General features: G+C 63.7%; 56 protein-coding genes, 2 tRNA genes and 1 pseudogene (1 of these 59 only partly in view). 22 read left to right on the top strand and 37 right to left on the bottom strand.

The annotated features are described in order from the left end of the window. Together ACERI1_RS03390 and ACERI1_RS03395 are read left to right on the top strand one after the other, a co-directional pair. Positions 1-177, top strand: partial view of a dCTP deaminase gene (locus tag ACERI1_RS03390; protein ID WP_373616625.1) — the end only. It extends 264 nt beyond the left edge of the window; the window shows 177 of its 441 coding nt (coding positions 265-441); its start codon lies beyond the left edge, outside the window; it ends in the stop codon at positions 175-177. Positions 178-237: 60 nt separating this feature from the next. Continuing rightward, on the top strand, positions 238-864 hold the full coding sequence (locus ACERI1_RS03395; RefSeq protein ID WP_373616626.1) for a universal stress protein: 627 nt from the start codon (positions 238-240) through the stop codon (positions 862-864). A 79-nt stretch (positions 865-943) separates the two neighbouring features. Here ACERI1_RS03395 and ACERI1_RS03400 read toward each other — a convergent pair whose 3' ends face one another. Next, entirely contained in the window at positions 944-2509 is a 1566-nt protein-coding gene (locus tag ACERI1_RS03400; protein WP_373616627.1) for an HTTM domain-containing protein, read from the bottom strand. Positions 2510-2661: 152 nt separating this feature from the next. Here ACERI1_RS03400 and ACERI1_RS03405 point away from each other — a divergent pair. Continuing rightward, positions 2662-2846, top strand: a pseudogene (locus tag ACERI1_RS03405) (DCC1-like thiol-disulfide oxidoreductase family protein); the annotation flags it as partial. 175 nt (positions 2847-3021) lie between these two features. Here ACERI1_RS03405 and ACERI1_RS03410 read toward each other — a convergent pair. From ACERI1_RS03410 to mct, 7 genes are all read right to left on the bottom strand, one after another. After that, positions 3022-3095 (bottom strand) — tRNA-Thr (locus ACERI1_RS03410). A 12-nt stretch (positions 3096-3107) separates the two neighbouring features. After that, positions 3108-3623: an N-acetyltransferase family protein gene (locus ACERI1_RS03415; protein ID WP_373616628.1), complete on the bottom strand. Its 516-nt coding sequence runs from the start codon at positions 3621-3623 to the stop codon at positions 3108-3110. After that, positions 3592-4815 (bottom strand): phosphoglycerate kinase, encoded by a 1224-nt coding sequence (gene pgk / locus ACERI1_RS03420; protein ID WP_373616629.1) that lies wholly within the window; start codon positions 4813-4815, stop codon positions 3592-3594. The genes ACERI1_RS03415 and pgk overlap by 32 nt, the downstream gene beginning before the upstream one ends. Positions 4816-4916: 101 nt before the next feature. Beyond that, a complete protein-coding gene (locus tag ACERI1_RS03425) occupies positions 4917-5525 on the bottom strand; it encodes a cyclic nucleotide-binding/CBS domain-containing protein (protein ID WP_373616630.1) in 609 nt (202 codons plus the stop codon). A gap of 84 nt (positions 5526-5609) precedes the next feature. Further along, the gene (locus ACERI1_RS03430; protein ID WP_373616631.1) at positions 5610-6380 is read right to left on the bottom strand and encodes a GTP cyclohydrolase III; all 771 of its coding nucleotides are present in this window, start codon (positions 6378-6380) and stop codon (positions 5610-5612) included. A 75-nt stretch (positions 6381-6455) separates the two neighbouring features. Continuing rightward, the gene (locus ACERI1_RS03435; RefSeq protein WP_373616632.1) at positions 6456-6788 is read right to left on the bottom strand and encodes a DUF5785 family protein; all 333 of its coding nucleotides are present in this window, start codon (positions 6786-6788) and stop codon (positions 6456-6458) included. Between the two features lie 366 nt (positions 6789-7154). Continuing rightward, the gene (mct, locus tag ACERI1_RS03440) at positions 7155-8330 is read right to left on the bottom strand and encodes a succinyl-CoA:mesaconate CoA-transferase (RefSeq protein ID WP_373616633.1); all 1176 of its coding nucleotides are present in this window, start codon (positions 8328-8330) and stop codon (positions 7155-7157) included. 162 nt (positions 8331-8492) lie between these two features. Between mct and glmS the strand changes: the two genes are divergently transcribed. From glmS to citE, 5 genes are read left to right on the top strand one after another with little or no spacing between them, the layout of a single operon-like run. Beyond that, on the top strand, positions 8493-8948 hold the full coding sequence (gene glmS / locus ACERI1_RS03445) for a methylaspartate mutase subunit S (protein ID WP_373616634.1): 456 nt from the start codon (positions 8493-8495) through the stop codon (positions 8946-8948). A gap of 8 nt (positions 8949-8956) precedes the next feature. Beyond that, positions 8957-10396 (top strand): methylaspartate mutase subunit E, encoded by a 1440-nt coding sequence (locus tag ACERI1_RS03450; protein ID WP_373616635.1) that lies wholly within the window; start codon positions 8957-8959, stop codon positions 10394-10396. Beyond that, on the top strand, positions 10393-11667 hold the full coding sequence (locus tag ACERI1_RS03455) for a methylaspartate ammonia-lyase (RefSeq protein WP_373616636.1): 1275 nt from the start codon (positions 10393-10395) through the stop codon (positions 11665-11667). Before ACERI1_RS03450 ends, ACERI1_RS03455 begins: the two co-directional genes overlap by 4 nt. Beyond that, positions 11660-12724, top strand: coding sequence for a 2-methylfumaryl-CoA hydratase (gene mch / locus ACERI1_RS03460; protein ID WP_373616637.1), 1065 nt, complete (start codon positions 11660-11662; stop codon positions 12722-12724). Before ACERI1_RS03455 ends, mch begins: the two co-directional genes overlap by 8 nt. A gap of 32 nt (positions 12725-12756) precedes the next feature. After that, positions 12757-13800 carry an L-malyl-CoA/beta-methylmalyl-CoA lyase gene (citE, locus tag ACERI1_RS03465; protein ID WP_373616638.1) on the top strand — a complete coding sequence of 348 codons (1044 nt, stop codon included), beginning with the start codon at positions 12757-12759 and terminating at the stop codon, positions 13798-13800. Positions 13801-13897: 97 nt separating this feature from the next. Here citE and ACERI1_RS03470 read toward each other — a convergent pair whose 3' ends face one another. From ACERI1_RS03470 to cyaB, 4 genes are all read right to left on the bottom strand, one after another. Further along, positions 13898-15076 carry a tRNA sulfurtransferase gene (locus ACERI1_RS03470; RefSeq protein WP_373616639.1) on the bottom strand — a complete coding sequence of 393 codons (1179 nt, stop codon included), beginning with the start codon at positions 15074-15076 and terminating at the stop codon, positions 13898-13900. An 82-nt stretch (positions 15077-15158) separates the two neighbouring features. Beyond that, complete coding sequence (locus tag ACERI1_RS03475; protein ID WP_373616640.1) at positions 15159-16418, bottom strand: MFS transporter; 1260 nt, start codon at positions 16416-16418, stop codon at positions 15159-15161. Positions 16419-16635: 217 nt separating this feature from the next. After that, positions 16636-17841, bottom strand: a complete 1206-nt coding sequence (locus tag ACERI1_RS03480) for a methionine adenosyltransferase (protein ID WP_373616641.1) — start codon at positions 17839-17841, stop codon at positions 16636-16638. Between the two features lie 106 nt (positions 17842-17947). Continuing rightward, positions 17948-18490 carry a class IV adenylate cyclase gene (gene cyaB / locus ACERI1_RS03485; protein ID WP_373616642.1) on the bottom strand — a complete coding sequence of 181 codons (543 nt, stop codon included), beginning with the start codon at positions 18488-18490 and terminating at the stop codon, positions 17948-17950. An 88-nt stretch (positions 18491-18578) separates the two neighbouring features. On the opposite strand from cyaB, the gene ACERI1_RS03490 reads away from it, so the two are divergent. After that, positions 18579-19544: a peptidylprolyl isomerase gene (locus ACERI1_RS03490; RefSeq protein WP_373616643.1), complete on the top strand. Its 966-nt coding sequence runs from the start codon at positions 18579-18581 to the stop codon at positions 19542-19544. Positions 19545-19713: 169 nt separating this feature from the next. Here the strand turns inward: ACERI1_RS03490 and ACERI1_RS03495 are convergent, their stop codons facing one another. Continuing rightward, positions 19714-20340, bottom strand: coding sequence for an RAD55 family ATPase (locus ACERI1_RS03495; protein ID WP_373616644.1), 627 nt, complete (start codon positions 20338-20340; stop codon positions 19714-19716). 175 nt (positions 20341-20515) lie between these two features. On the opposite strand from ACERI1_RS03495, the gene pyrB reads away from it, so the two are divergent. The 3 genes from pyrB (at position 20516) to ACERI1_RS03510 (ending at position 23095) form a co-directional block, all read left to right on the top strand. Beyond that, complete coding sequence (pyrB, locus tag ACERI1_RS03500) at positions 20516-21457, top strand: aspartate carbamoyltransferase (RefSeq protein ID WP_373616841.1); 942 nt, start codon at positions 20516-20518, stop codon at positions 21455-21457. Beyond that, a complete protein-coding gene (gene pyrI / locus ACERI1_RS03505; protein ID WP_373616645.1) occupies positions 21450-21938 on the top strand; it encodes an aspartate carbamoyltransferase regulatory subunit in 489 nt (162 codons plus the stop codon). Before pyrB ends, pyrI begins: the two co-directional genes overlap by 8 nt. Before the next feature lie 311 nt (positions 21939-22249). Then, positions 22250-23095, top strand: a complete 846-nt coding sequence (locus ACERI1_RS03510; RefSeq protein WP_373616646.1) for a hypothetical protein — start codon at positions 22250-22252, stop codon at positions 23093-23095. Between the two features lie 249 nt (positions 23096-23344). Here the strand turns inward: ACERI1_RS03510 and ACERI1_RS03515 are convergent, their stop codons facing one another. The 6 genes from ACERI1_RS03515 to ACERI1_RS03540 form a co-directional block, all read right to left on the bottom strand. Continuing rightward, positions 23345-23671, bottom strand: coding sequence for a hypothetical protein (locus ACERI1_RS03515; protein WP_373616647.1), 327 nt, complete (start codon positions 23669-23671; stop codon positions 23345-23347). Positions 23672-23754: 83 nt separating this feature from the next. Next, the gene (locus ACERI1_RS03520; protein WP_373616648.1) at positions 23755-24519 is read right to left on the bottom strand and encodes an enoyl-CoA hydratase/isomerase family protein; all 765 of its coding nucleotides are present in this window, start codon (positions 24517-24519) and stop codon (positions 23755-23757) included. Between the two features lie 140 nt (positions 24520-24659). Then, positions 24660-25328 (bottom strand): helix-turn-helix domain-containing protein, encoded by a 669-nt coding sequence (locus tag ACERI1_RS03525; RefSeq protein WP_373616649.1) that lies wholly within the window; start codon positions 25326-25328, stop codon positions 24660-24662. Positions 25329-25509: 181 nt separating this feature from the next. Beyond that, positions 25510-26040, bottom strand: coding sequence for a molybdopterin-guanine dinucleotide biosynthesis protein B (mobB, locus tag ACERI1_RS03530; RefSeq protein ID WP_373616650.1), 531 nt, complete (start codon positions 26038-26040; stop codon positions 25510-25512). 86 nt (positions 26041-26126) lie between these two features. Continuing rightward, positions 26127-26792 carry an MBL fold metallo-hydrolase gene (locus ACERI1_RS03535; RefSeq protein ID WP_373616651.1) on the bottom strand — a complete coding sequence of 222 codons (666 nt, stop codon included), beginning with the start codon at positions 26790-26792 and terminating at the stop codon, positions 26127-26129. Positions 26793-26961: 169 nt separating this feature from the next. Further along, a tRNA-Lys gene (locus tag ACERI1_RS03540) sits at positions 26962-27035 on the bottom strand. A gap of 159 nt (positions 27036-27194) precedes the next feature. On the opposite strand from ACERI1_RS03540, the gene ACERI1_RS03545 reads away from it, so the two are divergent. After that, positions 27195-28652, top strand: coding sequence for a DHH family phosphoesterase (locus tag ACERI1_RS03545; RefSeq protein ID WP_373616652.1), 1458 nt, complete (start codon positions 27195-27197; stop codon positions 28650-28652). 78 nt (positions 28653-28730) lie between these two features. Here the strand turns inward: ACERI1_RS03545 and ACERI1_RS03550 are convergent, their stop codons facing one another. The 3 genes from ACERI1_RS03550 to ACERI1_RS03560 all read right to left on the bottom strand — a co-directional run bounded on the left by ACERI1_RS03550 (position 28731) and on the right by ACERI1_RS03560 (position 32641). Then, on the bottom strand, positions 28731-29024 hold the full coding sequence (locus tag ACERI1_RS03550) for a PRC-barrel domain-containing protein (protein ID WP_373616653.1): 294 nt from the start codon (positions 29022-29024) through the stop codon (positions 28731-28733). A 354-nt stretch (positions 29025-29378) separates the two neighbouring features. Then, positions 29379-30533, bottom strand: a complete 1155-nt coding sequence (locus tag ACERI1_RS03555) for a phosphotransacetylase family protein (protein ID WP_373616654.1) — start codon at positions 30531-30533, stop codon at positions 29379-29381. Further along, positions 30530-32641, bottom strand: a complete 2112-nt coding sequence (locus ACERI1_RS03560; protein WP_373616655.1) for an acetate--CoA ligase family protein — start codon at positions 32639-32641, stop codon at positions 30530-30532. The genes ACERI1_RS03555 and ACERI1_RS03560 overlap by 4 nt, the downstream gene beginning before the upstream one ends. Positions 32642-32812: 171 nt before the next feature. Here ACERI1_RS03560 and ACERI1_RS03565 point away from each other — a divergent pair, with 171 nt between their 5' ends. Beyond that, positions 32813-33277 carry a hypothetical protein gene (locus ACERI1_RS03565; protein ID WP_373616656.1) on the top strand — a complete coding sequence of 155 codons (465 nt, stop codon included), beginning with the start codon at positions 32813-32815 and terminating at the stop codon, positions 33275-33277. 117 nt (positions 33278-33394) lie between these two features. On the opposite strand, the gene ACERI1_RS03570 is transcribed toward ACERI1_RS03565, so the two are convergent. The 6 genes from ACERI1_RS03570 to ACERI1_RS03595 all read right to left on the bottom strand — a co-directional run bounded on the left by ACERI1_RS03570 (position 33395) and on the right by ACERI1_RS03595 (position 39042). Further along, positions 33395-34414, bottom strand: coding sequence for a metal ABC transporter permease (locus ACERI1_RS03570; RefSeq protein ID WP_373616658.1), 1020 nt, complete (start codon positions 34412-34414; stop codon positions 33395-33397). 4 nt (positions 34415-34418) lie between these two features. After that, the gene (locus ACERI1_RS03575) at positions 34419-35156 is read right to left on the bottom strand and encodes a metal ABC transporter ATP-binding protein (protein ID WP_008010357.1); all 738 of its coding nucleotides are present in this window, start codon (positions 35154-35156) and stop codon (positions 34419-34421) included. Beyond that, positions 35153-36172, bottom strand: a complete 1020-nt coding sequence (locus ACERI1_RS03580) for a metal ABC transporter substrate-binding protein (protein WP_373616659.1) — start codon at positions 36170-36172, stop codon at positions 35153-35155. Before ACERI1_RS03580 ends, ACERI1_RS03575 begins: the two co-directional genes overlap by 4 nt. A 196-nt stretch (positions 36173-36368) precedes the next feature. Further along, positions 36369-36791 (bottom strand): hypothetical protein, encoded by a 423-nt coding sequence (locus ACERI1_RS03585; protein WP_373616660.1) that lies wholly within the window; start codon positions 36789-36791, stop codon positions 36369-36371. Positions 36792-36848: 57 nt separating this feature from the next. After that, positions 36849-37991: a YhjD/YihY/BrkB family envelope integrity protein gene (locus tag ACERI1_RS03590; RefSeq protein ID WP_373616661.1), complete on the bottom strand. Its 1143-nt coding sequence runs from the start codon at positions 37989-37991 to the stop codon at positions 36849-36851. 85 nt (positions 37992-38076) lie between these two features. Further along, positions 38077-39042: a carbohydrate kinase gene (locus ACERI1_RS03595; RefSeq protein WP_373616662.1), complete on the bottom strand. Its 966-nt coding sequence runs from the start codon at positions 39040-39042 to the stop codon at positions 38077-38079. Between the two features lie 111 nt (positions 39043-39153). Here ACERI1_RS03595 and ACERI1_RS03600 point away from each other — a divergent pair, with 111 nt between their 5' ends. Next, positions 39154-40296, top strand: a complete 1143-nt coding sequence (locus ACERI1_RS03600; protein ID WP_373616663.1) for a hypothetical protein — start codon at positions 39154-39156, stop codon at positions 40294-40296. 69 nt (positions 40297-40365) lie between these two features. Here the strand turns inward: ACERI1_RS03600 and ACERI1_RS03605 are convergent, their stop codons facing one another. Continuing rightward, positions 40366-41835, bottom strand: coding sequence for an aldehyde dehydrogenase (locus ACERI1_RS03605; protein WP_373616664.1), 1470 nt, complete (start codon positions 41833-41835; stop codon positions 40366-40368). A 204-nt stretch (positions 41836-42039) separates the two neighbouring features. Here ACERI1_RS03605 and dpsA point away from each other — a divergent pair, with 204 nt between their 5' ends. Beyond that, positions 42040-42585 (top strand): DNA starvation/stationary phase protection protein DpsA, encoded by a 546-nt coding sequence (gene dpsA, locus ACERI1_RS03610; protein ID WP_373616665.1) that lies wholly within the window; start codon positions 42040-42042, stop codon positions 42583-42585. 327 nt (positions 42586-42912) lie between these two features. Here the strand turns inward: dpsA and ACERI1_RS03615 are convergent, their stop codons facing one another. Then, positions 42913-43086: a hypothetical protein gene (locus ACERI1_RS03615; protein ID WP_373616666.1), complete on the bottom strand. Its 174-nt coding sequence runs from the start codon at positions 43084-43086 to the stop codon at positions 42913-42915. A 166-nt stretch (positions 43087-43252) separates the two neighbouring features. Here ACERI1_RS03615 and ACERI1_RS03620 point away from each other — a divergent pair, with 166 nt between their 5' ends. The 3 genes from ACERI1_RS03620 (at position 43253) to ACERI1_RS03630 (ending at position 44732) form a co-directional block, all read left to right on the top strand. Next, positions 43253-43576, top strand: a complete 324-nt coding sequence (locus ACERI1_RS03620; RefSeq protein ID WP_138779323.1) for a hypothetical protein — start codon at positions 43253-43255, stop codon at positions 43574-43576. A 154-nt stretch (positions 43577-43730) separates the two neighbouring features. After that, positions 43731-44234, top strand: a complete 504-nt coding sequence (locus tag ACERI1_RS03625; protein ID WP_373616667.1) for a macro domain-containing protein — start codon at positions 43731-43733, stop codon at positions 44232-44234. 75 nt (positions 44235-44309) lie between these two features. After that, positions 44310-44732 (top strand): universal stress protein, encoded by a 423-nt coding sequence (locus ACERI1_RS03630; RefSeq protein ID WP_373616668.1) that lies wholly within the window; start codon positions 44310-44312, stop codon positions 44730-44732. A gap of 29 nt (positions 44733-44761) precedes the next feature. Here the strand turns inward: ACERI1_RS03630 and purM are convergent, their stop codons facing one another. The 3 genes from purM to ACERI1_RS03645 form a co-directional block, all read right to left on the bottom strand. After that, positions 44762-45757 carry a phosphoribosylformylglycinamidine cyclo-ligase gene (purM, locus tag ACERI1_RS03635; RefSeq protein WP_373616669.1) on the bottom strand — a complete coding sequence of 332 codons (996 nt, stop codon included), beginning with the start codon at positions 45755-45757 and terminating at the stop codon, positions 44762-44764. 80 nt (positions 45758-45837) lie between these two features. Further along, the gene (locus ACERI1_RS03640; RefSeq protein ID WP_373616670.1) at positions 45838-46491 is read right to left on the bottom strand and encodes a metalloprotease; all 654 of its coding nucleotides are present in this window, start codon (positions 46489-46491) and stop codon (positions 45838-45840) included. Then, positions 46491-48260, bottom strand: coding sequence for a TraB/GumN family protein (locus tag ACERI1_RS03645; protein ID WP_373616671.1), 1770 nt, complete (start codon positions 48258-48260; stop codon positions 46491-46493). Before ACERI1_RS03645 ends, ACERI1_RS03640 begins: the two co-directional genes overlap by 1 nt. Positions 48261-48402: 142 nt before the next feature. On the opposite strand from ACERI1_RS03645, the gene ACERI1_RS03650 reads away from it, so the two are divergent. Then, positions 48403-48558, top strand: a complete 156-nt coding sequence (locus tag ACERI1_RS03650) for a rubrerythrin-like domain-containing protein (RefSeq protein ID WP_373616672.1) — start codon at positions 48403-48405, stop codon at positions 48556-48558. 12 nt (positions 48559-48570) lie between these two features. On the opposite strand, the gene ACERI1_RS03655 is transcribed toward ACERI1_RS03650, so the two are convergent. Beyond that, a complete protein-coding gene (locus tag ACERI1_RS03655) occupies positions 48571-48798 on the bottom strand; it encodes a hypothetical protein (protein ID WP_373616674.1) in 228 nt (75 codons plus the stop codon). Positions 48799-48890: 92 nt separating this feature from the next. Beyond that, entirely contained in the window at positions 48891-49670 is a 780-nt protein-coding gene (locus ACERI1_RS03660; RefSeq protein ID WP_373616675.1) for an HAD-IIA family hydrolase, read from the bottom strand. Positions 49671-49813: 143 nt separating this feature from the next. Here ACERI1_RS03660 and ACERI1_RS03665 point away from each other — a divergent pair, with 143 nt between their 5' ends. Beyond that, complete coding sequence (locus tag ACERI1_RS03665; RefSeq protein ID WP_373616676.1) at positions 49814-50281, top strand: hypothetical protein; 468 nt, start codon at positions 49814-49816, stop codon at positions 50279-50281. Between the two features lie 197 nt (positions 50282-50478). Here ACERI1_RS03665 and ACERI1_RS03670 read toward each other — a convergent pair whose 3' ends face one another. Then, on the bottom strand, positions 50479-50658 hold the full coding sequence (locus ACERI1_RS03670) for a hypothetical protein (protein ID WP_373616677.1): 180 nt from the start codon (positions 50656-50658) through the stop codon (positions 50479-50481). A gap of 204 nt (positions 50659-50862) precedes the next feature. Here ACERI1_RS03670 and ACERI1_RS03675 point away from each other — a divergent pair, with 204 nt between their 5' ends. After that, a complete protein-coding gene (locus ACERI1_RS03675) occupies positions 50863-50994 on the top strand; it encodes a rubrerythrin-like domain-containing protein (RefSeq protein WP_373616678.1) in 132 nt (43 codons plus the stop codon). Between the two features lie 80 nt (positions 50995-51074). Here ACERI1_RS03675 and ACERI1_RS03680 read toward each other — a convergent pair whose 3' ends face one another. Then, a complete protein-coding gene (locus ACERI1_RS03680; protein ID WP_373616679.1) occupies positions 51075-54194 on the bottom strand; it encodes a chromosome segregation ATPase in 3120 nt (1039 codons plus the stop codon). Positions 54195-54423: the final 229 nt, after the last annotated feature.

Consider the following 54423-nt stretch of genomic DNA (forward strand, 5'->3'; position numbering starts at 1 on the left):
CTCGAGCACCCCGTCCAGCTCCAGCCGCGCAACGAACTGCTGGCCCGTGGCGGGTCCCATCCCTCGATGCTGGTTCGCGACCACCTCCCGTTGATGCCGCTGTCGGTCGCCGACGGCGGTCTTCGGCTCAAGGAGAACGCGCGAGTATCGACGGTTACAACGTTCGGTGACAGCTAATCGCCGAATATCGTTGTCCAACAGCGTATTTACCGTCTGACTCCCTAGCCCGCGGTAGTGATGTATCAGGACATCCTCGTTCCGACGGACGGGAGCGACGGGACCCGGCAGTCGCTCACGCACGGACTCACGCTCGCGGAGCGATTCGATGCGACGATCCACGCACTGTCGGTCGTCCCCGAGGGGCCACTGGGGACGCTCCAGTCCGACGAGGGACACCGCGTCGCGGAGCGAGCAGTCGAGCGCGTCGAGGTCGAAGCGACACGCGAGGGGGTCGACGTCGTGACGGCGGTCGAACAGGGTGTGCCACACGAGGTGATCCTCGCGTACGCCGATGACCACGATATCGACATGATTATTATGGGGACACAGGGCCGAACCGGGCTCGATCGGGTGCTCGTCGGCAGCGTCGCCGAACGGGTCGTCAGGATGGCCGACATCCCGGTCGTCACCGTCCGGCTGAACGACGAGATTCGGATCGAGGACGCCGACGAGGCCGCCCGAATCGCGCGCAAAGCCGTCGAAGCGGAGGGGTACGACGACATCACTGTCAGCGACGATCCACACCGAACCAGCGCCTCCTGGATCGTTCCCCTCGAAACCGGTGGCGGGTCGCTCCACGTCCACGTCGACGCCGTGACGAGCGAGGCTCGAGTCGTGAGTTGTTCACACGAGAGTCGCCACTGAAACCGGCTGCTGTTCCGCGATCTTGGAGGGGTCACACCGCGGTCGCAGCCCCGCCGGCACCTACTGACAGGCGTCCGTCTCAGTCTTGAACGAACTCGCCGTCGCAGCGGTATTCTTGTAATTTGATACTGTTTATCGGCTCGCTCTCGTTGTACGGCTCCGAGTACTGTGCCATGTAGTAGAGCTCGAGCCGCTCGAGGTCGGTCTCGTGCGCACCGTTCCAGCGGTCACACAGGTGGTTCGCTAGATACGACCGGTGGTTCTCGTTGTCGCCCCCCCAGACGTTCGCGAGGTATTTCCGCCAGCGAGTGGTCGGGTACACGTCCTCGTGACTCGCTGGTGGACCCCAGTTGAGCTCGGATCGATGGAGGGCATCCACCTCGGAGCCGTTCTCGAGTTCGGCTGGTGCGAGGAACCAGCCGTCGGTTCCGAGCGGTTCCGGAGCGAACATCTTCCAGGATTGTTCGGTTGCCGTCGCCTCGAGTGCTTCCTCGCCGGGTTCGGGCACGTCGGTGTAGCCGACCGCCTGTGCGTTCGAGAGGACCACGAGAACGAGAAAGAGCCAGGGGAGCACCGTCGAAAACAGCGCGCGTCCGCGAGCGACCCCGACAGTGAGAAGTTGCTGTGGCGCTGGCGCGGCGGTCGGAACGTCGCCGATCGTCGGTCCCTCGGGGAGCGTGGTTCGGAGTCGAGACATCGCGCCGCGTAGCGGTCCGACGAGGCCGGCTCGGGTCGCCAGCGCGGTCACGCTGTCCCAGACGAACGGCGGGTAAAACGGGACGAGTGCAGTGACGACGACCAGCGGAAAGATCCCGATTCGCATCGTCACGAGCATGCCAAGATGCATGCCGGCGTACGCCATCGCGAGTGCCATTCGCAGCCGACCGGTGAGGAGGATCAACAGTGGTGAACTGAGCAAGAGCGCCGCCCACAGGTACGTCATCAGTTGCAGTAGCTCGGAGTGCCCAGCGAGGACATCGCCGAGCAGGTACGTGAACTGATAGTCGAGACTGAAGACGTAGACGACTGCCTCCCCGTTGAACCACATCTCGCCTCGACTCTTGTGGATCGCGTTCACGACGTACATGGCAACGACCTGGAGCAACAGTGCCATCGTCGCCACGTTCGAGACGGTCGCTCGCGACTCGTCAGCGTGGCGAGCGTCGACGGCCCACCGCTTACCCAGCGGCAGGAACATCGCCCAGAACAACAGGACGCGAAGCAACACGTCCCCTCCGTTGAGAACCATTGGATTCCGGACGTGTAGTGAGACGAGCAACAGCCACGAACAGACCGTCGCGAACCGGGTTCGATACCCGACGGTCATCGCGACCGCAAAGACGGCGGCGACGACGAACAACAGCGCGATCGCCCACGTCTCGCCTGAGATCGCGTGCAGCGAGTACACGTTCGAATAGTCCGAGAACAGGGCCGCTCGTGGGAGCACCCCTGAGTCCGTGTAGAACGCCTCGAGATTCCGCGACCGGAGTACGAGATCGGTGAGCAACAGGAGCCCGAGCGCGATCCGAAATGCAGCCAGCGCTCGTGTGTCGATCGCGAATCGATTCGCAATCCCAGCCGAGAGTCGATCAACGGCACCCGAAAGCCGGCGGCGTACGTCAGTTGAAGAGCTTCGTTCTTGCATCGTCTGGACTAGATATTCGGTGTCCCGACCAGATCGGCATAAGCTTGGTGTATGGTGAAATTCACCTTTGACCTACCAACCATCTCAGGTCCCAACGCGCGGTGATTGGACGGTGCCCTGAACGACGATCACTCCGTGCCGAGAGTCGTTCGATGAGTACCGTGATTCCGGACGAGGATCCGGTCGTCCTGTTCGATGGGGTCTGTCCCCGCTGTACTTGCCTCGTCCAGTTTATCATGCCTCGAGATCCGGACTGGAAATCCACTTCGCGTCCCTCCAGTCCGATACCGGGCAGGAACTGCTCGCCGCGCACGACCCCCCGATGGACCCCCTCGAGTAGATCTGGACCGATGTCTCTGCTCCGACAGTGATGGTCCGACGGTCACGACTGGGGGACAAATCCGTTCGTGGAGGGACAAACAGGGATGGCGTAGCTGGCGCTCATGGATCCGGTCACACCAGCTACGCTAGAACGAAGATTCCGCTCGCTCACGTTCGTTCGCGAGTAGAAAAGCCAGGGCGGGGATTTGAACCCCGGAAGTCTCGATTACAAGTCGAGTGCATGAACCGCCCATGCTCCCCTGGCGCTGGCTGTTGATTAGCCGTCCTCCTTTGAATGTGTATCGTTTTCGTCCCGGTTTTCGAGCGACCGTGACATCGTTACCCGGAACTCGTCGTACCCCTCGCGACGATAGAACCGACGGGCAGCCTCGTTGTCGGCCATCACCTCGAGCAACACCTCGTCGGCACCGCGCTCGGCGGTCGCTTCCTCGGCAGCCTCGAGCAACGCGGCCCCGATCCCGCGGTCGCGGAAGGCGGGTTCGACGTAGATGTTCGAGAGCAGCCCGCGGGTGCTGTCGAGTTCGAGGGAGCCACGCTCGAGCGTGACCGAGGCGAAACCGACGATCTCGCCTGCAAGCCGGGCGACGAGGAGGCCGTCGTTGATCTGGTAGGCCGCAAGCGTCTCGCGCATGGTGTCGCGGTTCGAATCGGCGCGGACGGCCGAGTCGTGGCGGCGCTGGTCGCGGGCGAGTTGGACCCACAGGTCGGTGACCGTCTCGAGATCGTCTCGCGTGGCGAGTTCAATCGTCGGCTGCGGGTTGTTCGGGGGCATTCTCGAGTGCGGTCACGGCGGGGAGCGGTTCGGCGGTGAGCATCCGCAGGGCAGCGCCGCCGCCGGTGCTGACGTGGGAGAAGCCCTCGACACCGAGTTGGCGCAGGGCGGAGGCGGTGTCGCCGCCGCCGACGATACTCATGGGTCGGTCCGTGGCGGCACCGAACAGCTGTCTGGTGCCCGTCTCGAAGCACTCGTCCTCGAAGACGCCGGCGGGGCCGTTGAGGATCACCGTCTCCGCGTCCGCGAGGATGCGCTGGTAGTACTCGAGCGTCGACGAGCCGATGTCCATAGCGGCCTCGCCGTCTCCTGGCGGCAAGGCGTTGATCCCGAGTTCGTGGCGCTGGCCGTCGCGGGCGACGGCGACGTCTCGCGGGAGGGCGATCCGATCGCCGTAGGCATCGAGCAAGTCGGCGGCGCGATCGATCTCGTCCCAGTAGCCCTGGTCGTAGATGAAATCGGAACTGGCGTCGCCCAGATCAACGCCGTCGGCGATGAGGAAGACGTTGCCGACGACGCCCGCGGTGAGGACGTGATCGGCCAGTCCTTTCTCGAGGACGGACCAGGCAACGTCGATCGAGTCGGGTACTTTCGCCCCGCCGAGGACGTAGACGCGGGGTTCGGGCGTCTCTTCGATCGAGCCGAGCACGTCGAGTTCGGACTCCATGACACGGCCCGCATAGCCCGGCAGGACGGTCGGAAGACCGACAAGCGAAGGCTGTGAGCGATGGGCCGCCGCGAAGGCGTCGTTGACGTAGGCATCGAGAACCGGCTCGAGGCCCTGCACGAGGTGGGTTCGGGCAGCGCGCTCGGGGTCGAACTCCATGTACTCCTCGCTGTAGAAACGGGTGTTCTCGAGGACGACGCAGTCGCCGTCGTCGAGGTCCCTGACGGCCTCGCGAGCGGCGTCGGTAAACGTTGCATCCACGTAGTCGACGGACTGGCCGAGCAGTTCCGAGAGGCGATCGGCGTGGGGCTCGAGCGTGACGAACTCGTCGCCGCCGGGTCGACCCTGATGGGCGAGGACGGCGACCCGACCGCCACGCGCAACGAGTTCCGAGAGCGTATCGACGTGTGCGCGCAGTCGGGCGTCGTCTGCGAGCGTGCCATCGTCGTCGATCGGACTATTGACGTCGACGCGAACACCGACGGTAGTCCCTTCGACGTCCAGGTCGTCGAGGGTCGCGATCATTATCGACCCCTCCACCGCGGCCCCCGAAAGGTCTTTCTATCGGAGAGATAGGGGCGGTATATGCTGGCACCACACACGATACGATCGGAGTCGCTCCCGACTCACACCGATCGGCAGTCCGCACAGACCAGCTGCCCGTTTGCGTCCCACAGCGACTCCGCGAGCGAGCCACAGGCCTCACAGACGCCCTGGGTCGTGTACTCGTCGCCACCGTTGGGGAGCAACTGCGTCTCGCCTTCCACGGTCGACCGGGTTGCCGTGGGCTCGGCGGACTGACGGTCGCGGTCGATCGGCGGCTCGCTCGAGCGAGGAGGCGTCATCGTCGCCTGGAAGGAACTCGCGGCAGCGATAACGTCGCGCTGGGTGACGACCCCGGCAACGCCGTCGTCGCCCTCGACGACGACGTTGCGGATGTTCTGGCGAGCCATCGTCGTCGCGACATCGGTGAGCGACCGGTCGAGCCCCACCGTGACGACCGGCGTCGTCATGGCGGCTTCGACGGTCAGCGCGGCCGGATCGTGCTCGTCCGCGACGAGTTCGAGGACGTCCCACTCGGTCAGAACCCCGACCGGCTCCGGCCCGCGAACGACCAGCGCGCAACTCGTCTGCTCGTCACGCATGAGCCCCACGACGTCGAGAACGGTATCGGACTCACTGACGCCAACGTAGTCGGTCGTCATCACGTCTCTGACGGACAGTTCCGATTCCATATGCGAATGATTCGCACGAACGGGCTAAAAGCTACCTCCGGCACACTTAAGCAAGACGGCACCGAAGTTCGGTAATTCCGCTACTTAGGCCGTCTCCCACTCGAGCTCGACTCTGGTTCCGTCAGCTCGGCAGGTCTCGAGGGCGTGTTTGGCGGCAAAGCCAGCCTCGTGGGCGCTTTTCCCACGACCGACACCGACCTGCATCTCGACGTCGACGGCGTCCTCGACGTGTGTGAGTGCCTCCTCGTAGTCACTCGTCTCGAGATCGGGACAGATGACGATGACGTTGTCACCGCCGACGAAAAACGAGAGGCTATCGTGGGCATATCGCATGTGACGCATGAGTTCGGCGTACCCCTGCTCGATCTCGATGAACGTGTCGAAGGCGTTGAGTTCGTCCGTGTAGTTGCCGGTGGCGTTGATCACGTCGAAGTGAGCGATCTGGATGTCGTCGTCGGTCCGGTAGGCGTCGTCGATGGTCCGGCCCTCGAGACACTCGCGGCGGTGTTTGTCCTGTGCGCTGCCGGCGTCCTGTAAGCGTTCGGTCGCGTCGGCCAGCGCTTGCACGGGGTTGGTGCCGGTCGCGACGCCGAGACTGAGCGTCACGGGATAGCGGTTACCGACCGACTCCTGGAGGAGGGCGTGGTCCTCGAGGTCGAGCCCGTTCGTGACGGCGATCATATTGTCGAAGCGAGTAAAGAAGGTGTAGCCGCCGCGGTTCCCGACGAACTGGGAGATGTCCGCGTACAGCCGGGACTGCATGGTCTGGAGGTCGGCCTCCCGGCGCGGTTCAGGGGTCACCGTCCACGGCCCGTAGTTGTCGATCTGGACGAGCGTTACCTGCGTATTAGTCACTGTGGCCGATTCTTTCGAACGGCGTCGTATAAGTGATACGCAATCCAGTTTCGTGATGCGCCGCGAGAACCAGTTCTATGCGGGAACCTTCTCGGGATCTTTGCCCTGCGGATGGTACTTCCAGAAGTTGCCGGCGCGCATGGCCGCACCGATAGCCTTGTGCATGTCGAGGATCGTCTCGAACTCGTCGATGTCCTCGTCGACGTAGTCGAAGATGTCGCTCATGGCGACGATCGTCTCGTGGTTGACTCGAATCGGGTAGTTACCGTACTCGTCGACGAACTCGGTGCGGTCGAGCGGGAAGTCCTCCTCCTCGTCGACTTTGTCCGCGATGATTCGCATGTCGAACTTGCGCATCCCCTCGCTGCCTTCCTCTCCGTCGGGGTCGACTGGCCAATCGTTGCTCATACTCCGACGTGTGCAGGGGACCCGCAAAAGGATTACTCCTTGCCGCTGTCACCTCGCTTGCGGGAGATGCGCTCGAGATCGGCCAGTTCGAGCCGTTTGCTGCTGTCGGCGACAGTCATCGCTCGTTTCGCTCTTGATCTGTCCGTGTGTGGCGAGCCAGTCGCGTTCGTTACCGCTACCGGTCTCAGGACCTCGTCGGCCCAGTTCCTGCAACTGCTCAGCGACGATCGGTTCGGTCGATAACGGGAGGCAGGCCTGACGGTATCATCGTCCGAATAGCTGAGAGACGAGAGAGAAGAATGTCCGTAGCGACCGAACAGATACGAACTCGCTCGAACCGGAGACAGTAAATGGGCGTCGTGTCGGTTAGTCGTCGGCCGTTTCTGTGTCCGCTTTCTCACCCAGCACTTCCTCGCGATGCTCGTCGAGCAGCGGCGCGCGACCGCGAGGCTTGGGGTTGGTCTCGGTCATCTTGATCGGGTTGCCCGCGATCTCGACGTCCGTGTCGGCACCAGGCTGTTCGACCGGCACGAGCATGTCTCGCGTGTGGACGTGCGGGTCGTCGAAGATCTCCTCGGTGGTCTGGACCGGCGCGGCGGGCACACGACCCTCGAGTTTGTCGACGAGTTCGTCGTTGGTCTGTGCGCGAGTCCACTCGGCGATCTCCTCGCGCAGTGCGTCGCGGTGCTCTAAGCGCTCGGGCGTCGTGGGGTAGTCCTCGGCGAGATCCTCGCGATCCATCACGTCGCACAGTTCCGCCCAGTGGTTGTTGTTGAACGCGGCGATGACGGCGTAGCCGTCGTCGGTCTCGAAGGCGTTGTAGGGGAACAGCGTCGGGTGGGAGTTACCCCGGCGGGTGGGGGCGTCGCCGGTGTACGACTGCTGGTAGATGGCCCGCTCGGTGAAGCTGATCATCGAGTCGTACATGCCGGTGTCGACGTACTGGCCTTCGCCGGTCTGTTCGCGGTGGTTGACCGCAGCCAGAATGCCGATACAGTTCAGCGTCGCGGTAAAGAGGTCGCCGACGCCGGGGCCGGTCTTCGTCGGCGGGCCGTCGGGCTGGCCGGTGGTCTCCATGACGCCACCGAGCGCCTGCGCGATGAGGTCGAAAGAGGGCTGGCCCTGCCGATCAGTTTCGCCCGTGCGCGGGTCACCGAACCCACGGATCGAGGAGTAGATGATGTCCTCGTTGTACTCTGTGAGCGTCTCGTAGCCCAGGCCGTACTTCTCCATCGTACCCGAGCGGTAGTTCTCGACGACGATGTCGGCTTCCTCGACCAGCGAGAGGAAGTCCTCGCGATCCTCTTCCTCGCGGAAGTTCAGCTCAATGCTCTTCTTGCCGCGATTGACGCTCTGGAAGTAGCCACCGTAGGCCTCCTCCTCGGAGTCGTCGACGAACGGCGGGTTCGACCGGATCATGTCACCGCCGGGACGTTCGATCTTGACGACATCCGCACCGAGGTCCGCGAGTAGCATCGTGCAGTACGGCCCAGCCAGCACCTGGGTCAGATCTAGCACGCGAAGGTTGGAAAGTGCTCCCATGTCTGTACGCCCTCTTACGAAACCATCCCCAAAACCCTTACCATCGATCATGAAGTTGAAACCATGTGCCACGACCAGTGCGAACACTCACCATTGGGACACTCATAGGATGTTTAAAGAATATTATCATGGAAGATCATTAAGTTTATACCCGAGTTCCTCATGGTTCTCAATACGATGTCCCAAACGGTCGTCCTCGGCGTGATTGGCTCCGATGCCCACGTCGTTGGCATCACAATCTTAGAGCAAGCCTTCAGCGCAGCCGGCTTTGATGTCGTGAACCTCGGCGTCCAGACCTCCCAGGAGGAGTTCGCCGAAGCCGCGGTAGCCCACGACGCACAGGCTGTACTCGTTTCCTCGCTCTACGGCCACGCCGAGCAGGACTGCCAGGGATTCCATACCGTCCTCGACGAGGCGGGCGTCGATGCCGTCAGCTACATCGGCGGCAACCTCGCTGTCGGACAGGACGACTTCGAGCAAACCCGGAAGACGTTCCGGGAGCTCGGCTTCGATCGCGTCTTCGACTCCGAAACCGACCCCGAAGACGCGATTGCTGCGCTGCGCGAAGACCTCGAGATCACTCCGACTGAGTCGGAACGCGCAACTATTAGTTCTTAGATGTCTAGATGATACGAGACGAACGCATACCATCCGACGAGCTACAGCGTATCGACGAAGAGATTCGGTCGAACTGGCCGACGGGGGCAGACGTCGACTTCGAAGAAGCGATCGAGTACCACGAATCGCTCCCCGAACACAAGCGATTCGCCGACGTCCTCGAGTCGGCGGACAAGCCGCTACTCCAGCCCCGAGCCGGTGTGCCCCGGCTCGACGACCAGATCGAACTCCTCGAATACCTTCATCAAGAGGGCCAGGCCGATCTGCTGCCGACCACCATCGACTCGTACACGCGTGACAACGAGTACGAGAAGGCCCAGCAGGGCTTAGAAAAAGCCCGCGAAACCGGCGACGACACCCTGAACGGCTTCCCAGCCGTCAACCACGGCGTCGAGGGCTGCCGGAAACTGATCGACGCGATCGACGCGCCGATCGAGGTCCGTCACGGCACGCCGGACGCCCGGCTGCTCGCGGCGATCACCTTCGCCGGCGGCTTCCAGAGCTTCGAGGGGGGCCCGATCTCTTACAACATTCCGTACACCAAACGCCACGGGCTCGAGGAGACCATCAAGCGGTGGCAGTTCGTCGACCGCCTTGCGGGAGCGTACACCGAACGTGGCATCCGCATCAACCGCGAGCCGTTCGGCCCGTTGACCGGCACGCTGGTGCCGCCGTCGATCGCGATCGCGATCGGGATCGTCGAGGGGCAGCTAGCGGCGACCCAGGGCGTCCGGTCGATCACGCTCGGCTACGGACAGGTCGGCAACGTCGTGCAAGACGTCGCCGCCCTGCAGGCGCTTCGGAAACTCGCGAACGAGTACCTGCCAGACGAGGTCGTCGTCACCACCGTCTTCCACGAGTGGATGGGCGGGTTCCCGCCGGACGAGGCCCGCGCGAACGGCGTCATCAGCCTCGGCGGGATGACCGCTGCCATCGCCCAGCCCGATAAGGTCATCACCAAGTCGCCCCAGGAGTTCCAGGGGGTCCCGACCAAGGAGGCGAACGCCTCGGGCCTGCGCACCACGCGCCAGGTCATCGACATGGCCATCGAGCAGAAGATCGACATCGACGGCATCGAGGAGGAACAGGAACTCATCGAGCGCGAAACCCGCTGTCTGATGGATACGATCTTCGAACACGGCGACGGCGACGTCGTCCAGGGGACGCTCAAGGCATTCGACTCCGGGGCACTCGACGTGCCCTTCGCCCCCAGCGACAGTGCGAAAGGGGCCGTGCTCCCGGCTCGAGACGACGACGGTCGCGTCCGCATCTTCGAGTGGGCCGACCTCGCGATGGACGACGATATCAAAGAGATTCACAAAGCGCGACTGTCCCAGCGTGCCGACACCGAGGGGCGCAAACAGTCGTTCCGGATGGTTGCAGACGACGTCGACGCGATCAGCGACGGCAAACTCATCGGTCGCCCCCAGGGCGACGTGAAACTATGAATATTACAGGCATATACGCAACGCCCGGCTACTCCGGGTTCTTCTTCGACGACCAGCGCGCGATCAAGCAGGGAGCAGAGCACGACGGCTTCACCTACGAGGGTGAGCCGGTCACCGACGGCTTCGACGAGATTCGCCAGGCCGGCGAGTCGATCATCGTCGACGTCGAACTCGAAGACGGGACCGTCGCTCGCGGCGACTGTGCTGCGGTCCAGTACTCCGGTGCCGGCGGGCGCGACCCGCTATTCAAGGCCGAGGAGTACGCCCCCGTCATCGAGGGCCCCGTCGCCGCCGAACTCGAGGGCCGCGATGCGACTGACTTCCTCGACAACGCCGAGTTGCTCGAAGAGATGGAAGTCGACGGCGACCGCCTGCACACGGCGATCCGCTACGGCGTCTCACAGGCGCTACTCGGCGCAGCCGCCGAAGCCGAGAACACGACGAAGACGGACGTCATGGCCGACGCGCTGGGCACCGAGCCCGCGACGGAGCCGGTCCCCGTGTTCGGTCAATCCGGCGACGACCGCTACACCAACACCGAGAAGATGTTCATCAAGGGCGTGCCGGTCTTGCCCCACGCGCTCATCAATAGCGTCGAGAAGATCGGCGAGAACGGCGAAACGCTGCTCGAGTACGTCGAGTGGCTCGTCGAGCGCTCGCAGGAGCTGGGTCCAGAAGACTACGATCCGCGCTTCCATATCGACGTCTACGGGATGATCGGCGAGATATTCGGCGCGCCGTACGACCGCGATGAAGTGGTCGACTACTTCGCGGCGCTCGAGGAAGCCGCCGCACCGTACCCGATCCAGATCGAGGGGCCGATGGACGTCGGCAACCGCGCCGATCAGATCGATGCGATGGTCGAACTCCGCGAAGGGCTTGCCGAGGCCAATGTCGACGTCGACATCGTCGCCGACGAGTGGTGTAACACGTTCGAGGACGTGCAGGCGTTCGTCGACGCCGGCGCGGCCGACCTCGTGCAGGTGAAGACACCCGACCTCGGTGGCATCCACCGTAGCGGACAGGCGGTTCGCTACTGCGAGGGCACCGACACGCGGGCCTACCTCGGTGGGACCTGCAACGAGACGGAAACCTCCGCGCGTGCCTGCGCCCACGTCGCGCTCGCGACGAACGCCGCGCAGGTGCTCGCAAAGCCCGGTATGGGCTTCGACGAGGGGTACATGATCGTCGAAAACGAGATGCGACGAACGATCGCGCGACGAGCACGCAACCAGCCACAACAGACTGACGAGGTGACTGCAGATGACTGATTGGACTGATCCCGACACGTTCGCACAGGCACTCGAGCAAGTCGAGACTAAAGAGAAGGGCAACTGCTTCGAGGACTTCGAAGAAGGCGACATCATCGAGCACGACCCCGGCCTGACGCTCACCCAGTTCGGCAACGAACAGTGGATGGGCCAGACGCTCAACCACGACCCCGCCTACTGGCGCACCGACGCCGCCGAAGCACGGGGCTTCGAGGAGCCGCCGGTCCACCCCGACTACCTGACCGCCGCGACGCTCGGTATCACCGTCGAGGACCTCAGTGAGAAAGGCGGCTACTTCCTCGGTCGCACCGACGTTCGCTTCCCCAACGCGCCGGTCTACACGGGAACCGAACTCCACGTCGAGAGCGAGGTCGTCAACCGCGCCACCTCGAGTTCCCGACCCGAGTACGGCATCGTCTCCTGGCGCACTCGCGGCAAAGACGCCGAAACCGGCGAGGTGCTGTGTTCCTACGAGCGTACGAACATGATCCCGCGTCGCGAACCCGTCGCCACCGACGGGAGCGGTGCCGCCGCTGCCGAGGAGGAAGACGACGGACCCGAACTCCCCGACGAGTTCATTACCCCTGAAGGTGGCTACTTCGAGGACTTCGTCGCCGCACTCGAGGACGCCGACGACGAAAACGCCGCCGTCGCCTACCGCCACGAACGCGGTCGCACGCAGGACGACGTGACCGTCGCCTCGCTGCCGCTGGCGACGCTCAACACGGCCAAACAGCACCACAACGTCGACGTGATGTCCGACTCGCCGTCCGGCGACATCGTCACCTACGGCGACGTGACCCGCTCGACGGCGCTCGGCCACGCCCGCTCCGACGAGCAGACCTGGCGCGAGGTCGGCTTCGACGACGAATCGTTCCACACGTTCGTCGCCGTCGGCGACACCGTCTACGCCTTTACGCGCGTCATCGAGGCCGAAGACGACGCCTCGAGCGACGAGGCCGGCATCGTCACCTTCGAACACATCGCGTTCAATCAGGACGACGAACCTGTCTATTCGGGGACACGAACCGCCGAGATTCGAAAGCGTTCTAACTAACACGATCGAACATCATAAACGAATTCAGACACATGACTGACGACATTCGACTCTGCCGTACGTTCCAGACTGCACCGGCCGCCGTTCCGAAAGACGACTCCGCGAAGTATCTGCGCTCGGGCCTCGAGGCCGAGGGCTTCCAGGCCCCCGACTGGCTCGTCCCCGACATGGAAGACGGCACCGCGCCGAACATGAAAGACGAGGGCCTCGAGAACACGATCGATCTCGTCCCCGACTATGACTTCCCTGGCGAGATCTGGCCCCGCGTCGAGTGGAGCTACGAGGACGCCTCCTTCCGCGACCGCGGTCGCGAACAGATCGACCAGCTCGTGGGCGAGATCGGTGACGAAATCGAAGGCGTCGTCGTCCCCAAAGTCGGTCGCGTCGAGGACGTCAAACGCGCCGCCGAAGCCGTCGCGGAAGCAGAGGCCGAACACGGCTACGCCGACGGCTCGATCAAACTCTCGATCATCGTCGAGACCGGTCGCGCCCGCTCGGATCTCCGCGAAATCTCGAAATTCGGCGAGGAGTCCCGACTGACCGCGCTCGTCTTCGGTCCCGTCGACTACGCCGCCGAACTCGGTGCGCGAGACCTCGGCGACGGTCGCCCGCGCTGGGACGGCCTGCTCGAGGCCCTCTCGAACGAAGCCAGCGCCGCCGACCTGCTCTGTATTGGCGGTCCCTTCGACGACCTGTTCAAGGAACGTGCCGGCCTGACCTACTACAACGCCGACGCCTACGCCGACCAGGTCGAACACGAAGCCCACCTCGGCCTCGACGGCTCCTGGTCGCTGTACCCCAAACAGACGATTCAGGCAAACACCGTCCACATGCCCACACCCGAGGAACTCGAGCGCGACGTGAGCAAGATCGAGCGCTTCAACGAGGCCAAGGCCGAAGGGACGGGCGCAGTCACACTCGACGGCCAGATGGTCGACGAAGCGACGTTCAAGGTCTTCCGCAACACGGTCCAGCAGGTCCGTGCGATCGACGAGACCCGACCCGCCCAGACCGAGGAGTACTACGACGAGGACCTCCTCGAGCGCGCCCGCGACCTCGAGCTGTCCTACACGTAACCGTCCTGCACGGTACGTGAAACTTGCCGGCTGATCTCCTCGCGGATCTGTTCTGCGTTCGCGTTCTCCTCTCGACGCCGCTCAGTGGACTCCAGAATTAGGGTGTGACCAGCGTCGCGTCGGCTGCCGCTGCATCGGCGCGCTCGAACAAATCGTCGGGTTCGGCGTCGAGCAGCGGCTCGAGGCGGGCGTTGGTTTCGACTCGGTCGGGGGTGACCCGGTTGCAGCCGGCGTCGATCGTCGAGTCGGTGAAGGTGCCGATCTCGCGGGCTTTCGCGACGATGTCGGCTTTGTCCCACGTGAGCAGCGGGCGATGAATCGGGAACCGCGTGGCGCGGCTGGTGACCCCGAGGTTGCGGACGGTCTGGCTGGACTTCTGGCCGGCTGCCTCGCCGGTGACGACGCCGTTGGCGTCGACGCGGTCGGCCAGCGTCTCGGCGGCGCGATAGAAAAAGCGGCGCAGCGAAAGCATCCGACCCTGTTCCATTTCGGAGACCAGCAGGTCGACCGTCTCGCCGCCCGGAATCCGATAGACCTGCATGTCGAAGTTCGGTGCGTACTCCGAAAGGATCCGGACTGTCTCCATGGCACGGGCCTCGTGATCGATGCCGCCGTAATCGCCGAGATCGACGTAGGCCGGAACGACCGGACTCCCGCGGCGCATCATCTCGTAGGCCGCGACCGGTGAGTCGATACCGCCGCTGACCAGCGCGATGACCGGCTCCTGCGAGCCAAGCGGCAGTCCGCCCGGGCCGGGGACCGTCTCGAGGTAGATGAACGTCAGATCCTTGCGGACCTCGACGCCGAAGGTCAGGTCGGGATCGTCGAGGTCGACTTCGGGTTCGAAGTCGTCTTCGACAGCCTCCCAGATTGCAGTGCCGCCCTCGCGGGCCAGATCCTCGCTATCGTAGGGCAGGGTCTTGTCCGCACGGCGGGCGTCGACGGCGAACGTCCCGCCGTCGTAGCATGCGCGGGCGGTCTCCTCAAGGGCCTCGATGATCCGTGCTTTTTCGGTGCTAACGGTCAGGGCGGGACTCGCCGAAACGACGCCGAAGGCATCCGTGACGGCGTCGGTCGCGTCCTCAATGGCGTCTTCGCTCGTATGAATCAATGGCCGGTTCCACCGGCGTTCGACCTCGCCGGGAATCGAGCGGTCGGCGAGGAGGGCCTCGATGTTCTCGACGAGGAGTCCCTCCATGTACCGCTTGACAGTGTTGCTCTTGGTGTTGACGTCCCCGTGACGGACGAGGACAGTATGGGCTCCCGGGGGGTGCATGGACTGTGATAGATGATTGTGGCTATAAGGGGATTACGAGGTGCGTCTCAGTCTCGAGCGGGCGAGAGCAGACTTCATCGTCTCAGCCGATCGACTCTTCGACCGTCGGACTGAGACTGCCGGTGTAGGTGTAGATCCCAACGACGAGCACCACGCCGGCCAGCAGCGGAACGACGGCGCTGAGCGCGTAGAGCACGTCGAAGCCGACCGCGTCCGCGAAGGGCAACGAGACCAGTGGCCCGATCGCACCGCCGACGTCGCCGAAGACGTTGTTGGTTCCCATCGCCCGTCCCATACGGTCCTCGGGCGTGAGGTCCGCCAGCAGGGCGGTCAGGGGGCCGCCGACGCCGCCCTGTCCCGCGCCGATCAGCACGCAGCCGCCGACGACGATCGCAAGCGAGGGTGCAAGCGTCAGGACTGCGAATCCAGTACAGCTCGTTACGAGGAAGACCAGCAGGATCGGCACGCGAGCGCCGACGCTGTCGCTGATCTTTCCACCGGAGATGGTGAAGACGGCCCCCGAAAGCGCCGAGGCGGCCATCAAGAGGCCGGAGGTCCCCTGTTCGCCGTAGTCGATGCCAAATCCAGCGACCTCGAGCGCGAGCGTCATCGACTCGGCCTCGAGGTACAACACGAGCGTCGAGAAGAGCACGCCGAAGTAGGCAAAGTAGAGCCCGAAATTGACCAGGCCGATGGTCAGTGCGGGCAGGGTGGTCTCGAGGTCCCAGGGTTTGATCGAAGAGTTCGGGCTCTCGACATGCGTTTCGGGGACGATGAAATACGCAATGACGCTCGCGAGACCAGCAAAGGAGGCTGCAAGGACGAACGCCGTGGCGTTGCTATAGACTTCGCTGACGATCCCGCCGAGTACCATGCCGGCGGGGAAGCCGAACGTGATCCCGGCTCGGACGATTCCCATGCTCGTCCCGCGCGAGCTGGCCTCGCTGACGTCGGCGGTGATCGTATACGCCGTCGCGAACACGAGCGCGCTGCCGACGCCCCACATGATCCGGGCGAGGACGAACCAGACTTCCGGCATCGCGGAGGTGATCGCGACCACGTAGCCCGCGGTCGCGGCCCCCTCGATGGCCAGTCCCGCGACGAACGGCTTTCGGGTGCCGATCCGGTCGACGAGCACGCCGGCGGGCGCGTTCGCGAACAGCCGCGTCCAGCGGTTCGCAGAGAGGATAACGCCGACCATGAACGCCGAAATCCCCAGCACCTCACCGAGGTTCGGCAGGATCGGAAAGACGACGCCGCCGCCGAAGCCGACGAAGAAGGTACTCGCGACGACGGCGTGGACGACCGAGTTGGTGGCAGAGTCGTGACTCGAGTCAGACACGAGTAGTCACGACGCGTTTCGGAGCAAACACTGGCAGTACCACGTCTTTCGATTCGTCCTGTTGTACGCGGGATCGATGCTTGATTATTCCGACGCGACACGACCAGCCCGGGTCAGGGGAGGGCAGGCACTGACGGTTCGACGGAGTCGAAACGTCCAGTCAGATGACGGCGAAGGACCGCGAATGTGGCCGGGCAGCGCCTCGAGTCGATCGGAGTTAGAACGTTGTGAGTTCGCCCTCGATCACACTGCGCGTGATCTCGGTGACGTCGGCGAGTTCCCGGTCGACGATCGCTTCGACATCGGCGTCGACGTCGGAGACCGCAACACCGTCGTCAGTAACAAGGTGGACGTCGGCGACGTGGGGCTGGTCGATCGGCCGACCGATCTGGGAGAGCAGTCGGACGCGCAGGTCGCGGATGCCGTCGACCTCGCTCACGACGCTTTCGGCGATCTCCGTCGAGAGGAGGTTGTAGATCTTCCCGATGTGGTTGACCGGGTTCTTTCCGCTGGTCGCCTCCATCGACATCGAGCGGTTGGGCGTGATGAGTCCGTTCGCACGGTTGCCCCGGCCGACGGAGCCGTCGTCGCCCTGCTCGGCGGATGTGCCGGTAACCGTCAGGTAGATCGAGCCCTCCTCGTAGTCGTCAGCCGTATTGACGTGGACGTTAACCTCGCGGTCGGTGTGTTCGCGGGCAACGTCCTCGACGAACTCCCGAACGGACTCGACGGCCTCGACGTAGGCGTCCATGTCCGCGATGTACTCGTCGACCATCGCCGCGGCGACAGTGACGTCGATCGTGTCGCCCTCGCGTTTGCCCATGATCTTCACGTCGGGGCCGAGCTCTGGGTTTGCGTCGGCGTACTCGCCGTTCAGCCGGCGCTCGGCCTCGAGGACGATCTGTTCGGTTTCGGTCAGCGGCGCGTGGCCGACGCCGAAACTCGTGTCGTTGGCCATCGGGACGCTCACTTCGTCCTCACCGAAGACCTCCTGCAGGTCGCCGCTGCCTTCGCCGAGTTTGACGTCGACGACGATGTCTTCGCCGACCGTTAGTTGCGGAATCTCGGACTCGAGGTACTCGCGGGCGGCTCGCAGCGCGATGGTCTCGGCTGGGATGGCCTGGCCGTCGTAGTGTTTGGTCGCACGACCGACGATCAGGAGATAGATGGGGTCGACGACCTCGCCGCCGCCGAAAGCGGGTGCGGCTTCGCCTGCAACGAGTTGTGTTTCGTCGGTGTTGAAGTGCAGCACTTCGCCGACGCGGTCGAGGTACTCGCGTGCGAGCGCCCCGGCGACGCTCTCGGCGATCCCGTCACAGATGGAGTCGGGGTGGCCGATTCCCTTTCGTTCGACGATTTCGACCTCCTGGTCTTCGACCGCTTGCCGGTCGATAGATTCGATCCGAATGTTCCGCTCGCTCATTGTCGGCACTTGAGCGAGCGTGGTTCTATAACTTGCGGAAACAGATACGCATTAGAAAATGCTTGCTGGTTATTCGGTCGGCTGGGAATCGAGGGAGGCCGGTCGGTCAGGACTCGAGCAGCAGTCCCAGATACGAGGTCCGAATCTGGTCGTCGGGATCGAGTTCCAGCCGCTCGAGGATGTCGTAGGCACCCTCACGGGCGGTCTCGAGGTCTGATTCGTCCGCGACCTCGGTCTCGACCTCGACGTACTCGCCGACGTCGTCGACTGAATCGAGGGTGACGGTGTACCCACCGAGCGAGAACCGTTCGCGGTCCTTGCGCACGGTCGCGGTGGGTTCGAAGCCGAGACTCGTCAGGATGGCATCGATCGTCTTGTCGTCTTCGATCCCGGTTTCGAACTCCTCACGGGTCTTCGTCTCTTCGTCGACGAGGGGACCCTTGTAGGTGACGTGGGTTTCCTCGGCACCGTCGGCGGGGCGCTCCGAGCGAATCCGCAACGCCTCGTCGGTCTCGGCGAAATCGCGATGTGGCGCGTTGTAGTAGGTGTCCGCCTGCACGACCGAGCCCACCCGCGTCGCCTCGAGCGCCTCGAGGCGGTCACGGACGGCCGCGAGCTCGGCGGGGACCTTCACTTCGACCTCGTACATGCCCGTGGAGACGGACGACGGTCGTAAGTATCGGTCGCTCTCGCTCGAAAACGTCGTACTTAAATGTAGACGGGCGGACGTACAACGTATGACTGAGGATCAAGAGGCCGAGCTAGACGAGCAGGCCGATGACGTCGACGAAGAAGTAGCCGAGGAAGCCGCCGACGAAGCCGACGGGCTTCAGGAAGGCGACTTCGTCGAACTCGAGTACACCGCCTACACCGTCGAGGACGAGCAGCTGGTCGACACGACCGACCCCGAGGTCGCCGAGGAAGAAGGTGTCGACGATCAGGGTCAGGAGTTCAAGCCACGAACGATCGTGCTGGGCGAGGGCCATATCTTCGAGGGCGTCGAGGACGCACTCGTCGGCTCCGAACCCGGCGACTCCGGCAGCGTGACGATCCCCGCCGAGGACGCCTTCGGCGAGTACGACCCCGACGACGTCCAGACCGTCAGCGCCGAGAAGATCGACGAGGACGACCGCTACCCCGGTGCGAACGTGCAGATCGACGGCCAGCAGGGCTACATCAGCACGATCATCGGCGGTCGCGCTCGCGTCGACTTCAACCACCCGCTGGCCGGTGACGATGTCGAGTACGAGTACGAGGTCCTCGACGTGGTCGACGACCGCGAACAGCAGGCCGCCGGTCTCTTCGAGATGTACCTCGGGATGGAGCCCGAACTCTGGATCGAGACGGACGAAGTCGAAGAAGAGGTCCCCGTCGAGCCCGACGAAGATGACGAGGACGCCGAACCCGAATTCGAGACCGAAACCGTCGAGAAGGAGACGCTCTACCTCGAGTCCACGCCCCAGATGACGATGAACCAGCAGTGGATGATGGGCAAACAGCAGATCGGCCAGGACATCATCGAGAAGGTCGGTGTCGACCGCGTCATCGTCCAGGAAGTCATCGACGGCATGGGTGGCATGGGCATGGGCGGTATGATGGGCGGCATGGGCGGTATGGGCGGCGGCGACATCGAGGAGGCCCTCGAGGACGCCGACGTCGATGCCGACGAGATCGTCGAAGAGCTCGAAGGCGCAGAGGAGTAACGCAGCCCGCCAAATTCTGTTGTTTTTCTAAGCCGACACTGACGAGCTCGAACGCGCATTGCTTCCGGTGTTCACCACGGGACAAATAGCGGTGCATCGATGGAGTCTGGACAGCCGTCGCTGATGCTCTCGAGAACTGATAGAGCAAGTCGAAGCCGTTGTCGACGCGTTACGCGATGTCGCGGCTCGTGTCGATCGCCACTTCCTCGGTCAACTCGAGTTTGATCGCGTCGGTCGGCTGGCTGCCGCCGCGGAACTTGGGGATCGTGAGGTAATTCTCGAGTTCGGTGCCGGCGATCTCGGTCCGGAGATCGAAGACGGCATCGACGGCGTGGAAGGTTCGCGTTCGGTTCGCGGGCTCGTTGCGGCCTTTCAGACAGTGGAGCATGGCGATGCTACCGGTCTCGAGCATCGTGGATTTGAGATCGTTGAGAAAGGCGACGTAGTCGTCCGTGTCGGTCCGCTCTAAGACGTCCATCGTGTCGATGATGAGGTTGGCACCGTCGGGGAGTGCGCCGATAAGCTGCGTTGCCTCCTCGAGGGGCGTGTCACTCGCGACGTGTCTGACCGTGGGACTGCCGACCGAGGACGGTGAGGTCTCGATCGCGTGGCGGACGGCGTCGTCGGTGCGTTCGGTCGAAAGATACAGTGTTCCGCGCGCGGCCGTGAGCTCGTAGAGGAGGAGTTCGGACTGGCTAGCTGGCTCAGCAGCAAACGCGACGAGACACCCCGGCGGCAGTCCACCGTCGAGTTTGCGATCGAGCACGCTGATTCCGGTGTCCAGCCGACCGACCATACAATTGTAACCAATTGCTGCAGTGCGTGTATAACTCTTTGCCTTGGTATCATGGCCTGCGTCAGCAAGGGACACAAGAGTGTCGCGCATCCGATTCGCATCTCGTGTCGGCTGGCTCTCGGGGCGAATGGAGAATGGAGAGATTCAAGAGGCACGCAAGAGCCTACACGAACGAATGCGCCACGATCACCTCATCACGAGCAAACAATTCTCGCGGGCGGACATCGAGACCATCCTCGATTACGCGGCCGAGATCGACGACGACCCGTCGGCCGTCGCCGACCGCCACGCTGGAACGTTGCTCGGACTGCTCTTTTTCGAGCCGAGCACGCGGACGAAGATGAGCTTCGAGACCGCGATGAAACGCCTCGGCGGCGACGTCGTCGACATGGGCTCGATCGAGTCCTCGAGCGTCAAGAAGGGGGAAACGCTCGCAGACACCGTCCGCGTTATCGAGGGGTACGCCGACGCGCTGGTCTTGCGCCATCCCAAGGAGGGCTCGGCCACGATGGCCAGCGAGTTCGTCGACGTCCCACTGGTCAACGCGGGAGACGGGGCGGGCCAGCATCCGACACAGACGATGCTCGATCTCTACACGATCCGGGAAAACGCCGGTCTGGACGATCTGACGATCGGCATCATGGGCGACCTGAAATACGGTCGGACCGTTCACTCGCTGGCCTACGCGCTGACGAACTTCGACGCTCACCAGCACTTCATCAGCCCGGAGAGCCTGCAGTTGCCTCGCGAGGTCGTCTACGACCTCCACCAGCAGGACGCGCCGGGGATCCGCGAACACGACTCCTTAGAGGAGATCCTGCCCTCGCTGGACGTCCTCTATGTCACACGGATCCAGCGCGAACGGTTCCCCGACGAAAACGAGTACCAGAAAGTCGCCGGCGAGTACCAGATCGACGCCGAGACGCTCGAGGCCGCGAGCGACGACCTGACGATCATGCACCCGCTGCCTCGCGTCGACGAGATCGCCCCCGAGATCGACGAGACCGAGCACGCGGCGTACTTCGAGCAGGCCCACAACGGGGTGCCGGTCCGGATGGCCCTGCTAGATCTGCTCTTAAGCGACGAGGCGGTACTCGGCGGTGATGACGATGAGTGACGATCACGACCACCACGACGGCAACGACGAGCACGAACTGCGGGTCAGCAAGATCCGCGACGGGACCGTGATCGACCACGTCCGCGGCGGACAGGCGCTGAACGTCCTTGCAATCCTCGGCATCGACGGCAGCGACGGTGAGGAGGTCTCGGTCGGGATGAACGTCCCCTCCGACCGGCTCGCGCGCAAGGACATCGTCAAGGTCGAAGGCCGCGAGTTGAGCCAGGACGAAGTCGATGTCCTCTCGCTGATCGCGCCAGACGCGACGATCAACATCGTCCGGAACTTCGACGTCGTCGAGAAACACCGCGTCGAACGACCAGACGTCGTCGAAGGCGTGCTCTCCTGTCCCAACGCCGGCTGTATCACGACGAGTGGCGAACCCGTCACCTCTCGGTTTACGGTTCTCGAGGACGGCGTCCGCTGTGACTACTGTGGGACGATCGTCCGCGAGGAGATCGCGTCGCTGATCGACACCTGAGACTGCCGGCTGTCCCGTGTTTCAGCCGCGACGAGCATCCAGAATACCTAAGTATTTTCCACCCAATCTTCACCTGTACATGTCACGCACCATCAAAATCGTGCTCGCCCTGTTCGTTGTCGCCGTTCTCTACAAGGTCACGTTCGGCGGCTCCGAAGACGTCGAAGTCGATTACGAACCGGCTGAATAGTATTTCGACGATCCGTCGACGCCGATCGCACTCGGGACGCGATCGGCTGTCACGGGCGCTCGTCCGACAGTAGCGCACTCCATTCCGAACCGCTTACGGTGACGGCGGCGTACCCTGAGCTATGTACGGCGTCGTCACCCGTAACGCCGAGGAGGTACGGTGGCCGGAGTTCGAGCGCGGCTTCTACGAAGTCAAAGACGTGACCGGTCGGTCTTCCGAACCGATCGCCGACGGAGTCAATATGGTCTCCTGTTTCGGCGATAATGCCGCCGCTGACGCCGATCCGTCGCTACTGCCCGTCGACGATATGGGTCGACCAGCCGACCGCCAACAGCCCTACTTCGACTGGGCCTACATCTGCCCGTCCCGCGAGGACTACCGGGAGGGCCTGTTCGAAGTCATCGACGACTGTGTCGCCGAAAACGAAGACGTTCGCCTCGACGATATCGGGTTCCCGCGCGCCGAATACTGTCGCTGTGGCGTCTGTGAGCAGGCGTTCGAGGAAAGCGAGTTCGACGACCGCATGGAATGGCGAGCCAGCGTCATCACCGAGTTCGTCGAAGAAGCCGTCGACCGGATTCCAGGGACCGTCTACATGACTCTTTATCCCGACCCCTACCCCGGTCACCTCTACGAGCGCGCCGGCATCGACCTCGAGGCCATCGAGGAGTACGTCGACGAGTTCGTCGTCCCGCTGTACGACACGAACTACGGGACGACCTACTGGCTCGAGACGATCGCGAAAGGGTTCGAGAGCGCACTCGAGACGCCGTTTAATATCGAGTTGTACGCGGTCAACGTCGACATCGACAACCTGATCCACGCGAGCGAAGTCGCCCAGGAGTACGCCAAGGGCGTCTTCTTCGGCTACGATGCAGGTAACGGTCGTGCGGCCTTGCGACGGATGCAGGCCGACGAGCGCGAGGGCGTCACCCACGGCGAACCGGGCTCGGAATCGGACTCCTGATACTGGCGACTCCCAGTACGCCGGCGGCCAACGCGTACAGTGCCACATCCTGATCCTTGCCGGAATGGGAGGTCGCGAACGCGGAGAAACCGTGACCGAACACGGGTTCTGGTAGGACTCCTGTCAGTGGGTGCCGGCGGGGCCGCGACCGCCCCCGTGGTCGGGCCGGGGCAGCAGACCGTCTGAGTTCGGGATCGGATCGGACCTAATTGGGTCTGATCGGGACTCGAGACATCGGGGAAGACGGTGCTATCGGATTCGGTCGTCGTCGCGGTCGATCTCACGATCGGTCGTTTCAGTGTCGGTCGCCATCCCGCTGGTCGTATCGCTGCCGGAAGTGTCCGGACTGAGGTGAATTTCGTCGTCGGTTATCTGGCTGACCGATGCCTCTTGAAGCGGGTACGTGTCTTCACTGGGATCGCCCCAGCCGAGCCTCGCTTTGATCGTGTCTGTGATACCTGGGTCCGGTTCGACGTGAGCTGTGCCGTGTTCGACGTCGGCGACGATGCCGACCGTTTCACCGGCGGTGTTGACGACGTCCTTGCCGACATCGTCGTCGGTAAACTGTGAGGACATTGCACTCTGAGAAAGGAGCGTGTCTCGCAAGGCCGTGGTGCTTGCTGGCGCTTGCGAACGACACCGAACTTGCGCGCCGGCGACTACTCGAAGGCTGGCTCTCGCTCCTCGAGAAACGCGGTAACGCCTTCTTCGTGGGCCTCAGACGTACGGGCCTGTGCCTGTAGCAGGTTCTCGTAGTCCAGCCCGTCGTCCCACGATCGACCCAGGTTCTCGTGAATGGCCTGTTTCATCAACCCGATGGTCGCAGTCGGGCCGCGCGCAAGCTGTGCGACGATGTCCGCGACCCGGTCGTCGAGTTCGTCGGCAGGGACCGCCTCGTTGACTAACTCGAGATCAGCCGCTCGGTCGGCGTCGATGAACTCGCCGGTAAACGCGAGGCGCTTGGTGGCACGCAGTCCGATGATGTGGGGGAGCATGACGGTGCCGCCAGTGTCAGGGAGCAGCCCGAGCCTGACGAACGCACAGGAAAATCGCGCATCGGCGGCGGCAACCGCGAGGTCCGCGAGCGCGACGATCGACAGTCCCGCGCCGATAGCATCGCCGTTTACCTTCGCGACGATTGGGACGGGACACGCGAGCATCGCCTCGACGACGCGGCCGAACGTCTCTGTGACCTGTTCGTAGGCCGCCTGTGACGACCCGGGGAACTCGGCGAGTGCCTCGAGATCGCCACCGGCGCTGAATGCGTCGCCCGCACCGGTGATGACGATCGCGTCGCACTCCGCGGGCGTGGCAGCGTCGATGGCGTCAGCCAGGTCGGTTGCCGTCTCGGTCGTGATCGCGTTGCGCGTGTCTGGCCGGTCGAACGTCAGTCGCAACACGCCATCATCGTGATGAGTTTTCATGCCACGACTGTTGTGCGCCCGGCTATTAAACGCGGGCCTCGACCTCGTGTTCGTCCGGAAGATGGCACTCGGCGGGTCGAACGGTCGAAAAATCACCGAGATGGCCGTCGAGCAGGACTGTGGCTCAAGATGGTCAGCAGTTAGTTCGTTGGGATCGGCGGTGCGGCAGTCTCTTCTTCGGTCACGTTGAGTTCGGACGTGACGAGTGCGCGATAGGCACGGCGCAGACGCTCGGAGAGGGCCTGATGGGAGATATCAAGCTCCTCGGAGAGCTCCTGCATCGAGACTTCGCGTGGAATCTCGAAGTAGCCGTGGTCGATCGCTGCGACCAGCGTCTCGTACTGGCGGGCCGTCAGCCCACACTGGGAGTGTGCCTCCGCTTCTAGGTCGAACAGCCGGACGATCGTCGGGGTAACGTCGGCGTCGTCGAGGCGGTCGTACAGCGTGCTCACGCTCTCGCGGTCAACGACGCGGACACTGAGCAACCACGTGCCGTTCGAGGCCGATGCGCTCAGCACCGTCCCGCCCTCCTCGAGGACGAACTCGAAAGGATCGACGGTGTCCGGTTCGAACTCGATGTCGTACAGCCAGCGGTCCTCGTCGCTGCTGATCTGCGTGTACGTCCCGATCGCGGTCGCCTCCTCGAGCGCATCCTCGACGGCCGACTGGGACGGGCCGGACAGCCAGAGCCCGTGGCCGCTCGAGGCGATCACCCGCTCCATCTCGCACGTGAGCGACGGAACGGCGTCGAATAGCTCGCCGGTGCCAGTGCCGTCGGCCTGAATCTCGATGTCTGCAATGGAAGTCATCTGTCTCACCCAGGGGTAGAACGACGATGTCTATAATCTCAGTTCCAAACCACTTAGAAACGGTGTGCGCGAATTACGTGTCTGTTGATCAGTTCTCTCGGTGCTCGACGACACCCAAACGCGGGTGGCAGTCGACCCGCATCGAGTGCGCTGCGAGTGGGCCCGGTCGTCCCGACGCGGCTCACACCTCTTTCCCGTCGGATCGCTCGACTCCCTCGAGCGCCTGAATCGCCACGACGAGGTCGTCGATCGCGTCGTCGCCGTACCCGACGACGGGACCACTGACCGCAGTCGCCTCCCGGTCACCGACGAGGATAGTCGGGAGCGGCGACTGCGAGAAGCCCTCGACGAGGACGGTGTCGTAGCCGCGACGTGCGAGACGCTCGAGGGTCCGCGAAAGCGCCTGTATCTCGGGGTCGTCGGACTCGAGGAGGGCAGCGCCGTCGGAATCCGGCGGATCGCGTTTTCCGTGTGTCGTCACCTCGAACGTCGTCGTCGGCGTGATTCCGACGACGGTCTCGGCACCCGCAGTTCGATGGCGGTGGGTATCGGTTCCCGGCGTGTCGACTTCGATATCGTGATGGATCGACTTGATCGTCGCGACGCGACCGTCGGCGGCCAGCCGAGGCACCAGCCGCTCGACGAGCGTCGTCTTCCCGGCGTCGCTCGAGCCAACCAGACAGACGGCCCGCAGTCTCGTCTCCCGTTCCATACGGCCACATCGCAGTCACGGCATAAACCACTATTCAGCGGTGCCCAACACCCCATCGTCCGCCGCCAGTGCCCCCTCCGTCAGCCTCAAAACAGTTCGACGCGGATGCCGTCGGCCTCGAGATCGGCCGCGAACGCCTCGGCGTCGGTCTCGATCGGCTCGAACGTATCGTAGTGCACGGGCAACACCAGCCCGGCGTCGACGCTCCGGGCGAAGTCGGCGGCCTCGGCGCGGTTCATCGTGAAGTGACCGCCGATCGGCGGGACGAACACGTCCGCCGCAATCGACTCGTGATGGGAGAGGAAGTCCGTATCCGACGGGAAGCAAACGGTCGTTCCCTCGAGCGCCAGCCGAAGGCCGATTACCTCGCCGTCGGCGTGGAACGGCTCGCCGTCGTCGTCGACGTGGGTCCCGTCGGGATCGTTGTAGGCAGGGATCGTCTGCACGTCGATTCCCGCGACGGTCGTCTCGCCCTCGTACGGGAGGTCGACGACATCGACCGCTAACTCGTCGGTGTCGATCGCCTCGTAGGCCGCAACGGTAGCGTCCGGCCCCGACACGGCTGCGATCGCCGTCGGATCGTAGTGGTCGAAATCGTCGTGGGTGACGAAAATCACGTCGCCGTCTCCCGGTTCGTCCTCGAGTACCTCGCTCCACGGATCGATATAGATGGTCGTTCCGTCCGTGGTCTCGAGGCGAACGCTTGCGTGGCCGAGGCGCTCGAACGTGAGTCCTTCGTAGTCGACTTGCATGGTGACTCGAGGGTATGTGGTGGGTCGTCTTATAGGTCGGACGTTCGCTCGAGAAGTCGGACAGGGCAGACGCGGGCCGGGCGCGATTTGACACACACGGTCGGACGTGCTCACTGCGTTCAAATCACGCTGGCCGCGTTGCTCCTCATGAAAGTGTTCGTCGCAAAAGCGGGCCGGGCGCGATTTGAACACGCGACCGTCTGATTAAGAGTCAGACGCTCTGCCGGACTGAGCTACCGGCCCTGTATCTCCGACTTTCTCTCGGTCGTTCAAATACGTTTCCCTTGGAAGGCGCTGTGACAGCCATCCACGCGCGATTGCTGGCTCGAGCCACCGGCTCGAACCATCAGTTTATGCCACGCTTCGGGAACATTAAGTGCGGTGGGTCCGACCACACGGGCAATGAGTACGGGGGTTACGATTTCGTCGATTTCTGATTACGCTATCTTGGGCTGTGGCAGCGTCGGGTATGCCGTCGCGGAGGAACTCGTCGAACAGGGCAAAGACGTCTCCATCATCGATCGCGACGAGAGCCGCGTCGAATCGCTCCGCGATCAGGATCTGGATGCTCGAACTGCCGACATCCGCGATGAGGAGATCGCCGACTTGGTCGCCGACCGCGATGTCGTCCTGATCCTCGCGTCGGACGTCGAATCGAACAAACAGGCCCTCGAGCACATCCGCGAGGCAGACGACGACCAGTTCGTCGTCGCCCGCGCGAGCGATCCCGTCTCCGGCGACGAACTCTCCGAGCTCGGAGCCGATATCGTCATCAACCCCTCTTCGGTCATCGCCGAGTCCGCGCTACGAGCGCTCGAGTCCGGCGAACTCGAGTACAACGCGAGCCAGCTCGCCAGCATCGTCGAGGAGACGTCGACGCGACTGGCGATCGTCACGCAGGACAGTCCGGATCCCGACTCGATCGCCAGCGCGGCGGCACTGCAGGCGATCGCCGACCATCTGGGGATCGACTCCGACATCATCTATCTGGGCGATGTCGGCCACCAAGAGAACCGCGCGTTCGTCAACCTGCTGGGGATCGACCTCGTCCAGTGGGACGAGATCGAGGATCATTCGGTCTACGACACCGTCGCCTTAGTCGATCACGGGACCGCAGGCGACATGGAACTGCCCGTCGACATCGTCATCGATCACCACGAGTCGGAGACCGAGGAGGGCGTCGAACCCGACTTCGTCGACATCCGGCCGAACATGTCCTCGACGTCGACGATCATGACGAAGTACATCCAGGAGTTCGATATGAACGTCTCCGAGGAGGTCGCGACGGCATTGCTCTACGGCATCCGCGCGGAGACCCTGGATTTCAAACGCGATACGACCCCCGCCGATCTGACCGCCGCGGCCTATCTCTATCCGTTCGCGAACCACGACACCTTAGAGCAGGTCGAATCGCCGTCGATGTCCCCCGAGACGCTGGACGTACTCGCGGAAGCGATTACGAATCGCGACGTCCAGGGCAGCCATCTCATCTCCAACGCCGGCATCGTCCGCGACCGCGAGGCACTGACCCAAGCCGCCAGCCATCTCTTAAATCTCGAGGGTGTGACCACCACGGCGGTCTTCGGCATCGCCGACGAGACGATCTTCCTCGCCGGTCGCTCGAAGGACATCCGCATCAACATCGGCAAAGTCCTCGAGGATGCCTACGGCGAGATCGGCGAGACCGCCGGCCACTCCACGCAGGCCAGCGCAGAGATTCCGCTGGGTATTTTCACCGGTATCGAAATTTCGGATGGCACGCGGGATACGTTACTCGAGTTGACCGAAGAGGCGGTCAAACGGACGCTGTTCGACGCGATGGGCGTCGAGGGAAGTAGCGAAGGCTCGAACGGCAACTAGTCGCGTTCCACGCCAGTACTGGTGGGTCGAGCTCACGGGGAGCTGCCAGTTCGGCCCAGTCGGCGACGCGTGGAAGGCCTAAACGAGCAGTTCGTCTTCTTCGTCGTCGGGTTCACGGACGCGCTCGACGACATCGTTGATCAGGATGATGTCGCCGACAGAGCGGACCCAGCGGTAGGGAACGATGATGCCCTGCCCGCTGCGGGCTTCTTCGGCGAACAGTTCGCTGTTTAAGTTTGCGAGTGCGAGTCCGGAGACGACCTCGCCGTCGATGTTCAGTCTGAGATCCTCGACTTCGCCGACGAAGACGCCGTTGTTCGAGTAGACCTCGCGACCGACGAGAGAGGTGATCTCTTGGGGTGTGTCGTCCATGTCTGAGATCATGTGTGGTGGACTCTTAACTTTTGGTTCGGCGAGACAGTCAGACCGTCAGACAGTCTGGAATCACCGCGTCCCGGCACACACAGGGCGATCGCGGGCCCACCGACACCCACTGATACGGTCTGTTGTAACGAGTGACCGGTACAACCGCAGTGCGGGTCGCGGTCCCACCGGAACCCACTGACAGTCGTCCGTATGACAGGAGTCCGTCTCAGATACCAGTCCATGATCGCCGATCGCACACGAACGACCATCGCCGTAGCAGTGAGCCGTGAACCGCGATCGGTGTACGCCGCCCTCTGGCCGACAGTGTCTGGGGACAACCGAACCGCGACCGCGACGCGTCTACCCCAGAATCGAGTCGACGGCTGCGTGATCGGACAGTAACTGCTCCATTCGGTCGACCGTCTCCGCATCTCGCGTCCGACCGCTTCGAATCACGTCCTCTGCACGCTCGACGGTCGCGAGCGTGTCCGTCTGCACGGAGAGGATGGGGACGCCTTTGTCGCTTGCCTGCCCGAGGATCGTTCCCGACGGGCGGTGGCCACCGGTCAGGATGAGACAGCGGACGCCGGGTGCCTCGAGCGCGGCGGTATGAATTTCGGCTCGGTCACCGCCGGTGATGACGGCGGCGTCTTTCGTCCGACGGAAGCGTCGCAGGGCGCTGTCGGCTCCCATCGCCCCGACTGAGAATCGCTCGACGTAGCTGTCCTGTCCCTCGTCGACGAGCATCGTCGCGCCGAGTTCGTCTGCGAGGTCGGTGACGGTAACACCCGACAACTCTCGTTCGCTCGGGAGGACGCCGTGGACCGGAATCCCCTGTCCCTCGAGAAACGGAACCACGTCGGTCTCGAGTTGGTCGTAGGCTGCGTCGGGGACGTCGTTGAAGACGACGCCGGCAAGCCGGTCGCCGAACTGCTCGGCAGCGGCGAGCACGTCGTCGATGTCTCCCGGAATTTCGTACGAGGCGACCAGCAGGACGCGGGCGTCGAACAGGTCCGCGATGTCGGCGTCGGTGAGATCGACGAGTTGGCCGATATCGTACCGACCGCCGCCCTCGACGAACATCCGATCGTGGTCCGCCGCGAGCGTCGTGAACGCGTCCTGGACGCGCTCGCGAAGTTCGTCCGGCGTCTCGCGACCGCGGATCACCTGCTCGATGAACGTCGGGGAGTAGACGACCGGCTCGAGGTCGTGGATCTCCGCCTCCAATTCGAGCAGTTCGCGTGCGAGCAGCGGGTCCTCGTCTAAGGTCTTGCCAACGTTGCTCTGGAGTCGGGTGCCTTTGGGTTTCATGTAGCCGACGCTGTCGCCCGCGCTCTGGGCGAGCCGGGCGAGTGCCAGCGTGATGGCCGTCTTGCCGGTGCTCTCTGCGAGCGAACTCACGAGGAGCGTGTCAGTGTCGTCAACCGCCTCGGTGGCACTGGACGTGCTGTCGGTTTCAGTAGTCGTCTCGCGATCGGCATCCGTGGGAGTGGGGTCTGAATCGGTGTCGGTCATTGGTTCTCGGTGTCGAGTGTCTCCGTGTCGACGGTGAGCCGCAAATCGATTGCCTGTACGCCGTCTGCGCTCGCCACGAGCGGATTGATATCGAGCTCGAGGATCGACGGGAAGTCCGTCACGAGCTGTGAGAGCCGCTGGATCGTCTCGACGACGCCCTCGATGTCCGCGGACTCGCGGCCGCGAGCGCCGCGCAACAGCGGTGCAGCCTGGATCTCGTCGATCATCTCGCGAGCCTCACGCTCGCCGATGGGCGCGATACGAACCGACGTGTCCTCCAAGATTTCGACGAAGATGCCGCCGAGGCCGAACAACAACAGCGGGCCGAACTGCGGATCGCGATTCATCCCGACGATCGTCTCGGTCGCGGCCTCGAGATCGACCAGTTCCTGCACCTGGACGCCGACGATCGTCGCGTCGGGCTGGTAGCTGCGTGCCCGGGCGACGATGTCCTCGTAGGCGTCGTAGACATCGTCAGTTGCGACGCCGACTTTGACACCGCCGATGTCGGATTTGTGTGATATCTCGGGGCTGACGATCTTCATGACGACGTCGCCGTCGATCTCCGCGGCCACCTCGCGGGCGCGGGCAGGGTCGTCGACGATCTCGCCGGTCGGCGTCGAAATCCCGTAGGCCTCGAGCAAGTCCATCGATTCGACACCGAGTCGGTTGTTGTCGCGACGGTCGGCGCGTGCCAATATGTCACGGGCACGCGCTCGGTCCACGTCGAACGTCTCGGGGTCGTCAGTCGATTGCTCGTGAATATCGCGGAACCGCGCGAGCGCATCGAGACCCGACACCGCCCGCGAGGGATCGAAGTAGTTCGGGATCCCAGCCTCGCGCAACGTTGCTTCGGCGTCGCGAACGCGTTTCCCGCCCATCAGGCAGGTTACGACCGGTGTCTCGTGTGCCTCGCGAGTCTCGATCACCGTCTCGGCGAGGTCGTCGTACGACAGGACCGCCGTCGGCGCGGCGACGACGACCGCGCTGCCGACGTTGGGGTCAGCGAGTGCGATCTCGAGAGCCTCGCCGAAGCGATCGACGTCGGCATCGCCGATCGCGTCGATCGGGTTGTAGACGTTGGCCTCGTCGGGCATCGCATCGGCCAGCGCCGTGATCGTCTCGTCGGTAAAGTCGGCGATCTCGAGCGTCGAGTCACCGACCGCGTCAGTCGTCAACACGCCGGGGCCGCCCGCGTTCGTCACGACGGCGACGCCGTCGGTGTCGGGCTCGGGCAGCCCTGCAAGTGCCCGTGCGTAGTCGAACAGCTCTTGGACCGAATGGGCTCGAAGGACGCCGGCCTGCTCGAGGCCGGCCTCGTAGGCTCGTTCGCTGCCGGCGATCGCACCGGTGTGCGAGGAGGCCGCCTTCGCGCCGGCGTCCGTCCGACCGGATTTAACGAGGACGATCGGTGTCTCGTCGGTCACCTCGCGAGCGGTCTCGAGAAACGTCTGCCCGTCGTCGATGTCCTCGAGATAGCCGATGATAACGTCAGTTTCCGGGTCGTCGTCCCACTCGCGGATAAAGTCGGTTTCGTCGAGGACAGCCTTGTTACCGAGCGAGACGACATTCTGAAAGCCGATTCCCTCGTCGGTCGCCCAGTCGAGGACGGCGGTGATGAACGCACCTGACTGGCTCAGAAAGGAGATCGACCCCTCGAGTGCGTCCTGTGGGCCGAACGAGGCGTTCATCCCGTTTGGCGTCGCCATGATGCCGAGACTGTTGGGACCGACGACGTTGAGGTCGTATTCGGCGGCGAGCTCGCGCAGTCTGCGTTCGCGTTTCGCGCCCTCGCTGCCCGTTTCGGCGAACCCGGCGGTAATGACGACGACGTTCGCAACGCCTGCCTCGGCGAGGTCCCGAATCGAGTCGCTGACGATATCGGGCGGTACGACGACCACCGCCAACTCGATCGGCGGGGCGCTCTTCGCGTCCGGATAACACTCGAGTCCGAGGACCGTCTCGCGCGAGGGATTGATCGGGACGACCTCGCCGTCGAACCCGTCGCGCAGGTTCTCGAGGATCGCCCGCCCGACCGCGCCCTCACGGTCGGTCGCGCCGACCACGGCGACGGTCTCGGGATCGAAGAGTGCGGATAACCGTCCCATCGCTCGAGCGTTCGCCAGGCAGTGTGTTAAGCGTATGGCGTGTTCCAGCGATCCGGCAGGCGCTGGCAGACGAGGTGCCGGCTCGAGCAGTCAGCGGGTCAAGTGGGTGTGTAGCTGTGATAGCCAGACACAGTTCAAGATATATGTGTTAGCATAAAAACTAATCCAGTGATGGTTAACGTTCGTCCCCGCCGCATTGCCCTCGGTACCACGCTACTGGGTGTGGTCAGTCTCCTGACTGCAGTCGTGTTGTTCACGACGATTCCCGAAACGCCACCCGGAGACGGGTTCGCAGCCGGTCTCACCGGTATTTTCGTGTTCCTGTACGCGGTCGCGGGACTGCTCGCGCTCGTGGAGGGAGGGCTGTTATATCTCGTGATGCGACTGTGGGACCCGGCTGACTGGCCGCGGCGACTGCTCACGATCGGGGCCGTTGCTGGAGGAGTCTCCGTCCTTCTGTTGATCGGTCCCCTCCTGCTTCTCCGGCTCGTCGAATCCCTCTTCGGTCGGCTCATTCCGTTGGGCAACGTTGGCCTCGGTATCGGGCTCTTGCTCGTCCCAATCGGGCTCGTCTGCTCCGTGCTGGGTCTCGTGGTTCAACTCGTCGATAGCTCGAGCGTTCGAACTCGCACGTAAGGAGCAGTTGTAGTGATGAGAACCGGGCAGACGGACTCCTGTCAGTGGGTGCTGGAGCACCTGCGACTGCCCTGCGGGTACACCGGGGAACTCAGTACAGCAGACCGTCTCAGTGGGTTAATGCATCGAGATCGCCGGCGACGACCGGCTCGAGGCGAAGACCGCAAGCAGATAGCAGGCGATGGCGACGACGACGATCGAGCCACCAGTGGGCAGGCTCTGTGAGATCGAGAGGACGAAGCCGCCGATGACGGCCACCTGCCCGAAGAGGATCGAGAGGTAGATCGTCTCTCGGAAGCTCTGAGCGAGGTGGGTCCCAGCGGCGACGGGGACGACCAGCATCGCGGCGACGAGGATCACGCCGAGGATCTGCATTGCGCCGACGACGACGACGGCCGTCATCACGATCAACAGGGTGTTGTACCACGTGACGTTGAGCCGTGCGACGCGGGCGGCCTGCTCGTCGAACGTAATGAACAGCAGCTGTTTATAGGTCGCGACGGTGACGGCGACGACAACCACGCTAATGACTGCCATCAGCCGCGCGCCCGAGGGCGTGACGACCGAGATGCTGCCGAAGATGTAGTCCTGGACGTTGATGCCGGACATCCCGCGACCGTAGCTGATGACCAGCGTCCCAATAGCGAAGCTGCCGGTCAGCATGATCGCGATCGGCACATCGCCGTAGGTATCGGTTCGCTCGGCCAGCCACTGGACGGCGAGTGCGCCCAACACCCCGACGACGAGCGCGATGACCATCAGCGAGCCGTTCCAGCCGGTGATCGAACTCACCAGCAGCCCGACTGCGACGCCGGCAAAGGCCGTATGCGCCAACGTCTCGCCGATCAGGGCCATCTCGCGGTGGACGAGATACGTGCCGACCAGCGGCGCGACGACGCCGATCAGGATCCCCGTCGCGATCGAACGCCACATGAACGGATGATAGAAGACGTTCGTCCCGAGGTAGTGATCGGCCCACCAGCCCGCGATCCGGAGCTGTTCGTACATCGTTCCGACGAACGGGACCTCACGCAACGCGTCGATCGCCAGCAGCACGACCATCGCCACTGCGAGGACGGCAGTCACGGCGATCCCGACGTGCTCGAGCCGTCGCCGGAGGGAATGTCGCTGTGTCATCGGTTCAGTGGTGGTGGTGGACGACCTGGCCCGTCGCGCCGTAGGCCTCGGTCAGGGCATCGCTTTCGACGAACGATTCGGTATCGCCGTGGTGGTACAGCTCCGTGTTGATACAGGCGATCCGGTTCGCCCGATCCGTGACGACGCCGATGTCGTGTTCGATCAGGATGATCGTGATCCCATCGTCGTTGAGCGACTCGAGCAACTGGTAGAACGCGTCGCGGGATTCGGCGTCGACGCCGACGGTCGGCTCGTCGAGTGCCAGCAGGTCGGCCTCGGAAGCCAGCGCGCGGGCGATATAGGCCCGCTGGCGCTGGCCGCCCGAAAGCTGGTTGACCTGCCGATCTGCGAGGTCAGTAATGCCGACGGTCTCGAGTGCGTCGTCGACGATCGCGTGATCGTCGGCAGTCAGCCGACCGTGGCCCGCGTGGGCGAATCGGCCCATCGTCACCGCTTCGCGGACGGTAACTGGCATCGAGCCGCCGCCGCTGGTGGCCTGCTGGGAGACGTAGCCGATGCGCTCGCCGTCGTCGAACGCCGAGACAGGCTCGCCGAAGAGTTCGATCGTGCCGCTGTCGGGCGTGCGCAGGCCGAGCATGAGATGCAAGAGCGTGGTCTTGCCCGAGCCGTTGGGGCCGATCAGGCCCAGAAAGTCCCCCTCATCGACCCGGAGCGTGACATCCTTGACCGCCGGCTGTTCGCCGTAGGCAAACGTCACGTTCTCGAGTGCGACGACAGTCACTGTGCGTCTAGTACCTCTCTGAACGCGGGAAGGTTTATCTCTTCCATTTGCTCGAGGTACCCCCAGCCCTCGTCTTGCCACGTCGCGAGCGTTCCCGAGAGATGTGTAATCGGCATCGCGTCGGTGGCGTCGCTCTCCTCAATGATCGTCTCGACGAGCGGATAGGCGCCGTCGGGATCCTCGAAGGGATCGTAGAGGATCGTCTCGATCCCCTCCGAATCGACAAGGTCGATCGTCTCGGAGATGTCGCTGGCACTCGGCTCTTCCTGCGGAGAGACGCCGACCGGCGTGTGAATCTCGAACCCGTACCGGTCCTGCAGATAGGTAAACGAGTCATGCCCAGCGAAGACGGCGACGTGTCGGTCTGCCGTCTCGAGTAGCTCCGTGAACTGCTGGTCGACGGACTCGAGAGCTGATTTGTACGACGCGGCGTTCTCCTCGTAGGTTTCGGCGTTGTCCGGATCAGCCTCGGCCAGACCCGACGCGATCGTGTTGACGATCTCCGTTGCGAGCACGGGATCGAGCCAGACGTGTGGATCGATCGACGCGCCGCCGTGATCGTGGCCGTCGTTGGTCTCGTTGCTGTGATCGCCCTCGCTCTCGTGGTCGTGGCTGTCGGTCTCGTGATCCCAGCCAAGCAACTGGTCGTCCAGTCCCGCGAGTCCGTCGATCACGGCGACGGTGTCGTAGTCGGCCTCGAGCGTCGCCGCGACGTCTTGGGCCCACGAGAACGCGGGCGTATCGAAGTAGACGAAGACGCCGGCGTCGGCGATGTCCCGGGTGAGGTCGCCGCTTGGCGACCAACCGTGGCCTGCCTGTCCGGTCCCCACCGGGTTCTCGAAGTCGATCGCGTCGCCGCTGACCTGCTCGGCCCAGTCCCACAGCGTAAAGAAGGCGGCGTAGCCGGCGTCGAGATTCGCGTCCGCCGCGCTGATATCGTCGAGACAGCCGGCGACGGTACTCACGGTGGCTGCGCCGGCAGCCGTCTGCAGCAGCGTCCGCCGTGTCAGCTTCATACTCGAGGCTAGTGCTAGCCGAGTATAAATATTATTATCTAGGGGACTAGTTTTGTTAATTCTCGCCGTTGGCAGCGACCTCTGTTAATAACAACTGCCCGTATAGCGAGCTGAGTTATTATACCATCAGATCGATACTCAGCGGCGAGCCGGCTTGGCGAGGGATCGAGGCCGCGAGAAAGCCAGCGCGCCGGTCCTATTCGAGCGCGACCTCGAGTCGGGTTCCATCGAGCCGCCGGTACGACGGGGGACGACCCGAAGCCGGGTCACGAACCACCTCGAACGCGTCGAATCGGATCACGAGTCGACCGGGGTCGATCGTCGCCCGAAGCATGGGGCCGCGGCTGGTCACGACGACGTAGGGCGGTGCGGGGACGGGGGTTGCCCGGAGTTCGCACCCGGTCGCCTCGACCGCGTCGACGAGTACGCTCGGCAGCGTCTCGTCGATGCCAGCATCCGAGAGCGTCCGACGGAGCCCGTCCGCGACCGTCTCGCTGTCGGTCGTTCGCGCGGTATCCCAGGGGGCAGCGACCGCGTCGGCACAGGCGTCGATCCCGTCGACGATCGACGCGTGGTCCGTCCGGATCCGACGCCGCACGTCACGGACTAGGTGGGACATAAATTCCGGTGGAACGGGAACGCACTAAGGCGTCACGACTCGAGTCGGCGCGTCGCGCTAGTCGCGCTGCGTCTCGAGGACGCCCACGTTTAGCGTCCGAACCCGCGTCAGGACGCCGCGGAGTCGGCGTCGCCACGACCCTCGCTGGGACGTGAGTTCGCGTCGGAGCCGCTCGTTTTCGTCCTCGAGGGAACGAGTTTTCGATTCGAGTTCGCCGAGTTGCGCTTCGAGCGTCTCGACTCGGTCCTCGAGCCGGTACCGACGGCTGCGCTGTGCCGCGCGGTCGTTTCGCAACTGATCGCGTTCGCGCCGGAGGCCGATCAGCTGGGCCTCGAGGTGCTCGCGCTTGCGGCGGTCCGATGCGACGACTGAGGGACGTTCCATGCCGTCGGTCGCCGTCCCGTCGGCGTCGAGCTCGAGATGCCCCGAGTGGGTCGCGTTGACGACAACACCGACGAGCAGGATCAGGCCACCGAAGTACAGCCAGGTCAGCAGGAGGAGGATCGCGCCGATCGGGCCCGCCGAGTCGGAGCTACTCGCAAACGCGACGTAGACCTGAAACAGCGACTGCAGCGCCGCCCAGCCGACGGCGGCGACGACGACGCCCGGCAGCACCTCCCGAACGGAGACGTCGGTGTCGGGGAAGAAGTAGTACATCGGGAGGAAGGCGATCGTCAGTCCGACCACGAGCAACAGCGGATTCAACACTCCAATGAAGGGGATACTCGGGAAGAACGCGAACACGACGGTCGCCAATGCCGCAGCGACCAGCGCGACGCCGATCGTCGCGAAGACGACGGCCCCGTCGCGGAGCTGGTCGACCAGGGAGTTCTCCGCGGTCGACGCGTAGATCTCCGAGAAGGCGGTGTCCAGCCCCCGGAAGATCTTCAGCGATCCCCAGACGAGCGCAACGAGTCCGATGAGGGAGGTGCCGACGCTGCCGGTATCACCTTCGATCCCGTTCTCGAGCATGACCTGGCCGCTCTCGGGCAGGAACCCCTCGGTCGTCGTCGAGACCTGTTCGGCGAGCGCTTGATCGCCGACGAACGACACCAGAAAGAACAGCAACACGAGTAACGGGATCAACGAGACGAACGCCTGATAGGCGATGCTGGCCGCCATGAACGTCACGTTCTTCTCCTGGATTCCGGTCACAACCGACTTCGAGAAGGGAGCGGCGTCGCGGACGGAGCTAGCCATACCGACGGTCCGTCACAGGGCCTGATAGCGGCCCGGCTTGCAGCCACACGCCCCGTTTGGCTGGTTCCGAGCCGAGACAGGTCGTTCACTCCGCCTCGAGTAATGTCTCCACTGCATCGCGGGTCGGGAGCGCCGCCATCGCGCCGCGAGTGGTGGTCGCCGTCGCCGCGACCGCGTTCGAAAATGCCACCGCGTCCGCGAGCGTGTGGCCGGCTCGCAGCGCGGCGATCGCTCCGGCGACGAACGCATCGCCAGCCCCTGTGGTATCGACCGTCTCGACCGCGAACCCGGAGTGAGAAACCGTGTCCGCGGGCCAAGGTGCGTCGTCGTCGGCGACGGCGATGGCACCCTCGCTCCCCCGTGTTACGAAGACGGTGTGAGCCTGGGCCGCGACGTCGCCGATCACCGCTCGAGCGATGTCGGTCGACGACTCGCCCGTTTCGCCTAGCAACTCGAGTTCGTCGACCGTCGCGAAACAGACGTCGACGTGGGCGAGCACATCGCGAGCGACGCTTGCGAACGTCTCCTCGTTGGGCCACAGTTCGGGCCGCCAGTTCGGATCGAACGACGTCGTACAGCCGGCCGCGGCGGCCCGCTCGAGCAACTCCAGCGTCGCTGTCCGTGAGGAGCCACCGGCGAGCGTTACACCGCCAGCGTGAACCCACTCGCAGTCGGCCAGCGTCTCGTCGCCGATTCGGCCAGGCTCGAGACGTGTATCGGCGGTCCCGTCGCGGTAGAAACTAAACTCACGGTCGCCAGTCTCGTCGTGCGTGACGAACGCGAGCGTTGTCTTTGCCTCGCCGTCACGGGTGACGAACCGGTCGGGGAGGCCACAGTCGGCCAGCGTCTGCTCAAGGTAGCGACCGAACGGATCCGCCCCGACGCGGGTCCAGAACAGCGGCGGCTCGTCGAGTCTGGCGAGCGCGACGGCGACGTTCGCGGGCGCACCGCCAGGACGGCGCTCGAAGCCGGCGACGTCCTCGAGTGGGCCGGCTCGCTCGGGAATGAAGTCGATCAAGGTTTCGCCAGCGATGAGCACGTCGTTGGCCATATCTCGTCTACCATGCCGCGACGGTAATCCGTTCGGTGTCGACCGTCATGATTCGACACTGAACTGTCATAGAAACAATCAAATTGGGTGGGGTTCGAACTACTAGTAATTATGAACTATATTCATCGGCGGACACTACTTGCGATAGGAGCGACCGGCCTCGTCGGCAGTGGAGCGGGCTGTCTAAACGACGACAACAAGACAGACGAGCGCGACCCGGGCGAGCAGAACAACGACGGCAGTGACCTCCGCCCGCCTGCACGGTGGATCCCGACCTCGGCAGGATCGGATCTGTTCTTCAAGTACACGGATCTCGAGACCGTCCGAAGCCACGAGGACAGTCTTTTGGAGGACACGATCGACGAAATCCCGTTCGCGCCGTCCGGTGCTGGCGGGCGGATCGTCGGGCGACTGCAAACCGAGCCGACGTTCGAGTACATCCTCGAGTTCGGGCCGGAAGGTGAGAGTGGTCACTACGTGATTCGCGGAACGTTCGACCTCGCTGGGCTCGACGTAGGCGACCCAATCGACGAAGTGGGTGAGTTCGAAGTCTTCGAAGCGGCGGGGGAATCGGTCGCCGCCTCGAGCGACACGCTGGTCGTCGTCGATCCCGAGGTCGGCAGTATCGACGACGTGCTGGCGGCGGGTCTCGACGGGACGGATCGGCGAGTCGACAGCGACGGGTTGTTCGAGACGGTCCTCGAGCACATGGGCGACGACACACTCGGCTCCGGAATTATCCCCAAATCCGACGAGCGAGGCAGTTGGTGTTTCTCATGGGCTATCGAATCCGAGACGACGACGTACACGCAGGCGTTGCTCAACAGAGATACGTCCGGAGTAGACGAGGACGAACTGGAAGCAGAGCTAGCCAATGAGTCGTCCATGGCCGAGTTCGAGACGGTTTCAGTCGATATCGATGGGGACATTGTCGTCACGACTGGAACCCGTCCAACAACGGAGTTTCAGTACAACGACTTCTTCGCGAAGCGCAAGGCCGGTCGTACTGGGATAGACGTAGCCGTCTCCATCGACGTCGAGACGGCAACGCAAACGGTCACTGTAACACTCACGTCGTTCGAGGTAGGGGGCCACGTCGAGGTCCGCGATAGCAACGGCACCCAGGCCACGTTGACCGAACAGGGTCAAGAAGCAACGCTCGAGTACGATGTTGGTGACTCCGAAACCATTTCGGTTGTGCACATCCACGGCGACAGAGAATCGGAGTTCGCGACTGAAACAGTGGAATTCTGAACAGCGATTTGCGGAAACGAAATTCGGAGCGCAGTACGGCGAACGGACTGGGATCGTCCGCTCTGGTGCCTACAGCACGATGCTCTTCTTGCGCATCATCGAGTGGATCGAGGCGTCGAGTCCCTCACGACCGATACCCGAGTCCTTGTTGCCGCCGAAGGGGACGTCACCGAGGCCGTGGCTCGGCGCACCGTTGATGCGGACCGCGCCGGCGTCGATGCGCTCGGCCATCCGCATCGCGCGCTTGTAATCGCTGGTGAAGACGGCGGCGTCGAGTGCGAGGTCAGAGCCGTTGGCGATCTCGAGTGCCTCCGCCTCGTCTTCGAACGTCGTGATCGCCGCGATCGGGCCGAACTGCTCTTCGTCGACGACGCGGGCGTCGTGAGGGACGTTCGCGAGCAGCGTCGGCTCGAAGAATTGGTCGGCGAGTTCGTTCGGGACGCCCTCGGGGGCGCGCCGCTGGCCGCCGCGGACGATCTCCGCGCCCTTCTCGACGGCATCCTCGACGAGCGTCTCGACCCAGTCAGCCTGATCCTCGCTGATGAGCGGACCGAATGCGGTGTCCTCGTCGAAGAGATCGCCCGCCTGCCAGGCGTCCATCTGGCCATCGAGCAAGTCGACGAGGTCGTCGTGGACCGACTCGTGGGCGAGCACACGCGAGATAGCCGAACAGCGCTGGCCAGCGTACTTGAACGAGCCTTTGGCGCAGTTGCCCGCGACGTCGGTGAGGTCGGCATCATCGAAGACGACCGCCGGGGCGTTCCCGCCCAGTTCCATGTGCAGGTTGACCATGCCGCTCTCACGGGCGACGTGTTTGCCCGCGCCCGAGGAACCGGTCATGGCGATCGCATTGACGCGGTCGTCGCCGGCGAGGACGTCGCCGATCTCGCCCGCTTCGCCCGGGACGAAGTTGAACGCGCCGTCCGGCATCCCGTCGACAGCGGCGATGATGTCGGCGAGGATTGCCGCCGAAATCGGCGTCTTGCTCGCGGGTTTGAGTAAGACGCTGTTGCCGGCCGCGATCGCGGGCGCGACCTGTAACGCGGTCGTCGCCAGCGGGTAGTTGTACGGCGTGATACAGAGGACGGCACCGATCGGTTCGTGTTTGACGATCGCCTGCCAGCCCTCGTGGCCCGCCGTCGACCCCTCGCGGTACTCGCCTTTGCTGACGATGTTGCGCGCCTCCTCGGCCGCCCGGTCGAACCGCTCGGCTGCCTGTTCGACCTCGCCGCGGGCCGACGAGATCGGTTTGCCGGCCTCGCGGACGATGACCTCGGCGAGTTCCTCCTCTCGCTCGCGGAGCCCTTCTGCGATCGTTTCACACCACTCGGCACGCTTGACGACGGTCGTCTCCCGGAGCGTCGGCTTGATTTCGTGTGCGGTCGCGAGTGCAGCCCGTGCTTCTGCCGGTCCCGCGGCGGCGACCTGTGCAAACGCCCCACCCTCGGCGAGATCCGAAATCGAGAGCACATCCGCTGTCTCGAGCCACTCGCCGTCGACGTAGAGCCGCTCTCGCCGCTGTGCGGTTCTGGTTGCCATGTCTCTCTCTTGGGCCGCCACATTGAAAATGTTTACTCAACCCCGAAAAAATAAAGAGTATATTGACGGTGTCCTCTGATAACATGTAATACGGCGAGTGCGCGCACGAGGTGTCCCATTATCAGAACAGATCTTTTGATATACAAAAGAAATCTTCATCCATGGCCAGGTTTTAAGTCGATCGGGCCTGTATCGATACCTGGGATGAGTACTCAAAAGACCGTCCGCCAGTCGGCTGACAGTGTCGAGGAGAACAGTCTTCGCCTCGAGCAAGATAAAGCCGAGCAGATCGTCGACGCGCTGAACACGGAGTTGGCAAACGCCTACGTGCTCTACCACCAGCTGAAAAAGCACCACTGGGTCGTCGAGGGCGCGGAATTCCTCCCGCTTCACGAGTTCCTCGAAGAAGCGTACGAACACGTCGAGGAAGGCGCAGACGAGATTGCCGAGCGCGCCCAGGCACTCGGCGGCGTTCCCGTGTCGGGTCCAGCAAACCAGGAAGAACGCGCAACCGTCGAGTTCGAAGGTGAGGACATCTACGACGTCCGCACGATGTTCGAGAACGACCTCGAAATGTACGGCGACATCATCGAATCGATGCGCGACAGCATCGAACTCGCCGAGAACCTGGGCGATCACGCCACTGCCGAAATCCTGCGCGAGATCCTCGTGACGCTCGAGGAAGACGGCCACCACTTCGAGCACTATCTCGAAGACGATACGCTAGTGCGCGAAGACGCGACGCACTAAGCACTGATACCGTCTACTATCACGAGTTCCCCGGTGGGCCCGCCGGACGGTCGCGGTCTCACCGGCACCCACTGACAGGAGTCCGTGCGACTCACGGCGAACGAGGGAGACCCGGCCCGACGGCGCGTCGACGACCGCTGGAGCGGAGGGCCGAACAGCGGAGACAGCTTTTTGACCGAGTCCGATCGGAAACGAAGCGTCGTTTGCGATCGGGACGAGGTATCACAACTAACGAGTCACACCGATCGCACGATGGCCCAGCGATCGACCGTGCAGTGACTACCAGTGGCGATAGCGAGACCCGTGTCGTTCCGAACGACGGTGAGATTAGGGCTCGAGGTCAACGATGAGATCCGTCGCGATCCAGCCGTCGCTGTTGTTTTGTTCGGTAAAAACGACCTTTCCGGGGCGGGTCTCGTGGCTCGTCACGGCCACCGCCGGCTCCTCAATCTCGGGGGTATCGTCTGCGTCTGTGTCTTCCCTGCGAGCGGGCACGTCCATCACGATTAGTTAGGCGAGCCTAAATCTAAAAAGGTTTTGGTCGGCCTAAGACATGCTGCTGGACAACGACATCCGGTGACTGGTCTTCTATTCGGTGGGTTCGCCTATCGACGTGCATCACGCGAAGATAGTACCTTTTTTCGTACCGGAGCGATTTCATCGTCATATGAGTTCACACGAGAACAGGTCACAGGGGCCAATGGATCGGCGCGGTCGGAATCTGGTCGCCCACCTGTTCGACGTTGATATCGAACGCATCGAATCACTGAGCTGGTCGCTTGGCAACCAAATCATCGCCGAGGGGGACACAGACCAGCGCTTTCGATTCGATCACCAGCGGTCCACCCGGACAGTGACTGCGTTCGAGGTAACCGACTATACGTGCGTGCTCCGGCTGCGGACTCCGGTCGGTCGCGAGAAGTTTTACGGGATTGCACGCGCCGACCTCGAGCCCGATCCGATCGCCGCCGACTGGGTTCGGACGGCGTGAGCCACGCCGAATCAGGTCCCACAGAGCGATCTCACGAGTATAGTAGCCACTGAACGTCAGTGCAACCTGATCGCACGACAGCTGTGCGATCAGTGTGTCACTCGTTTCAGTTGTTACTATAGCTTCATTGGGCTTGGGCGCGCAACGACCGCACATGGAGTACGACGTCGTTCAGGGTGACATTGCCGCACAGTCAGCCGACGCGCTCGTCAACGCCGCCGGCACGAGCCTTCGGATGGGCTCTGGCGTCGCCGGCGCGCTCCGACGCGGCGCGGGCGGGGAGATCAACGAGGATGCGATGGCGAAGGGGCCGGTCGACCTCGGCGACGTCGCGGTCACCGACGCCTACGACCTCGACGCCGAGTACGTCATCCACGCGGCTGCGATGCCCCACTACGGAGACGGGCAAGCAACTGCTGCAAGCATCCGGAACGCGACCGAAAACAGCCTCGCGAAAGCCGACGAACTCGGCTGTCGCTCGCTCGTGATTCCTGCGCTCGGCTGTGGTGTCGCCGGCTTCGATCTCACGGAGGGAGCGGCGATCATCGGCAGCGTGATCGACGACTACGACCCGGACACGCTCGAGGACGTTCGCCTGATCGCCTACAGCGACGCGGAGTACGACGCGATACAGCGGGCGACCGAATCGACTCGGTAGCGGCTGGACGCTCGAGCAGGTTTTGAGAAACGGTGGTAGTTTTTCCACGAGGCAGGTTCAATCGTCACCTGAAGAATGTACGATACGATCCTGATTCCGACCGACGGGAGCGAACAGGCCGAGCGCGGCATCGACCATGGACTCGATCTCGCTGCCCAGTACGACGCAACGGTGCTGTGTCTCTACGTCGTCGACGAGCGTCGATACGGAAGGCCGCCGGCGCTTGGCACTGTCGAGGTCGACCACGAGAAACACGAAGACGAAGCCATCGAACTGCTCGAAGAGATCGAAGCCCGCGGTCGCGACCGCGGCGTCGAAGTCGAACACGAGTGTCGACGCGGCAATCCGTGGGACGAGATCGTCACCCTCGCCGAGCGCGAAGACGCCGATCTGATCGTCATGGGGCGGCGTGGGGTGACAGACGACCGGCGAACACCGCTCGGAAGCGTCACCGAACAGGTCATGCGCCAGACGGAAATCCCCGTCCAGGCGGTCTGATCGGGCTGAGAGGGCGATCCACGCCCGGTTCAGGACAGCGAGAGGCCGCGAATCTCGACCGAGTCCCCGTCCTCGACGTGGCCGATAACCTGCCCGTCGGTGTCGGCGACGAGGTCATCGGCACGCTCCTCGGGGAGCGCAACGACGAAGCCGGTCCCCATGTTGAACGTCCGGTGCATCTCTTCGTCCGTAACGTTCCCCTCTTCCTGAACGAACTCGAAGATCGGCTGGGCCGGGAACGGGTTTTCGATCACGTACTCGTTGTCGCCCATCCGAAGCAGATTGGTCCAGCCGCCGCCCGTGATGTGTGCCGCTGCGCGGATGCCGTGGTCGCGCATTGGCTCGAGCAGATCCGTATAGAGTCGCGTCGGTCGCAGCAGTTCCTCGCCGATCGACCGGTCGGTATCATGTGGAAACGCGTCGGTGTACTCGTGGTTGCGCGTGACGGCCTCGCGAGCGAGCGTGAGGCCGTTCGAGTGAACGCCGTTCGAGGCGAAGCCGACGAGGACGTCGCCGACATCGGCCTCGCCTGCGAGGATCTCGTCTTTGCCGGCGAGACCGGCACAGGTCCCCGCGAGGTCGAAGCCGTTGATCACGTCGGGCATGACGGCTGTCTCGCCGCCGAGCAGGGTCATGTCGGATTCCTCGAGGCCAACGGCGAGCCCTTCGCCGATCTCGTTGGTGAGGTCGTCGTCAGGCTCGTCGATCGCGAGGTAGTCGACGAACGCGATGGGCTCGACGCCCGCCGCGACGAGGTCGTTGACGTTCATCGCGATGCAGTCGATCCCGATCGTCGAGAAGTCCTCGATCGCTTCTGCGACCATGAGTTTCGTGCCGACGCCGTCGGTCGCCAGCGCCAGATACCGGTCGCCGATATCGATCAGGCCGGCGTACTCGGTGGTCAGGTCGCTGCCGAAGGCCTCGAGCAAGGCCGCGGTTGCGTCTTCGCTTGCCTCGATGTCGACGCCAGTCTCGGCGTACGTGAGTCGATCCGCCTCGGTTCTCTCGTCATCCGTGTCGGTCATACTCGAAGGACCTCTCGGGGCGAGCAAAAGGTCACCGGTCCGGCGGAGCCACCGCGGTCAGCGACGACCGCTTGTGGGTCTCAGAAGAGCCCGACGAAGAAGAGAACGTAGCCCGCAAGCAGGACGCTCGGGACGAACACCAGTGCGAAGACACCCTTGTGCCACTTGAGGACGGATTTCCCGTCCAGCGGACCGAAGGGGATCATGTTGAACGCGGCCAGAAAGAGGTTGATCCCGACCCCCATCTGCCCGATCGCCGTGAGCAGGGCCGGCAGGAAGCCTGGCGTCGCAGCGAACATCAGCAACGGGACGAAGAGGGCGGCGAGCAGGAGATTCGTCACCGGGCCGGCGACCGCGATCAGTCCGTTCTCCCGCGTCGTGATCTGGCCCCGATGGTAGACGGCCCCAGGTGCGGCAAAGAGGAAGCCGACGACTGCACCGAGCAACGCCAGAAAGAGCATCTGGTAGTCCGCGCGAAACTCGGCGATCTGGCCGTGTTCGATCGCGACGACCTTGTGTGCGAGCTCGTGCAGCAGGAAGCCGACGCCGACAGTCACGAAGCTGATCCCGACCGAGATGGTGAACTCCTCGACACTGGCGAGCCCGCGGTGAAACGGCGCTCGGATCAGCGCAAACGCCACGCTGAGCGCGATCCAGGCCACGGCGAGATCCCGTAGCTCCCTGTCGCTGAACGTGAGGTCGTGCTCTTGGGTGTGAGTCGTCCGATGGCTCATCAGAGGAAACCTCGCAGTAGCTCGAGGCTGTTTTGCGCCCCTTGGAGGAGCTGGCCCATCAATGCGTCGACGCCGCCGATCTCGGGTGCCAGCCACGGCAACACCACGAACGGGAACAGGAACGTCGCGATCATGCTCCCGATGTTCGTCAGCGCGACGATCATGATCAACCGAAACAGCGGGACGTCGAACATCGCCGAGAGGGCCTCGTCGATCGGCTGTTCGGTATCGTCGACGATCTCGTTTAACGTCTGGATGTCACGGACGTTGACCGGTCGGTGTCTGAGTTCGACGTAGCCGGCGAACCAGCCCGGCGCGAGCAGCGGGTTGATACTCGTCAGCCAGGCGATCGCACCGCCGACGCCCGCGCTGGTCCAGCGCGCGCCGGCCAGCCGCGCCAGCCCGAAAGCAAAGACTCCGTTGAACAGGAACCAGGCGACAAACAGTTTCAGCAGGAACGTGTTCCTGACCCCCGCCATGATCAGCAGGAAGAAGAAGGCCAGAAAGCCCACCATGATCAGGTAGCCGCCGATCTTCAGCGGCGAGAACCGGCGGCTCGAGGTGGTGCCCGAGATCGACTCGAGCGACGGCAGTTCCTCGGGATTTCGCAGGTAGTGTTCAATGCCGGCTTTGTGGCCGGCACCGACGACGGCGAGGACGTCGTATCCCTGTTCACGCAACTCATAGAGGTTGTGTGCGATGTAGGCGTCGCGTTCGTCGATCAGGGCGTTTGCGCCGCCCGGACTGAACTGGCGGAACTCCTCCATCATCGCGTCGACGACGTCGCCGTCGGTCATCTCCTCGATGGCGATTTCGTCGACGTCCTCGACATCAGCACCGAATGCGTCGAAGACGAGCCCGAGGACGAGCCCGATCGTCACGCCGACACCGAGACCGGCAAGAGATCCAGCCGTGCCGCGGACCGCGTAGAGACCGACGTTCTCGAGGGTCGCAGCCGAGAACGGCCCGACGAACGTGCCGGTCACGACCAGCGCGAGCCCGCCGACAATGCCGAGGACGACCCCGGCGAGAATCCGTATCGAGAATCCCGAAAGATAGCCGCCGGCGTACTGGCCTGCGGACTCGAGGGAGGGAAGCGCCGCGAGGCCGACGAACGCACCGATGAGTGCACCGATCGCGCCGCCGCCGGCATACTGCAGCAGTGTGGGATCGGACAGCCCGACCAACAGCACGTCACCGATGCCAAGTAGTGGGGCAAGAAACGCACCGATGACGAGCCCGACGAGCGCACCACTGACGGCACCGAGCGTGAGCCCGAGGGTTCGGGGCTCGGTGATTCCGAGTGCGAGCCCGCCAACCATCTTCAACTTCTCGACACCGGAGAGCCGACTCCAGAACCGCTGGATCGTCACCTGAATGTCGCGGTCGACCAGCGCGACGCCGCTGCCGTTTGCCTCGGCGGCTTCGATGCCGGCTCGCATGTCGGCACCCGGCTCGATGTCGAACTGGTCACCAAGCCGTGACTGGACGTACGAGAGCATCCAGTAGGCCAGAAACTGGAAGACGGTGTTGCCCGACAGGAGGTCTTCGGCTTCGATGTCGTCGGGTGTTCCACCTTGCATCTGGCGGTAGCGCCCCTCGTCGAGTTCGACGGCGACGACATCGGGATCCTCCCGGTCGATCGTTTCGCGCACTTCGTCGACACTCGCTTGCGAGACGTGTGCTGTCCCGAGGACCTCGACGGAGCCGCCGTCGCCATCGGGTGGTGCTGGCGGCTCCGGCACGTCGGCCTCGCCTGCATCGCTCATTACAGGCTCAACTCGGCGGCGACTTTTACCAGTATCGGACACCAGGTCGAACGTGTCACCGGTCGCAGTCGTGACGCGGACTGTCCTTGACTCCCCGTCGGCCGGGACCATACTTATGAAAGTGGGCGTACAAGTCACTGGTATGCCTCACGATCAGGACGTCGAAGGTGCGAACGATCCGGACTCTGCGTCGACGTACGAATGCCTGCAGTGTGGAAACGTCATCGAAGCGACGACTAATCCGGGGAAATGCGAGTGTGGCGGCGAGTTCCACAACCGGGCGAAATCGCTCGAATAAAAGACCGATCGACTACTCTGCGTCAGTCGAACCGGACCGCGGATCGTACTCCTCGGCGGTCTCGAGTAGGTCCTCGATGGTTCCACGGGTGTCGGCAGCGGTCGCGCCGACGAGCCCACCGATCGCACCGCCAGTACTCGCGGCGTTGCGACTGAAGACGCTGCCGATTGCTGCACCGATCGCTGCTCCGATGGCTGCGTAGCGCGCACGCAGCAACACTTCGCTGAGACGTTCTCTCATGTGTCGTACGTTGTGACTGTGAGTGATAAATATATCTCTCGAGCGCGCGTGACGAGGGAGACGGGGTGAAAAAGCGGCGTCTGGAGACGTACCTACAGGAGCGTCTCGACGGCGGCAAGCGACTCGAGGACGTGGTCGGGTTCGATCGACGACTCGGCGAGGACCGTCCGGTCAGTGACGCCGGTGAGTACCAGAGCGGTCTCCATACCGGCGCGATTCCCGAGTGCGATATCGGTGTTGAGCCGGTCGCCGACGACGAGCGTGTTCGCGGGCTCGGCGTCCAGCCGGTCCATCGCTGCGGTAGCCGCGATCGAGGACGGTTTGCCAAGAATCGCATCCGGCTCGCGACCGGCGACGGCCTCCATCGCAGCGAGGATCGCCCCCGTCCCCGGAATCTCGCCTTCGTCAATCGGGATCGTCGCGTCGGGATCGGTGCCGTAAAACGGTATTTCGCCCTCGAGCGCTCGCAGCGACTCCCAGAGCGTTCCGAACGAAAACTCCCTGTCGAACGATCCCAAGACGACTTCCGCCGCGTCGGGATCGTTCGTCAGTTCGACGGCTGCGTCCTCGAGAATCGCCTCGAGTCGCCCGTCGCCGACGAGAAAGACCCGCTCGCCAGGGTGGGTCGCCGCGAGGTACTCAGCCGAGACGGTCGCAGAGGTGAGGACGGTCGCCGGATCGACGTCGATCCCGTGGGGTGTGAGTTTCGCCCGGTAGTGGTCGGCGCCGCGCGTCGGATTGTTCGAGAACAGGAGTCGCGAACAGCCCGCTGCCTCGAGCGCTCGTAGACCATCGATCGCGCCGGGAAGCAACGCTTCACCCCGGACGATCGTTCCGTCGACATCGAGGATCGCCGCCTCGTACGTTGTCATTGCCCGCGGATACGGATGGCAGGCGATTGAGTGTTTGGATGGGCAAGACGAATCCAACAGCACATGACCGGCAGTGCCCACGGCTCGTTCCACCAGCACGACCGGTGGGAATTCTTATCCGACGATCCGACCTACGACCGCGTATGACACTCGAGGCCGAGCCCCCCGAACCGCCGGAACTGGAGTTCGTCGACCCGAACGAGTACGAGGATGCAACGATTAGCGCCGACGGCGAGGAGATCGACTACCGTCGCGAGGAGCTGCAGGCGTTCCTCGAGGAGGGCGCATGGGAGGAGGCGTTCGACGAGTGGCGCGTCGACACCGATCTCACAGAGCGTGAGTACGGAATTGCCCGCGATCTCGAGCTGTTCGGCGGGTTTGATTTCTTCTGGGACGACTTCGCCGACCGCGTCGGCTATCACGCACCGGGAATTCCGGAAGACTGGCAGGCACGGGAGTATCATCCCGACCTCGACACCTGGGGGACGGTCTCGGCGATCAACGCCGAACTGACGGAGTTCGGGCAGCTCGTCTCCGTGACTCTCAAAGAGGAGTACGTCGACTGGGAAGCCGAGTACGAACCGCCGGAAGACCTGCCAGATTTCGACTGAGACGGACGTCCGTCATACGGACTCCTGTCAGTGGGTGCCGGTGAGACCGCGACCGTCCGGCGGGCCCACCGAGAACTCGTAACAGCAGACTGTCTCAGTGGGTAGCGGCGCACCCACGACCCGCTATGCGAGCCCACCGGATCCCCGTGACAGCAACCCGTATGTGGGCTGGGGACGTCGGACGAGCACAGGGCGGACTATCCGGTCCACTCGCCTGCGAGATCGCCGCTGATGTTTTCGCGCCAGTGTTCGAACCCTTCTTCACAGTCGGTGCTGTCATCGATATGATCGACGAAGCCGGCGCCGGGTGATGTGAGTTCGTCGCCACAGAACGGACAGATGACCGGGTCGCGCCAGTTCGTTGCGTTGGTTGCCATTCTCACTGCGGTCTATAATGAACTATTATATAAGTCTCGTGCGTTAAGAACTATTACAATTGGCATGGCATATGATCTCATTTAATTTGTGTGGCTCGAGACATGCTGTCCCTCGGTTGTCTGTACTCGGTGTCCTGCCGTTCAGTAGCAATCGACAGCACACTCATGGAAAGCGTTAACATACACCACCACATACGTAGTGACATGACTCTCAGAAACGAACGGGAATACGTATGCGTGCAGTGTGGCCGACGGGAAACGGTCGGCGACGCACTCCTCAGTACCTGTCAGCAGTGCGGGAGCGAGATGCGAAACGCCGAGTTGATCCGCGAGTAGACACCGCCAGCACCGTCAGTCCTCGCTGTCACTCGCTCGAGCGCCGCCAGCCCCCTTCTGAACCGATCCGTAACGCCGCGTCAGCGAGCGACGGTCATCGCGACGCCGAGCAAGACGAGACCGACGATGACCGCCCCCGCGCCGGTCGCGGCACTGCCGACGAGCACGGCAACGGCTCCGGCGACGACACCCGCAGCACCACCGCCAGCGGCGATCGACGACAGAAGCCCCGGCGTCGCGCTCGTGTCTGCCCGCACGGTGTCGAGTTCGCTCCGAAGCGCCTCGAACTCTTCGTCTCGGTCACCCTGTGTCTCGATATCGCCGAGCCGTGTGTCGATCGTGCTGAGACGCTGCTCGAGCGCAGAGTGTTCGTCAGCAATCGTAGCCAGCCGTCCATCCAGTGCGTCGAGTTCGGAGTCGAGCGCCTCGACCGCCGATTCGTCGGGACTGGAGTCGACAGCCTGCGCGAGGTCGTCGTGATCCGTCCGAAGCGACTCGAGTCGATCGGCGACGGTCGAGACGTCGGCTTCGATCGCGGTCACGGCAGCCTCGCTCGCCGCATCATCGACCGCTTCGATGCGGTCACTGTGATCGTCCAATCGATGCGCGACCTCATCGAGTCGGTCGGTATGATCGTCGAGTCGGTTCGTTGTCTCCACGACTCGTTCGTCGTGGTCGTCCAGCCGATTCGCGGTTTCGTCAAGACGCTCGGCGTGATCGGTTAGTCGGTTCTCAGCCTCATCGTGACGGTCGTCGTGGTCGTTGAGCCGGTGCTCGGTCTCGTCGACGCGCTCATCGATCGCCGACATCGTCTCGGCAAGCGCGTCCGTTTCGCGCTCGAGGTCGGCTTCGAGCGCAGTGAGGTCTGCCGCGAACGTCGTTTCCACGTCGTCGAGCCGGTCACCGACCGTCTCGAGCGTCGTCACGAGGTCATCGATCTCGTCCTCGGCGTTGGCGAGCGCGTCACGCAGCGTATCCAGCTCGTCGTCCGTGACCGATTCGGCATCGCTCCGTTCGACCATCGACTCGAGCGCCGCGAAATCGTTGTCAAGCGCGCTCGTCGCCGACTCGAGACGGGCATCGATGTCGGTGACGGTTTCGTCGATCCGCTCCTCGAGTGTGTCTTCGAGCGAGTCGACCGAGGACTCGAGTCCGCGGATGTCCGCTTCAACCGTCTCGAGATCCGTCGCGAGGCTGTCGACCGTCTCCGTGCTGGCTGCGCGCGCCGTGAGGTCATCCAGTTGCGTTTCGATCGCCGAAATCGTCCCGTCAACGTCGTCGAGTGCCGCCTCGAGCTCCGTTATCTCATCCTCTATGCGGGTGTCGAACGTCTCGCGGACCGTGTCCAGTTCGTCGTCGATAGCGCCGAGTTCCTCGTCGAGCGTCGTCTCGACTGTCTCGAACCGTGCGTCGGTCCGCTCGACGTGTTCCGCGAGTCGGCCAGCAACGCCGTCGAGGCGCGTCCGCAGTTCTTCGAGCCGGCCAGCGACGCCGTCGAGTCGCGCCTCGCGCTGCTCGAGGGCTTGCTCGAGATCCGTGATCTCGTCTGTGAGCTCCGAGACGGTTCCCTCGAGTGTCTCGAGTGACGCTTCGGTCGCGGCGGCCACCGCGAGGTCGTCGACCTCTGTCCGGACCTCGTTGAGTGCCTCGTCGATCGTCGCCGCCCGATCGGTGACGGTCTCGAGATCGGCAGCCAACTCGACGAGTCGATCGTCGAGCGTGGATCGCTCGTCGGCTGCTGTCGCCTCGACTTCGGTGAGCGTTTCGTCGACGTCGTCGACATCGGCCTCGAGCGCGTCGAACGCGTCCGACAGGGCCTCGAGGTCGTCGGAGAGCCGCTCAATGTCGTCGTCGAGACTCGCAACGACCGTTTCGGTAGCGTGGGTCTCGCTTTCGGCCTCGAGCTCGGCCAGGTCGTCGGCGAACGACTCGAGCCGGTCGTCGAGTGCGGCGACGTCTTCGGCAGCGGCTGTCTGGGCGTCGACGTACTCGAGGTCCTCGAACAGCGCCTCGAGATCCTCGCGGACGGACTGGATCTCGTCATCGCGATTGGCAAGTCGGTCGAACAGCTGGTCGATAGCGTCGTCCGTGGGATCGGGGTCCGCGTCGGCGGCTTCGAATTCGTCGAAGGAGAGTGCCGTATTCGTAGGTGATCCGCCCTCGAGAGCCGATTTCGCGTCGGGCGGGGACGTGTCGGCTCCAGCGAGTTCGGGTCTGGTTATCGCTTCGTCGGCCTTGACGTCGTCTCGCGCGGCCGCGAGCGCGCCCCTGACGGCGCTCTCAGCGGGCGTGTCCGCGAGTCGAACGTCTCGGACCGAGAACGGGACCGTCGCCGCATCGAAACGCCCTCCGACGAGGAACTCGAGGCCCTCGATCGCCCCGTCGCCCGCGATCGCGACTGGGATGGACAGCCCCCGCTGGACATCGGTCTCGTCGGCTTCCGCTCGGATCGCGTCGATCAACTCGGCCACGAGGTCGTCGTAGGCCTCGGCGAGGGCGCTCTCGAGCCCGCCTGCTGCCACGTCGGGGTCGAGCGTCAGGTCCTCGAGTGTACTGGCCACCTGTGGTGGCGCGTGATCGGTGTCGGCGGCCACGCGGTCGACGATCCACTCGTGGCCCTTCGCGATCGAAACGGCAACCGCCGGCACGCCGTAGTACGCCACCGTAGCACTGGTCGTCTGGGCCTCGAGACAGACGCCGAGCCCGGTGTAGTTGTCGGCTGCAAACTGATCGTAGATGACGGCGAACCCCTTGCTGATCGGCCTTGGTTCGACGTCGCGATCGGTCAGTGCTGCTGTTACGGCCTCGTGGTGGGTGTCGGTCGGCGCTGCCGTATCAACCGGCGTTCCCACCGTCGTATAACAAAGTCGACCGTCGGTCGCGTCCCCGATGGCGTCGTCGACGAGCGCGTCCAGAAGGGGCAGCGCATCTGCAGGGACATCCCCAGCAAGCATACCGTCTACGAACAGTGACTGGGGTTCCCCCTCGGTCGTCTCTGCGGCGTTCTGGGCTGCCGTCCCGACCGCATACGTCGTTTCGTCGACCTGGACGGTGTCGCTCTCCGCTGCGAGTTCAGCCGCTGCAAGCGTGTCGTCGTCGACCGGCAGCACGATCGGCGGGACCGAATCGATCGTCGGGCCGTCACCGTCGTCGGTGGCGGCGCGAATCGCTGCTGGCCCGATGTCGAGACCGTACTCCATGCCCTCGGCAACTCGAACCACCCTCTTGTGACTTTTCCCGGGAATACCAGATGTGATACTGCCGGACGGCACGGGTCAGACACCGAGCAGACGCACGGCACAATCGCTGACGGCGAGGGGATATCGAGGCGTGAGTGGACAGTCATGAACAGCTAACGAGCCCCAATCTAGTAAGAAAACCGACACAGGTGAGTTCAGAATTATCTCGTATCTGAATACTTGTGACAGG

The organism is Natrinema sp. HArc-T2, from assembly GCF_041821085.1.
Classification (GTDB): domain Archaea; phylum Halobacteriota; class Halobacteria; order Halobacteriales; family Natrialbaceae; genus Natrinema.

Excerpts from the sequence above, each read along its gene's own strand:
- ACERI1_RS03490 (WP_373616643.1), top strand. The coding sequence starts at position 18,579 with ATGACTGAGGATCAAGAGGCCGAGCTAGACGAGCAGGCCGATGACGTC.
- ACERI1_RS03560 (WP_373616655.1), bottom strand. The coding sequence starts at position 32,641 with ATGGGACGGTTATCCGCACTCTTCGATCCCGAGACCGTCGCCGTGGTC.
- glmS (WP_373616634.1), top strand. The coding sequence starts at position 8,493 with ATGGTTCTCAATACGATGTCCCAAACGGTCGTCCTCGGCGTGATTGGC.
- ACERI1_RS03555 (WP_373616654.1), bottom strand. The coding sequence starts at position 30,533 with ATGACCGACACCGATTCAGACCCCACTCCCACGGATGCCGATCGCGAG.
- ACERI1_RS03510 (WP_373616646.1), top strand. The coding sequence starts at position 22,250 with ATGTACGGCGTCGTCACCCGTAACGCCGAGGAGGTACGGTGGCCGGAG.
- mch (WP_373616637.1), top strand. The coding sequence starts at position 11,660 with ATGACTGATTGGACTGATCCCGACACGTTCGCACAGGCACTCGAGCAA.
- ACERI1_RS03425 (WP_373616630.1), bottom strand. The coding sequence starts at position 5,525 with ATGGAATCGGAACTGTCCGTCAGAGACGTGATGACGACCGACTACGTT.
- ACERI1_RS03520 (WP_373616648.1), bottom strand. The coding sequence starts at position 24,519 with ATGAAAACTCATCACGATGATGGCGTGTTGCGACTGACGTTCGACCGG.
- pgk (WP_373616629.1), bottom strand. The coding sequence starts at position 4,815 with ATGATCGCGACCCTCGACGACCTGGACGTCGAAGGGACTACCGTCGGT.
- mct (WP_373616633.1), bottom strand. The coding sequence starts at position 8,330 with ATGGGAGCACTTTCCAACCTTCGCGTGCTAGATCTGACCCAGGTGCTG.
- ACERI1_RS03630 (WP_373616668.1), top strand. The coding sequence starts at position 44,310 with ATGTACGATACGATCCTGATTCCGACCGACGGGAGCGAACAGGCCGAG.
- ACERI1_RS03590 (WP_373616661.1), bottom strand. The coding sequence starts at position 37,991 with ATGGCTAGCTCCGTCCGCGACGCCGCTCCCTTCTCGAAGTCGGTTGTG.
- purM (WP_373616669.1), bottom strand. The coding sequence starts at position 45,757 with ATGACCGACACGGATGACGAGAGAACCGAGGCGGATCGACTCACGTAC.
- cyaB (WP_373616642.1), bottom strand. The coding sequence starts at position 18,490 with ATGTACGAGGTCGAAGTGAAGGTCCCCGCCGAGCTCGCGGCCGTCCGT.
- ACERI1_RS03415 (WP_373616628.1), bottom strand. The coding sequence starts at position 3,623 with ATGCCCCCGAACAACCCGCAGCCGACGATTGAACTCGCCACGCGAGAC.
- ACERI1_RS03615 (WP_373616666.1), bottom strand. The coding sequence starts at position 43,086 with ATGGACGTGCCCGCTCGCAGGGAAGACACAGACGCAGACGATACCCCC.
- ACERI1_RS03660 (WP_373616675.1), bottom strand. The coding sequence starts at position 49,670 with ATGACAACGTACGAGGCGGCGATCCTCGATGTCGACGGAACGATCGTC.
- ACERI1_RS03525 (WP_373616649.1), bottom strand. The coding sequence starts at position 25,328 with ATGACTTCCATTGCAGACATCGAGATTCAGGCCGACGGCACTGGCACC.
- ACERI1_RS03620 (WP_138779323.1), top strand. The coding sequence starts at position 43,253 with ATGAGTTCACACGAGAACAGGTCACAGGGGCCAATGGATCGGCGCGGT.
- ACERI1_RS03585 (WP_373616660.1), bottom strand. The coding sequence starts at position 36,791 with ATGTCCCACCTAGTCCGTGACGTGCGGCGTCGGATCCGGACGGACCAC.
- ACERI1_RS03600 (WP_373616663.1), top strand. The coding sequence starts at position 39,154 with ATGAACTATATTCATCGGCGGACACTACTTGCGATAGGAGCGACCGGC.
- ACERI1_RS03665 (WP_373616676.1), top strand. The coding sequence starts at position 49,814 with ATGACACTCGAGGCCGAGCCCCCCGAACCGCCGGAACTGGAGTTCGTC.
- ACERI1_RS03675 (WP_373616678.1), top strand. The coding sequence starts at position 50,863 with ATGACTCTCAGAAACGAACGGGAATACGTATGCGTGCAGTGTGGCCGA.
- ACERI1_RS03450 (WP_373616635.1), top strand. The coding sequence starts at position 8,957 with ATGATACGAGACGAACGCATACCATCCGACGAGCTACAGCGTATCGAC.
- ACERI1_RS03455 (WP_373616636.1), top strand. The coding sequence starts at position 10,393 with ATGAATATTACAGGCATATACGCAACGCCCGGCTACTCCGGGTTCTTC.
- ACERI1_RS03565 (WP_373616656.1), top strand. The coding sequence starts at position 32,813 with ATGGTTAACGTTCGTCCCCGCCGCATTGCCCTCGGTACCACGCTACTG.
- ACERI1_RS03515 (WP_373616647.1), bottom strand. The coding sequence starts at position 23,671 with ATGTCCTCACAGTTTACCGACGACGATGTCGGCAAGGACGTCGTCAAC.
- mobB (WP_373616650.1), bottom strand. The coding sequence starts at position 26,040 with ATGGAACGGGAGACGAGACTGCGGGCCGTCTGTCTGGTTGGCTCGAGC.
- ACERI1_RS03670 (WP_373616677.1), bottom strand. The coding sequence starts at position 50,658 with ATGGCAACCAACGCAACGAACTGGCGCGACCCGGTCATCTGTCCGTTC.
- ACERI1_RS03480 (WP_373616641.1), bottom strand. The coding sequence starts at position 17,841 with ATGAGCGAGCGGAACATTCGGATCGAATCTATCGACCGGCAAGCGGTC.
- ACERI1_RS03545 (WP_373616652.1), top strand. The coding sequence starts at position 27,195 with ATGAGTACGGGGGTTACGATTTCGTCGATTTCTGATTACGCTATCTTG.
- ACERI1_RS03605 (WP_373616664.1), bottom strand. The coding sequence starts at position 41,835 with ATGGCAACCAGAACCGCACAGCGGCGAGAGCGGCTCTACGTCGACGGC.
- ACERI1_RS03625 (WP_373616667.1), top strand. The coding sequence starts at position 43,731 with ATGGAGTACGACGTCGTTCAGGGTGACATTGCCGCACAGTCAGCCGAC.
- citE (WP_373616638.1), top strand. The coding sequence starts at position 12,757 with ATGACTGACGACATTCGACTCTGCCGTACGTTCCAGACTGCACCGGCC.
- ACERI1_RS03680 (WP_373616679.1), bottom strand. The coding sequence starts at position 54,194 with ATGGAGTACGGTCTCGACATCGGGCCAGCAGCGATTCGCGCCGCCACC.
- ACERI1_RS03550 (WP_373616653.1), bottom strand. The coding sequence starts at position 29,024 with ATGGACGACACACCCCAAGAGATCACCTCTCTCGTCGGTCGCGAGGTC.
- dpsA (WP_373616665.1), top strand. The coding sequence starts at position 42,040 with ATGAGTACTCAAAAGACCGTCCGCCAGTCGGCTGACAGTGTCGAGGAG.
- ACERI1_RS03400 (WP_373616627.1), bottom strand. The coding sequence starts at position 2,509 with ATGCAAGAACGAAGCTCTTCAACTGACGTACGCCGCCGGCTTTCGGGT.
- ACERI1_RS03580 (WP_373616659.1), bottom strand. The coding sequence starts at position 36,172 with ATGAAGCTGACACGGCGGACGCTGCTGCAGACGGCTGCCGGCGCAGCC.
- ACERI1_RS03535 (WP_373616651.1), bottom strand. The coding sequence starts at position 26,792 with ATGCAAGTCGACTACGAAGGACTCACGTTCGAGCGCCTCGGCCACGCA.
- pyrI (WP_373616645.1), top strand. The coding sequence starts at position 21,450 with ATGAGTGACGATCACGACCACCACGACGGCAACGACGAGCACGAACTG.
- ACERI1_RS03595 (WP_373616662.1), bottom strand. The coding sequence starts at position 39,042 with ATGGCCAACGACGTGCTCATCGCTGGCGAAACCTTGATCGACTTCATT.
- ACERI1_RS03395 (WP_373616626.1), top strand. The coding sequence starts at position 238 with ATGTATCAGGACATCCTCGTTCCGACGGACGGGAGCGACGGGACCCGG.
- ACERI1_RS03570 (WP_373616658.1), bottom strand. The coding sequence starts at position 34,414 with ATGACACAGCGACATTCCCTCCGGCGACGGCTCGAGCACGTCGGGATC.
- ACERI1_RS03645 (WP_373616671.1), bottom strand. The coding sequence starts at position 48,260 with ATGAGCGATGCAGGCGAGGCCGACGTGCCGGAGCCGCCAGCACCACCC.
- ACERI1_RS03495 (WP_373616644.1), bottom strand. The coding sequence starts at position 20,340 with ATGGTCGGTCGGCTGGACACCGGAATCAGCGTGCTCGATCGCAAACTC.
- ACERI1_RS03470 (WP_373616639.1), bottom strand. The coding sequence starts at position 15,076 with ATGCACCCCCCGGGAGCCCATACTGTCCTCGTCCGTCACGGGGACGTC.
- pyrB (WP_373616841.1), top strand. The coding sequence starts at position 20,516 with ATGCGCCACGATCACCTCATCACGAGCAAACAATTCTCGCGGGCGGAC.
- ACERI1_RS03655 (WP_373616674.1), bottom strand. The coding sequence starts at position 48,798 with ATGAGAGAACGTCTCAGCGAAGTGTTGCTGCGTGCGCGCTACGCAGCC.
- ACERI1_RS03650 (WP_373616672.1), top strand. The coding sequence starts at position 48,403 with ATGCCTCACGATCAGGACGTCGAAGGTGCGAACGATCCGGACTCTGCG.
- ACERI1_RS03435 (WP_373616632.1), bottom strand. The coding sequence starts at position 6,788 with ATGAGCAACGATTGGCCAGTCGACCCCGACGGAGAGGAAGGCAGCGAG.
- ACERI1_RS03640 (WP_373616670.1), bottom strand. The coding sequence starts at position 46,491 with ATGAGCCATCGGACGACTCACACCCAAGAGCACGACCTCACGTTCAGC.